42 protein-coding genes, 2 tRNA genes and 2 pseudogenes (1 of these 46 running past the window's edge) are annotated in these 57,671 nt (G+C 37.6%); 18 read left to right on the top strand and 28 right to left on the bottom strand.

Features of this window, described 5'->3' with window-relative positions; all coding sequences use genetic code 11:
- Together NEOC84_RS07445 and NEOC84_RS07440 are read left to right on the top strand one after the other, a co-directional pair.
- Positions 1-685, top strand: partial view of a hypothetical protein gene (locus NEOC84_RS07445; RefSeq protein WP_166157473.1) — the 3' portion only. Its footprint begins 1,850 nt before the window's first position; 685 of the gene's 2,535 nt are visible here — the last part of the coding sequence; its start codon lies off the left edge, out of view; the stop codon is at positions 683-685.
- A 212-nt stretch (positions 686-897) separates the two neighbouring features.
- Positions 898-1,842 (top strand): hypothetical protein, encoded by a 945-nt coding sequence (locus NEOC84_RS07440; protein ID WP_166157470.1) that lies wholly within the window; start codon positions 898-900, stop codon positions 1,840-1,842.
- A 91-nt stretch (positions 1,843-1,933) separates the two neighbouring features.
- Here NEOC84_RS07440 and NEOC84_RS07435 read toward each other — a convergent pair whose 3' ends face one another.
- A complete protein-coding gene (locus tag NEOC84_RS07435) occupies positions 1,934-2,458 on the bottom strand; it encodes a DUF2937 family protein (protein WP_166157467.1) in 525 nt (174 codons plus the stop codon).
- Positions 2,458-3,402 carry a cation diffusion facilitator family transporter gene (locus tag NEOC84_RS07430; protein WP_166157464.1) on the bottom strand — a complete coding sequence of 315 codons (945 nt, stop codon included), beginning with the start codon at positions 3,400-3,402 and terminating at the stop codon, positions 2,458-2,460. Before NEOC84_RS07430 ends, NEOC84_RS07435 begins: the two co-directional genes overlap by 1 nt.
- Positions 3,403-3,883: 481 nt before the next feature.
- Here NEOC84_RS07430 and NEOC84_RS07425 point away from each other — a divergent pair, with 481 nt between their 5' ends.
- Complete coding sequence (locus NEOC84_RS07425) at positions 3,884-7,945, top strand: hypothetical protein (RefSeq protein WP_166157461.1); 4,062 nt, start codon at positions 3,884-3,886, stop codon at positions 7,943-7,945.
- 498 nt (positions 7,946-8,443) lie between these two features.
- Here the strand turns inward: NEOC84_RS07425 and NEOC84_RS07420 are convergent, their stop codons facing one another.
- The 6 genes from NEOC84_RS07420 to NEOC84_RS07395 form a co-directional block, all read right to left on the bottom strand.
- Positions 8,444-12,793, bottom strand: coding sequence for an NACHT domain-containing protein (locus NEOC84_RS07420; RefSeq protein ID WP_166157458.1), 4,350 nt, complete (start codon positions 12,791-12,793; stop codon positions 8,444-8,446).
- A gap of 62 nt (positions 12,794-12,855) precedes the next feature.
- A complete protein-coding gene (locus NEOC84_RS07415; protein WP_166157455.1) occupies positions 12,856-15,129 on the bottom strand; it encodes a hypothetical protein in 2,274 nt (757 codons plus the stop codon).
- Positions 15,130-15,883: 754 nt separating this feature from the next.
- Positions 15,884-16,234, bottom strand: coding sequence for an RNA-binding protein (locus NEOC84_RS07410; protein ID WP_166157452.1), 351 nt, complete (start codon positions 16,232-16,234; stop codon positions 15,884-15,886).
- Between the two features lie 405 nt (positions 16,235-16,639).
- Positions 16,640-16,996, bottom strand: a complete 357-nt coding sequence (locus tag NEOC84_RS07405) for an RNA-binding protein (RefSeq protein WP_166157449.1) — start codon at positions 16,994-16,996, stop codon at positions 16,640-16,642.
- 386 nt (positions 16,997-17,382) lie between these two features.
- Positions 17,383-18,072 (bottom strand): hypothetical protein, encoded by a 690-nt coding sequence (locus NEOC84_RS07400; RefSeq protein ID WP_166157446.1) that lies wholly within the window; start codon positions 18,070-18,072, stop codon positions 17,383-17,385.
- Between the two features lie 15 nt (positions 18,073-18,087).
- Positions 18,088-18,732, bottom strand: a complete 645-nt coding sequence (locus NEOC84_RS07395; protein WP_166157443.1) for a hypothetical protein — start codon at positions 18,730-18,732, stop codon at positions 18,088-18,090.
- A gap of 306 nt (positions 18,733-19,038) precedes the next feature.
- On the opposite strand from NEOC84_RS07395, the gene NEOC84_RS07390 reads away from it, so the two are divergent.
- Positions 19,039-20,628, top strand: coding sequence for a peptide ABC transporter substrate-binding protein (locus tag NEOC84_RS07390; RefSeq protein ID WP_166157440.1), 1,590 nt, complete (start codon positions 19,039-19,041; stop codon positions 20,626-20,628).
- A gap of 140 nt (positions 20,629-20,768) precedes the next feature.
- Here the strand turns inward: NEOC84_RS07390 and NEOC84_RS07385 are convergent, their stop codons facing one another.
- From NEOC84_RS07385 to NEOC84_RS07365, 5 genes are all read right to left on the bottom strand, one after another.
- Entirely contained in the window at positions 20,769-22,415 is a 1,647-nt protein-coding gene (locus NEOC84_RS07385; RefSeq protein WP_166157437.1) for a diphosphate--fructose-6-phosphate 1-phosphotransferase, read from the bottom strand.
- Positions 22,416-22,450: 35 nt separating this feature from the next.
- On the bottom strand, positions 22,451-23,245 hold the full coding sequence (locus NEOC84_RS07380; protein ID WP_166157433.1) for an alpha/beta fold hydrolase: 795 nt from the start codon (positions 23,243-23,245) through the stop codon (positions 22,451-22,453).
- Between the two features lie 888 nt (positions 23,246-24,133).
- Positions 24,134-24,310, bottom strand: a complete 177-nt coding sequence (locus NEOC84_RS07375) for a hypothetical protein (protein ID WP_166157430.1) — start codon at positions 24,308-24,310, stop codon at positions 24,134-24,136.
- A gap of 16 nt (positions 24,311-24,326) precedes the next feature.
- The gene (locus NEOC84_RS07370; RefSeq protein ID WP_166157427.1) at positions 24,327-25,748 is read right to left on the bottom strand and encodes a lipase maturation factor family protein; all 1,422 of its coding nucleotides are present in this window, start codon (positions 25,746-25,748) and stop codon (positions 24,327-24,329) included.
- 1,386 nt (positions 25,749-27,134) lie between these two features.
- The gene (locus tag NEOC84_RS07365) at positions 27,135-27,419 is read right to left on the bottom strand and encodes a DUF167 domain-containing protein (protein WP_166157424.1); all 285 of its coding nucleotides are present in this window, start codon (positions 27,417-27,419) and stop codon (positions 27,135-27,137) included.
- A 95-nt stretch (positions 27,420-27,514) separates the two neighbouring features.
- Here NEOC84_RS07365 and NEOC84_RS07360 point away from each other — a divergent pair, with 95 nt between their 5' ends.
- From NEOC84_RS07360 to NEOC84_RS07330, 7 genes and pseudogenes are all read left to right on the top strand, one after another.
- On the top strand, positions 27,515-28,042 hold the full coding sequence (locus tag NEOC84_RS07360) for an HdeD family acid-resistance protein (RefSeq protein ID WP_166157421.1): 528 nt from the start codon (positions 27,515-27,517) through the stop codon (positions 28,040-28,042).
- A gap of 486 nt (positions 28,043-28,528) precedes the next feature.
- Positions 28,529-29,383, top strand: a complete 855-nt coding sequence (mutM, locus tag NEOC84_RS07355; protein WP_166157418.1) for a DNA-formamidopyrimidine glycosylase — start codon at positions 28,529-28,531, stop codon at positions 29,381-29,383.
- Positions 29,364-29,972, top strand: a complete 609-nt coding sequence (locus NEOC84_RS07350; RefSeq protein ID WP_166157415.1) for an HAD family phosphatase — start codon at positions 29,364-29,366, stop codon at positions 29,970-29,972. Before mutM ends, NEOC84_RS07350 begins: the two co-directional genes overlap by 20 nt.
- Positions 29,973-30,173: 201 nt before the next feature.
- Positions 30,174-30,713, top strand: coding sequence for a carboxymuconolactone decarboxylase family protein (locus NEOC84_RS07345; RefSeq protein WP_166157412.1), 540 nt, complete (start codon positions 30,174-30,176; stop codon positions 30,711-30,713).
- Positions 30,714-31,345: 632 nt separating this feature from the next.
- A complete protein-coding gene (locus tag NEOC84_RS07340) occupies positions 31,346-32,533 on the top strand; it encodes a glycine C-acetyltransferase (RefSeq protein WP_166157409.1) in 1,188 nt (395 codons plus the stop codon).
- A 37-nt stretch (positions 32,534-32,570) separates the two neighbouring features.
- The gene (gene tdh, locus NEOC84_RS07335; RefSeq protein ID WP_166157406.1) at positions 32,571-33,593 is read left to right on the top strand and encodes an L-threonine 3-dehydrogenase; all 1,023 of its coding nucleotides are present in this window, start codon (positions 32,571-32,573) and stop codon (positions 33,591-33,593) included.
- Between the two features lie 442 nt (positions 33,594-34,035).
- Positions 34,036-34,383, top strand: a pseudogene (locus tag NEOC84_RS07330) (IS630 transposase-related protein); the annotation flags it as partial.
- Positions 34,384-34,664: 281 nt separating this feature from the next.
- On the opposite strand, the pseudogene NEOC84_RS07325 reads toward NEOC84_RS07330, so the two are convergent.
- The 5 genes and pseudogenes from NEOC84_RS07325 to NEOC84_RS07305 form a co-directional block, all read right to left on the bottom strand.
- Positions 34,665-34,922: pseudogene (locus NEOC84_RS07325) on the bottom strand (IS630 transposase-related protein); the annotation flags it as partial.
- A 127-nt stretch (positions 34,923-35,049) separates the two neighbouring features.
- Positions 35,050-37,197: a leucine-rich repeat domain-containing protein gene (locus tag NEOC84_RS07320; RefSeq protein WP_166157397.1), complete on the bottom strand. Its 2,148-nt coding sequence runs from the start codon at positions 37,195-37,197 to the stop codon at positions 35,050-35,052.
- A 541-nt stretch (positions 37,198-37,738) separates the two neighbouring features.
- Positions 37,739-37,811: transfer RNA gene (locus NEOC84_RS07315), tRNA-Met, on the bottom strand.
- 6 nt (positions 37,812-37,817) lie between these two features.
- Positions 37,818-37,890, bottom strand: a tRNA-Met gene (locus tag NEOC84_RS07310).
- A gap of 96 nt (positions 37,891-37,986) precedes the next feature.
- Positions 37,987-39,282: a 3-deoxy-D-manno-octulosonic acid transferase gene (locus NEOC84_RS07305; RefSeq protein ID WP_166157394.1), complete on the bottom strand. Its 1,296-nt coding sequence runs from the start codon at positions 39,280-39,282 to the stop codon at positions 37,987-37,989.
- Positions 39,283-39,570: 288 nt separating this feature from the next.
- On the opposite strand from NEOC84_RS07305, the gene NEOC84_RS07300 reads away from it, so the two are divergent.
- A complete protein-coding gene (locus NEOC84_RS07300) occupies positions 39,571-39,831 on the top strand; it encodes a hypothetical protein (protein ID WP_166157391.1) in 261 nt (86 codons plus the stop codon).
- Positions 39,832-40,030: 199 nt separating this feature from the next.
- Positions 40,031-40,240 (top strand): hypothetical protein, encoded by a 210-nt coding sequence (locus NEOC84_RS07295; RefSeq protein ID WP_166157388.1) that lies wholly within the window; start codon positions 40,031-40,033, stop codon positions 40,238-40,240.
- Between the two features lie 283 nt (positions 40,241-40,523).
- Here the strand turns inward: NEOC84_RS07295 and NEOC84_RS07290 are convergent, their stop codons facing one another.
- The gene (locus NEOC84_RS07290) at positions 40,524-42,758 is read right to left on the bottom strand and encodes a Tex family protein (RefSeq protein WP_166157385.1); all 2,235 of its coding nucleotides are present in this window, start codon (positions 42,756-42,758) and stop codon (positions 40,524-40,526) included.
- A gap of 359 nt (positions 42,759-43,117) precedes the next feature.
- A complete protein-coding gene (locus tag NEOC84_RS07285) occupies positions 43,118-43,474 on the bottom strand; it encodes a hypothetical protein (protein ID WP_278248319.1) in 357 nt (118 codons plus the stop codon).
- A 615-nt stretch (positions 43,475-44,089) separates the two neighbouring features.
- Between NEOC84_RS07285 and NEOC84_RS07280 the strand changes: the two genes are divergently transcribed.
- The 4 genes from NEOC84_RS07280 (at position 44,090) to NEOC84_RS07265 (ending at position 47,333) form a co-directional block, all read left to right on the top strand.
- Positions 44,090-44,806, top strand: coding sequence for a dienelactone hydrolase family protein (locus NEOC84_RS07280; RefSeq protein WP_166157378.1), 717 nt, complete (start codon positions 44,090-44,092; stop codon positions 44,804-44,806).
- Positions 44,807-44,812: 6 nt separating this feature from the next.
- Complete coding sequence (locus NEOC84_RS07275) at positions 44,813-45,142, top strand: TMEM14 family protein (RefSeq protein WP_166157375.1); 330 nt, start codon at positions 44,813-44,815, stop codon at positions 45,140-45,142.
- A 231-nt stretch (positions 45,143-45,373) separates the two neighbouring features.
- Positions 45,374-46,792 carry an ABC transporter ATP-binding protein gene (locus NEOC84_RS07270; RefSeq protein ID WP_166157372.1) on the top strand — a complete coding sequence of 473 codons (1,419 nt, stop codon included), beginning with the start codon at positions 45,374-45,376 and terminating at the stop codon, positions 46,790-46,792.
- A gap of 46 nt (positions 46,793-46,838) precedes the next feature.
- Positions 46,839-47,333: a peptidylprolyl isomerase gene (locus NEOC84_RS07265; protein WP_166157492.1), complete on the top strand. Its 495-nt coding sequence runs from the start codon at positions 46,839-46,841 to the stop codon at positions 47,331-47,333.
- A 312-nt stretch (positions 47,334-47,645) separates the two neighbouring features.
- Here the strand turns inward: NEOC84_RS07265 and NEOC84_RS07260 are convergent, their stop codons facing one another.
- Positions 47,646-49,682, bottom strand: a complete 2,037-nt coding sequence (locus NEOC84_RS07260; protein WP_166157369.1) for a leucine-rich repeat domain-containing protein — start codon at positions 49,680-49,682, stop codon at positions 47,646-47,648.
- 218 nt (positions 49,683-49,900) lie between these two features.
- Between NEOC84_RS07260 and acs the strand changes: the two genes are divergently transcribed.
- Positions 49,901-51,883 (top strand): acetate--CoA ligase, encoded by a 1,983-nt coding sequence (gene acs, locus NEOC84_RS07255; protein WP_166157366.1) that lies wholly within the window; start codon positions 49,901-49,903, stop codon positions 51,881-51,883.
- Positions 51,884-51,940: 57 nt separating this feature from the next.
- On the opposite strand, the gene NEOC84_RS07250 is transcribed toward acs, so the two are convergent.
- The 7 genes from NEOC84_RS07250 to NEOC84_RS07220 form a co-directional block, all read right to left on the bottom strand.
- Positions 51,941-52,387, bottom strand: a complete 447-nt coding sequence (locus NEOC84_RS07250) for a YtxH domain-containing protein (protein ID WP_166157363.1) — start codon at positions 52,385-52,387, stop codon at positions 51,941-51,943.
- A 3-nt stretch (positions 52,388-52,390) separates the two neighbouring features.
- Positions 52,391-52,993 (bottom strand): YtxH domain-containing protein, encoded by a 603-nt coding sequence (locus tag NEOC84_RS07245; RefSeq protein WP_166157360.1) that lies wholly within the window; start codon positions 52,991-52,993, stop codon positions 52,391-52,393.
- A 2-nt stretch (positions 52,994-52,995) separates the two neighbouring features.
- Positions 52,996-53,430, bottom strand: a complete 435-nt coding sequence (locus NEOC84_RS07240) for a DUF948 domain-containing protein (RefSeq protein ID WP_166157357.1) — start codon at positions 53,428-53,430, stop codon at positions 52,996-52,998.
- Between the two features lie 73 nt (positions 53,431-53,503).
- Positions 53,504-54,013, bottom strand: coding sequence for a BON domain-containing protein (locus tag NEOC84_RS07235; protein WP_166157354.1), 510 nt, complete (start codon positions 54,011-54,013; stop codon positions 53,504-53,506).
- A 135-nt stretch (positions 54,014-54,148) separates the two neighbouring features.
- Positions 54,149-55,219: an AI-2E family transporter gene (locus NEOC84_RS07230; RefSeq protein WP_242678228.1), complete on the bottom strand. Its 1,071-nt coding sequence runs from the start codon at positions 55,217-55,219 to the stop codon at positions 54,149-54,151.
- 413 nt (positions 55,220-55,632) lie between these two features.
- On the bottom strand, positions 55,633-56,799 hold the full coding sequence (locus NEOC84_RS07225; RefSeq protein WP_166157348.1) for a class I SAM-dependent rRNA methyltransferase: 1,167 nt from the start codon (positions 56,797-56,799) through the stop codon (positions 55,633-55,635).
- A gap of 32 nt (positions 56,800-56,831) precedes the next feature.
- The gene (locus tag NEOC84_RS07220) at positions 56,832-57,200 is read right to left on the bottom strand and encodes a DUF423 domain-containing protein (protein ID WP_166157345.1); all 369 of its coding nucleotides are present in this window, start codon (positions 57,198-57,200) and stop codon (positions 56,832-56,834) included.
- Positions 57,201-57,671 lie beyond the last annotated feature (471 nt).

Raw genomic sequence — 57,671 nt, 5'->3', positions numbered from 1 at the left:
CATTTGGCTACATTTACAACCTTTTTTCTTACCTGAGAATCACCCAATTAAGCCTCGACTAGATCGTCTCTTTAGTAAGCGGGTGACTCAAAATAAAGAGACCTTGCAAAAGGCAGGATTCATGCAGCCCACTCCTATGCGTTTTAGTAAAACCATTGTAACAAGAAATAAGAATATTCCTGGTTTCATCTTTAAATTTTTTGGAGATGATCAAATGGAAATTAATGATTGGCAGCGTTGTTATGCCCGTGTCACAGGCGCTATTTCTATCCAAGAGGCGTTGAATCGGCACCATATTAATCACCTCTTTGTAGTTCCAACTAAATGGATATACCCTTTACCGGAGGCTCCCTATCCTTCAAAACAAACTAATCTACAAAGAAAAAATTTTATCGTTATAGAAAACGAAATTGATATTTACTCTGGAAAAGAAAATAATAAAATGTGGAAAAGTCCTATAATTAATCAACATACTCTTTCTTGGATTTATATCCTCCTTCAGGAGCTAGGACTTAATGACTCCCCTTATAATTTTAACATGCCCATCACTAAAGATAATAGAATTGCTTTTGTGGATACTGAACATCATCATAAATGGCCTGTACCTTTAAAAAAGCTTTGGCAGTTTTTGTCTCCCCCGATGAGAGATTTTTGGAATCACTTATGTGAGGAAAAAAACTTATAAAAAGCTTTTTCTTCTGTATTTGCCTAAAAAATTTATGTTTTTAAAATTGTTAATTCTCTCAACTCCTCCTCAAATATCTATCTGTCTATCCTTCTGTCTTTTATGAAATAACGCGCAAAAATTACTTTCTCTTAAAAATATTTATCTGTAATAAATAAATTTATAGTCGCTATAAGAAATTTGTTTACATATTTTTTTACAAGGTTGATTTTATGAATCCTTTATCATCTCCGTGTTCAACGAGCTCATCTATCCAGCCTTCCACGCCAGAAGCTCATTCCTCCAATCTCTCACCTATTTCTTCTATTTCGGCCAGTGGACGCGATGCTATTAATCAAAAAATAATCAATTTGGTTAGAGAATTTAACGAATTAAATATGGAAAATAAAAGGTTAAATAAAAAATATTGTGATTTAGAACAGGAAAAAGAAAATTATAGATCAAAAAATGAAAAATTAGAGAATAAATATAAAACCCTTAAAATAGTAAATGATAAATATAAGACACAAAACGCCCAGTTAAGCCAAGAATGTACCACTATTAATACACTTTATCATTTGCTTTTATCCTCACCCGTTACAAATAGATTTAAAAAAGAGCATGAGACCTCCGGCGGAGACTTATTATTGCATTTTAGTAACAAAATTAGTACCTTATGCAATAGAATTGAACTAGAAGAAATTGGAAATAAAGAATTAAGCTTATCTAGCCAACAAGAAAAATTGAATATTTATATCAACACTTTCAACGAAATTAAAAAAGAGATCATCGAAAGCCTTCTTATGGACACCTTGATAGACATGAATACTAGAAACGAAAAAGAACCTATCCGCGATATAGATAGAAATGTATACATTGATAAATTTAACTTTATGTTAAAGAATTTTCGTAAAATGGGCAAACTTCTTCAAAGCTTAACGGTAAAGTTATATCCCCATGACCCCAGATTGCAAGCTTTAACGCGTTTTTATTATTGGGGCTCTGCTGAGCCTCAGGTCATCTACCTAGCTCCAGGCGATACTGAAAAAGAAATATTTGAAGCTTCAAGCTCTATTACTGAAAGGCTTATCCGTTGGAGCTTCCAAGAAGTTGATACGCCGGAAAATCTTATAAAAAAGAAAGAAAATAGCAACCACTCCTTTTCACAGCCTTTATAAGACAAAGACTTAAGTAAAAATACTTCTAGCAAATGCTTCCAAAAATAAAACCTGAATTGTTTTCGTTATCATCTAGCTTAGTAAATTACTTTTACACTGCTTTTTCCTCAGCTTTATAGTAATATCCCCATACGCCTTTGATAAGCTTGCTTAAAAGCCCATAAATAGCCACGCCCACAATCACTCCTATTCCTGCGTAGATAGCTCCTTCAGAGGTAAAGGAAATGCCTATTTTATAAGATTGCCATGTTAATTTGGCAATTTTCCAATCACCATACTCTATAAATAAAAAAGGCTTAAAATAGATAGAAGCTTGCTGCAATGCTTGAAAGCTGTCATTGAGTGTATAGTAACGTTCAAGCATATTATTCATTAAAGTACCTTGCAGCTGGAAATCCGCATCTGTGCTATTCAAGAATTTAGCAATATACTGCTGTAAAGATTTTCCTGTAACCGAAGCGGCGCTTTGCATTGCCTGCAGCTGAATTTTCAATTCTTCAACATGCCCTAATAAATTCTGTTGGTATTGTTGGATAAATAAAGGAAATTGAGAAAAAGCTAAAGCACCCATGACAGCAAACAATCGATCGATTAGACCTACTAAGCCCTTAAGCACTAATGATCCCCTGGATAATAAGGCTCTACATGGACGGTGACATCCCTGACCGCCGGCCAAGCTTTTTGAATCTCAGCACGCACATTTTGAGTAATTTGATGAGCTAACGTTACAGACATATGAGGATCGACTTCAATATCAATATTAATATGAGCATCCGGCCCATACTGTTGAATGCGTATTTTTTCTGTTTCTTTCACTCCTTTCACGCTTAAGGCAGCAAACCTTACCTTATCAAAATATTCTTTAGCAGGAATTTTATCAATGAGCTGATAAAGATTATTTTTTGCTGCATATACTCCTATACCTATCATAAAGCCTGCGATAGCTTGAGCTCCTAAATGATCAGTTAAAGCACTTAAAGCAGGATAATAACTTCCTAAAATTAAGGCCAGGGCTGCTATAGCACTCGTGATGCCATCCAAACGATAATGCAAGGCATCAGCGGCTAAAGCAGGACTGTTTTGCTTTTTAGCTGTATTTATCACCAATCGATAGCAAATTTCCAATAAAACAACAGCCAGGGCAGGAATTATCCATGCATGAGCTGTTACAGCCTGTAACTCGTTGTTATCTACAAAAAGGTGAAAAAACTGTTGAAAGAAGGCCAACAAGCCAATAAAGACTATGACTATGCCAATTTGCATTCCTACCAAAGGCTCGAAGCGCCCATGTCCAAAGGGATGGTTCTTATCTGGAGGTCGCTCAGCAAATTTTATAAAATAAATTAAAGAAATACTAAAAAAAACATCTACAAAACTTGAGATAGCATCAAGTGTTAAAGCAGAACTGCCAAAAGCCCATGCTCCCATGCTTTCAGCCCAGATAATAAGTAAACGTATATAAACCCCTCTTTTAGCAGAAAGGATAAGCTGACGATTACGCTCGCGACGAGCTATGGATACATAGGAAGGAAGTTTAACAGGATCAGGATAATGGCTCATAAACTTAAAATATAAAGAATGGAGGATAAACGATAAAGAATTATATTCCTTCTCTCTGCAATGGGATTATCAAAAGTACTTCTCGCCCCTAAAGGCGGATAAATTAGCTTACTAACGCTGATTATCGGATGAGATAATAGGCTAAAGCCTTTCAAATCATCTCCTAAGCTGTAAGCTAACTCATTAACTTTTGTTTTTCCGCGCAAGTCAATTGCATGGCAGGGCTTACTAGATTTGTAAGCATAGATTGCTCTTGGGCTGATTAGATTGTCAAGATAAAGCTTTTTATATTTACTTATTTAAGACTACTTCATCTGCTAACATGCCAGATAAATGAAGAGAGGGTATGCTGTTTATTTTTTATTTAGCCTAATTTCTGAAATGCTTTATTACAATTTACTCCCTTTACAGAAATAGTTTTAAGCGCTACTATAATATAAAGTAATATTTAATCGTAAGCCTTTAAAATGGAGCCATTTAAATGGTTAATCATGATTCCTCTCCCCCCTCTTTACTCCGAAAGAGCTTTACTATCATTTGGCGGACTTTAATCACGACTCTCTTAGCCGTTTTAATGGGTATAATTTTTTTACCCTCTATTCTTTCCACCAAGTGGGGGAATAAAGAGCTAGAAAGACTAATCAATTCCCAGATTGCAGGAAAAATAACTTTCCAACATTTAACGCTTAGCTGGTTTGGGGAGCAAACATTAACACATACTTTCCTTTTCAATAAGGAAGAGCAAAAAATTGGGTCATTAGATAGAGCTGTTGCAAAAACTCCTCTTTGGAAGCTACTTTATAATCAGGGAAAAAATGGAAATTTCGAGTTTAGTAGGCTTAATGCAGAAATTATTCAATATCCTGAAGGCCATACAAACATTCATTATGCCCTGCAAGCTAAGAATTCCCCTAACATATCCTTCAAGAAACAATCATCAGCAATTTCATTGAAAGACATGTCCCTATCTACTTCACTTGAAAAAGATAAAGATAATTATATTTATATAAGGGGACATACTGTTAGAGACCAGCAAGAGGGTTTTTTTAATCTCCAAACTTCAATAAATCATCAGAAAAACAGCTCTAAATTTGCTATTTCCCAGCCTTTCAATTCTCAGCCTATAGAAGCTATTCAATTGCACCTCGAGGCAAGAGACTTCCCCGTGGGTGTATTGGATGAAACAATAACCCTTTTAGATCCTCGCTATCGTGGCCTATTAACGGCCTTGTTAGGAGAAACATTAAACTTGCAACTTCACCAATCTAGCAATCCAGAGGGAATTGCTTTGAAGTTAGATATTAAATCACCTTGGGTGCAAGGCATGATAAGTGGCTTATTAAAAGATGATCGCATCCTTGTAAAAGAATCGGATTCTATTGAAATTAATTTACAGCCTCATTTTGTAAATCTTATTAACCAGTTCGTTTCTGAGCATCATAAATTTCAGCTCAAACACGCTACTAAAGGACATTTTAATCTAAATGCCATGGAATTGGTGGTTGCTTCTGGAAAAAAAAGTAAGAACTACATTGATGTTATCAATTCCTATATGCAAGCAAAGTTAGTAATCGATCAAGCTGATCTGTCGTTCTCACAACCAATAGGAAATATTTCTTTGAAAAAATTTAATCTGATGCTTGATGCATTAGATAAAAGCAGTAAAATCATCCTTAACATTAATAGCCAAATTCTAAGAAATCATTCTCTTACTCAGATGAATTTCAAGGGTCAGCTAAATAAGATTTTTAAGCCTAAAATTGCTAGCTTGTTAAAAAATGCAGAAATGTCATTGGATCTTAAAGGGCTTCCGCTTTTACTTGTGGAAGAGATGAGTAGTCATCGTCATTTACTTGTAGACACTTTAGGTCAGACTTTTGATGCGCAAATTAATTTTTCTTATAAAGACTTCCCTCTTCTTGCTCTTAAATTTACTTCTGACACCCTTGACATGGATACTATCTACTTAAACTTCTCACCTCATCTAACCTTAATGGAGCCTACCAGGATTAATTATCAACTTTCCTCTTCATTATTAAATAAATGGGGCCTTCATAAGTATTCTATAAAATCTCAAGGCTTGGTACCCATAGAAGTTATCCTAAAAAAAATAGAAATACCTACGCTTGATATTGAAGGATTGAGAAAAGCAACTCTTGCTGCTCAGATCAGTATCCCGCAAATTAATCTTATTAGCTTTAACAATGAAGGGCTGCTTGAAGTTACCCACGTTCAGGGAGAACTGGAAGGAAAGCTGTTAGGGAGAAGTAGAACAACTTTTACAGCTAAATTGGCTCCTGCCCCTAATAATCTGTCTTTAAAGCATTTGCTGGGTACGGAGGCTGATCTGCAATTAATTGCTGACATAGAAAATAAGCCTGCAGGAGTAATGATAGAAGAACTTAAAGCAGAAATTAACAGTTCTTTAGGGCAAGCCCAATTTAGCGGACGCTTAGAAAATTTTGAAAAACTTTTTCTTACTTCCCCTGCTACGATTAGCTACACCTTGACACCTAAGGCTCTAAAGGCTTTAAGCCTTAACACTACCTCCCTAAAGGAGCCTTCAAAAATTTATATAAGCATGGAGGTAGACAAAAAGGGCATCAACTTCCTGGACTTAACATCTTCAAATTTTAAAGGTTTTATCAAAATTGATCAGCTCAAACTGTCCGAAAATGCAGGCGCTCTTCACCATTTGTCCCTACCGTGGGAAGTTAAGGAGGTTGATAATAGCATTCACCTGCAAATCGAAGGTCTAACTAACTTATATGGTGCCCACGAGGAGGGCTCGATAAATGGCTTAATCCGCCTAAGTAACTGGGGAGAGGGAGGCCAATTAAATTTTTCTAAAATGCAGCTACAAAGCAAGCTTAAACTTGTTAACTTTCCTGTCATTCTTCTAGAAAAAATTAGTGGATATCAGGATTTGAGCATCCTTATAGGAAAATCGTTTAATATGGATGCTTTGATTGATCTCTCCAAATTTAATCAGCCAGAAGGCCATATGCAGTTAGCATGGAGTGGCAAAGGAACTAAAGGACAAGGAGATTTCAAAATTCAAGAGGGAATGATTATAGCTGAGAGCAGCTCCCCATGTACCGCTCAATTTACCTTAACTCCCGAGCGCTTTCAGATCATTCGGCAACGCATGCTAAATCCAAATAAAAGATCACCACACGTTATTTTAACCGATTCCTCCACAATTTTATTGGATATAAATTCCCTTGCCTTTCCCTTGCAGGCTAACGATCATCCTCATTGGTTAAACGCAAGTATCAATTCTCACATCTACGTGGATCATCTAAATATTGACGATAAAAGCACTCCTAGCCATGTCTGGATTAAAAACATTCAAGGAAAAGTTAAAAGCCAGCAGCTAGCCCAAAGCATTGCTTTTTCTTTGAAAGGAGAACATGGCGTGGTATCCGATCATTCCTCTCTTCCCTTTTCAGTCATGGGTCAAATGACTCATTTATTTACCCCCTCTGGTAAGTTAAACACGGATAATTTAACCATGTCGCTTAAGGCTCAATGTAAGCAGTTTCCTGTCAAAGCTTTAACTCAATTTGCAAGTGTAGGAAATCTTTTACCTCAACGCATTTCGGCCATTTTAGGCGATGAGGTAAACGCTGATGTACGTATCGAGATTGATCGTTTACATGGGCCCATCATTGCTAATTTAAATGGAAAAAGAGGAAGCATTGCTTTAGATGCAACCTTAAAAAAGGGTATTTTAACCCTTAACCAAGATTTTCACACCCAGGTAGCTCTCACCCCCGAATTAGGTAAATATATATTAGAAGATATTTTTCCTTTAACTAAAGGATTAATTGGGTCGGATAATCCTCTTAATATTAATATTAAGGCAGCAGGATTTAGCTTACCCATCAAAAACTTCGATATTAAAGCGGTTAAAGTAGGCTCTGCCTCTTTAGAACTTGGAAAAGTACGTTTTAAGAAAGAGGGGCAATTAGGTTCTATTCTAAGTCTGTTTAACACGACTAAAAGCGATAATATCTGCGTGTGGTTTACACCTTTATACATAAATATGCAGGCAGGGAAGATGCTGTTCCAGCGTATGGATATGTTAATTATGAATACATACCCTATCGCTACCTGGGGAAGTGTAAATCTGGATAAGCACCGCGTGGATATGACAATTGGCCTGACGGCTCAATCTTTAATTAACGGCTTTAACATCACCGGTTTGAAAGAAGATTACATGTTACACATCCCTTTTAAAGGCAAAATTAACCATGCTTCTATCGATACAAAAAGAGCAACAGCAAAGATTGCGGCTTTAGTAGCTGCTAATCGAGGACCTGAAGGAAGGTTAATTGGCACTGCGCTGCATATTGCTGCAGGTGGCTTAAAAGAGGAAAAAGCTCCTGCTCCTACGACTCATCCTCTTCCATGGACTACAGCAAATGGAACGCTGAGTTCGGACGAGACATTACCCCCTAATTCCAGTTCTTCTAGCCATCCTTTGCATAAGGTAGAAGAAAAAGCTTCGTCTTTGTTGCGTAATTTATTGCCCTTTTAGGTTAAAGTACCTTTAAAAAAATGTACGCAAAAATATTTATAATTTCTTTTCTCTCCCAAACCGTAATTCTTGACCACCTTTTAGAATAATAGAATTTTTGGTAAGGGGGCGCTAAGCATCTAAGAATGATTGTATGGCGTTCTCTCAAATTTATAAGGGGATATTTTAAAATTCCTCTTTTACTTTCTCAACGCCATCAATCTAATCATCGATAGATGTAATAGCTCAGACGTATAGATCTTACAAAAAGAGTCATCAATAAAATATTAAGTCCTTTTGGCATGCTAGATTTGCTATTGTAAAGCCATGAATGCAGATAACCCACATGCCCTACCATCTATTTCCGGTAAAGAGTTTAGTTCTTTTCCAGCTTCCATTCACATTTGACCTATCCAAAAACCTGTTAAACTAAACGTAAAAAATCCTGGCCATTATCCTTTCAAGGGCACTATATCCTCTAAAGTCTTTCTTGCCTGGCTTCAGCAGCCCTGTTTGATATTAGATTTGATTGGTAAGTCCTGAAGAGCCCTCAATTTGGCTGAGGCTATCTAATCGCCTCCGCCATATAGCAACTTCTGTGGGTAGCTTTTCTTTTAATTCTTCGTAGTTAAGCTTTATTGTTTGTTCGGAGGAATAAATTGTTCTTTTATCAGAAATTTGAAATTGCTGGCTCTTAACTGAAAAACTGCTCTCAGTAAAAAAACAAATTTTAGCAATTAAAGGAAATGCTTGAATGTTCATTTTCAATAAAGCATTTTTATCGATTTCTTTCAAAGCAGCGGCAGCAGACATTTTGGCATCTCGGTCGCCCTTCTCTAGAATTTGGATGAGATCATCTAGCACTCCTTTGGAGAGCTCGCCTCCCTGCTGTACCACTGTGCCTAGGGCACTGATAGCAAAACTTTTGGCACTGTAGTCGCCCTCTAGGAGAATTTGGAAGAGAGCATCTACAACCCTCTTAGTAAGCTTACATTCATACTTTGTCCCTGCTCCTAAGGTCCTGGCAATAAACATTTGCGCCTCAAAATCAACCTCCTGCTCTTGGAAAATTTGGATAAAAGAGTCTAGTGCTTTTTTAGGGAGCTTTCCTCTTCGCTGTGCCACTATTCCTAGGACGTGGGCAGCAGAACTTATGGCAGCAGAATCGCCTTTTTTAAGGATCAGGATGAGAGCATTTATCGCTTTTTTAGGAAGCTTGCTTCCTTGCCATGCCACTGCTCCTAAAACGTGGGCAGCAGAATTTATGGCGACAGAATCGTCCTCGTTGAGGATTCGGCTGAGAGCATCTAGTACTTCTTTCGGAAGCTCGCCTCCTTGATGTACCACTTTTTCTAGAACGTGGGCAGCAGAATTTATAGCGGCAGAATCGCCTTCTTTGAGAATTCGGCTGAGAGCATCTAGTGTTTCTTCAGCAAGCTCGCCTCCTTGGTGTGTCACTTTTCTTAGAGCTTCAACAGCAGACGTTTTAGTATATAAATCGCCTTTTGTGAGAATTTGGATGAGAGCATCTATCGCTTTTTTAGGAAGCTTGCCTCTTTGCTCTGCCACTACTCCTAGAACATAGGCAGCAGAACTTATGGCAGCAGAATCGCCTTGGTGAAAAATCAGGATAAGAGCATCTATAGCTTCTGCAGAAAGCTCGCCTCCATGCTCTACTACTTTTCTTAGTGCATCACTAGCCAACGTTTTAGCATATGAATCGCCTTTATGAAGAATTTGGATGAGAGCATCTATAGCTTCTGCAGAAAGCTCACCTTCATGCTTTACCACTTCTTTTAGAGCCCAGCAAGCAGACCTTTTGGCATCAGTATCGCCTTCTTTGAGGATTTGGCTGAGAGCACTCAGTAACTCCTTAGCAAGCTCGCCTTCTTGCTGCGCGACTTTTCTTAGAGCCCAACAAGCAGACATCTTGACAGCAGAGTCACCTTTTCTGAAAAGTTGAATGAGAGCACTTATCGCTTCTGTAGGAAGCTCGCCTCCATGCTCCACCACTTCCCTTAAAGCATTACTAGCAGACATTTTGGCATCACGCTCGCCATGCTTGAGAAGTTGGGTGAAAGCATTTATTGCTTCTCCAGGAAGCTCGCCTCCATGCTGTGCAATTTCTATTAGAGCCATATCAGCAAACAATTTATGATGTAAATCGCCTTCCTGGAGAATTTGGATGAGGGCATCTAGTGCTTTCTTGAGAAGCCCGCCTCCAAATTTTACATCTTTTCCTAGTCCTTCGATAGCAGACATTTTGGTATCACAATCGCCTTCTTTGAGAATTCGGCTGAGAGCATCTAGCGCTTTTTTAGAAAGCTCACCTTCATGCTGTGAAACTGCTCCTAGGACACCTGCAGCAGACCTTATGGCATCACGATCGTCTCCATGGAGAAGTTGGATGAAAACATTTATTGCTTCTTCATTAAGCTCACCTTTATGATTTACCGCTGCGCATAGAACATAGGTAGCGTAAACTTTGGCATCACGATCGTCTTCCTGGAGAAGTTGGGTGAGAGCTTTTACCGCTTCTCTAGGAAGCTTGCCTCCTTGCTCTACCTCATCTCTTAGAGTCTTAATAGCAGACATTTTTACATCATAATCGCGTTCTTGTAGAAGTTGGGTGAGAGCATCTAGTGCTTCTTCTGGAAGCCTATCTCCTTGCTGTGCCCCTGCTCTTAGAACATAGATAGCGGTATCTTTGGTATCACGATCGCCTTCTTGGAGATCTATGATGAGAGCATTTAGCGATCCCTTAGCAAGCTTGGCTCCTTCTTGTATCACTTCTCTTAAAGCCCTACTAGCAGATACTTTGGCAGCACGATCGCCCTCCTTAATAATTTGAATGAGAGCCTCTACTGCTTTCTTAGCAACCTCGCCTCCTTGTCCTGCCACTTTTTTTAAAAGATAGATAGCGTCTTTAGCACCATAATATTTAACGTGGTCCTTAACAACCCCAGCAATAAATCTCACTATTTCTGGAACTAACCTTTGTCCTGCCCTAATGAGGTTTTCCACGTTCGCTAGCGTATTTTCCGTGGCCTGTGGGTCGGATAATAATCTTTCGATAGTATAAGTTATTTTAGGATGAGTAAGAAGATTTTTATTTCTAAGCAACATTTCAAAGTTTAAGCCTGATAAGGAGAAATGTGTAATATAGTCTTTCACAAGCTCAACGAAGCCTTCGTATTGCCTTACCTGAGCAGGATTTTGGCACTCTTCAAAACAATTTGCAATTAAATTGAGCTCACTTCTGGCAGCTAGATCGCGAGGATCAGCAAAAAGATCATCAAAAAAAGATTGTAGCGGGTTTGAATCTAAATAACGTCGATTACGTGAAGTAGACAAAGAAAGATAGCCGGCAATCATGCGCATAACTAAATTATAACGAGGCTCAAACTTATAATTATGCACAAAATCCTGGCATGCTTGTCGATTTTCTCCTCGTAGATATTGATTGGCAACTTTTGAAGCGGTTAAAAATTCTTGAAAAGTTAAGTGAATAAAGTACCCTTTTTCTTCTGGAATGCGAAGCAGCCCACAATCTATAAGCTCGTTGGCTGTGATTTCTTTACCTCTAAAGTGATCAATTTCTTCCTCCTCCAAATAAAGGGTATTTGTTTTCATGGCAAAATTAGCCATTTCTTCAAAAGCTATGGCTATTTTGGCTACTTCTTGATTATAACGCAGGTTTTTCTCTGCAAGAATTTTCTCCTTGGTTTGATTGGATTTGCCTTGATCAATTCTCCTCAAAAGAAACCATTTATACATCCAATTAACAATCCGTTCGTAAATAGCCGTCATCGTAATGGATTGAGTAGAATCAAAAACCTCTGGATCTTCGTTAAAGAGGCAGCAAAGAAGAGTCAAGTTAATGGGAATTTGCGCAAGACTTAAGACCTGGGGAGAGCTTTGAAATAAGTGGTAAAGTTTTTGTTTTTTATCTTCTGATTGAACTTGTTTGAAAAATCTATCGATATAACGTTCGACCCCTTCTTTATCAAAGCCTAAAAGCTCTAGCTCACAAGAACGGTTAAAAGAGCAGCTTCCAGGTCTTGAGGTAATTAGAATATGGGGAAATAACTCTTTTAGCTCCTTAAAGGCTGTAGCCAGGCTTGTATTTCCTTGAGCTTCTGCAGAAAGCTCGTCATAACCATCTAAAACAAGAAGAGTTTTTTCTCGCAAAGTGGCATCGTTTATACAAGCCTCAATTGCTTTTGAATCAATTTTGCCTGCATATTCCCTAGCAATAAGATCAGCGGGAGTATACTCTTTATCAGCAGGATATTTCTTTAAAGTAAGGTTTCTTAAAGGAATCCAAAAAAGATAAGAAAAAACGCCTTGCCAAAGCTCTTCTTTTGCCCAGCGATAGGCAATATAGTGGCATAAAGTGCTCTTACCAATTCCTGCCGCGCCTTGAATGTAAATTCTTTTAGCGTTTTCTTTTTCAAGGCTTTTGTGCTCGAAAAGCTTTTCAATTTCAATATTCTCTTTAGACTCATAGATAGTTTCAGAAGTTGGGAGGCGTTCATCTTGTATTTGCTCGGAATGTTTATCAAGTGCTTGATCACGCACTCTTCTTTCTTTGCTTTCAATGATCCCTAAGCGCACATAAATTTCTTCTAAAGGAACTTTAAATTCCCACTCTTGCTCTGCTTTGATCCTAAAAATAGAAAGGGTCTTCTGAGAAAGGTAAAGGCTTTGAAGAGAGTTAATGAAAGTTTGTGGATTTAGGGGTACTTGAGACAAAGGCTGCAATGCATGGTATTGAATAGTAGAGCTAATAAGCAGCCTTGCATTCTGCTCTAAGTGGATTTGACTAGCGTTAGCCTGGACATTAAAATGTCCAGGCGTGGCTTGCAAAGCGTTAAGACTGTGCTCACAACCATCTAACCCATCAGCGGAGCGTGGTTCTGATGGGCTGCTTACTTTGGGTGGCTTCCAAACACCCCCTCGGCTAGCACTTGAGCCGTTTTGTCAGAAGGATTTGCCACCACTGCTGAGTAAGAACGAGCTTCTTGATTCACCTGGCTCACCCTTGCTTTTCCTCCTTCTGCACCCATTACTAAGCTTTTTGCATCTTCGCCTATCTGATGATGTTCATCTATAGCGCTCCCTTCCCGGGTTGTTTCCAAAGGTTCAGGAGGCTGCAGAGGGGCTGGAGCGGAAATAACGGAAACTGAACCTTCTAGCTGTTCTTCCTCATCGGCATCTCGCAACGGGCTCAGCAGATTTTGTCCCCATAAATACCCCTTTTGCTCTAATCTAGAAGCGCAAACCAGGCCGATTAATTTAGCACTAATCGATAAATAAAGCTCTTTCTCCTGTTCAAAATAACGCGTTTTTTCTTCTTCGGTAGAAAGAGCACGTAATTGTTGTATTAATTCAAGTGTTTTTCTAGGTTTTTCAGCATCTAAAATCGTAGGGTTTGATTTAATACGCTGGATAATTTTTGCTTGATCATTTAGAAGAGCTAACTCTTTCCGTTTAAAAGTGCTATAAGCATTGTCTCTTACCTGTTTAGCTTTAAGATAGGTAAATTTGGGCAAATCCTTTCCTTTTTTACCTTGGGCTAAACGTTTTATGATCCCATCATCTAATTCTGCATTGCGTCCACTAAAAATAAGGTTAAAAAGTCGCTGTCCATACTTGGCTGTATAATAAGCGATCTCTTCAGGCAAATAATTTTTATGAGTTAATTCTTTACTATGTAAAAGTTTAAAGCCTACTTGCTGGAGAGCCGAGCCTAATAAAGTTTGTTGCGAGATAGGAAGGTCTGCGGCACCGCTTTGCCCATTAACGACATGATACACAGCGGACCGACACACATAAGCTTCATTAGCAAATGTGCTAGCTAGAATTTGACGAAATTGATGCTCTGTTTGCAGCTGAGCTGTTTTTATAATGTTTTGGCGTAGTGAATCTTTTAACTTACGACAACTTTCTTCCAACATAGCGCAGTTCTTTTGCTTTTTTTCAATGATCTCTTGGATATCTGGATCATCACTGCTATCACCTAATCTTTTTAAGGCGGCCAACTCTTTATCTAATGCTTGCTTTTTTGCCTCTAATTCATCCATTAAAGGCTTTCTTTTACTCTTTAAAGCTAGGATTTGTTCATAGCAATCTGTACATTGTTCTAAATGTTCGACATAGAGTCTGTTAAGGGCCGCAATGATAATATCTTGTGCTCGTACTGGTAAAGGATCTAATTGGCTTAGCTGTTGTATTTTAGCATTAAGGGCTTTTAAATGATGGCCGCGTATGTTTTCTACCCCTTGAAAAATGGTATCATAATCCTGCTGGCAAAGTGAGATGTGAGTTCCTTGGGCCTCATTAGGCAATTCTGCCTCAAGAATTTTACCTAACCTTTTTTTAACAAGATCTTTAAATACTTGCCATTCCTCTTGCTCCAAGCTAGCATGCAGGGAGAATAAACTTGCCGCCATTTCTTGAACATGTTTTTGATATTTATATTCTTTAAATATTTTGGTAAATTCTTCTTCAGAAAAAAGCCTCTCCCCTTGAATTAAGGGATTATTTTCTTCATCGTGAAGAAATTTGGGATAGATTTCTTTATCTTTGGCTATGGTATCTGTATAAGCATTAGAATCTCGTTGGGAAGCAGAGGTCATCTTAAATAGCTCTTCCGAGATGCTATAAAAACCATTAATAATAGCGTTGGTAATGTGTCCTTCATAATCGAGCCCTTCCCTTTTAATCCTTGCTTTTGCATGCTCAAAAAAAGAGTTTTCTCCTATAAACGTGGTCAGAATAGAAGTATCAATATCGGAGGTTAATTTGCGACTGCCAGGAGCTTTAATAGCAATCTTGCACTTTTGCGACTTCTCTAATCCTGTAGGCACATGAGCTGTTTTTTGCGTGACTATAAATTCGTACCATTTCGCTGTAAAGGTATACCCATCAGTAGCTGTTCCCGCTATCCTACCTTCTATTCCTGCTGCTAGATTAAAATAAGAAGAAGGAAATATTCTTAAAATGGCTTCTCGGTAGCTGGCATAGTCGACTATATCGCGGTCTTCTATGTGGGCTTGCATCATTTGAGCAGCTTGCTCCTGAGCGCCCGCCTCTAAGCGTAAAGTTGTAACGTAGTGTTTTTTAAGGGTTTCCCAATCGGTGTCTCCTAGTTGTTGAAACCGTTGGATTGCAGAAAAATCTTGTTGAATAGACATAGACATAGTGACCTCTTTGGTTAATTTAATACTATGTTATGAAAAAAATGAGCCTCCTAATAAACTGAGAAGGGGTAATTAATTTCTTCCCATCCTTTGATTTATCCATATTCAAGGGTAGTTAAGAGTTTTAGTTTCATGCAAGTTTTTTTTAATTTGAGCATAGGTCGTAAGTATTAAAAATATTTTTATCGAAGACTTTGATGATCTAGCCACCATCCGGCAAGTTAATTTCATGGAGTATATAATTTTTGAAAAAGGGTCCTCCAACTTGTAACATATGTTTTAAATCAGAATTTAAATTAAGGATTAACCTTTCATACCTTCAGGGGTACATTTTATCAAAAGATAAACAACTCCAAGAACTCGGAAGAGCCGGCACAGGGTAGGCATCTTGGGAGGCTGCCCTAATTGATTAACAATAAAGGTAGATAATCTTTGTAATTGTTGACGCAAGTGACGGTGAGTAAAGATATAGGCCAGCAAGCAAAGACATATAATTACGGCTAAAGCTATAATCCTTTGCTCATTTTTAAATAATGCCCAATAGATTTAGTGACGAGCAGATGCCCTTGCTGCCATCTACAAACACGCCTTGAACTTAAAAAAATGAGCCATTCTTGCTCGGCGGCCCTAGACTGGAAGGTTTTATTAATCTGCTGATGGGCCAATTTTTCTTTTAACTAGGTTTAAAAAATTAAAAACCATGATTTAAACAATCATGGTTTATAAAATTTCTAGTTAGAAATAAGGGCGTCTATTAATCGTAATTTCTATCACGATTAGAACGCTGTCCTCCTCTAGAATAGGAATCTCCACCGTTGCCACGAGGGCTTCTATTATCACGGCCACCACCTGCACCTGGCTGGCGCTCTTGGGCGGGACTTAAATGAAGGTTACGCTCTAAGAAAGGCTTTTCATTAAGCTCGTGAATGCATTTTGCAGCTTCATCATCAGCTTCCATTTCTACAAATCCAAAACCTTTAGATTTGCCTGTATACTGATCTTTAATAATTTTAATGGAGACAACAGTTCCAAAAGCTTCGAAAAGAGGCTTTAAAGTCTCTTCACTTGCTTTCCAGGATAAATTGCCTACAAAAATTTTCTTCATATGGACTCCGTTTTGAAATATTATATTAGTTTTTTACTGTAATTTTTTATTTTTTAAAAGCAAGTATTTAATAAGAAGAGTTAGCATTAGGGTGGTAAGTAACCGCTCTCCTTTGCTAACTTTTACTTAAATGCTTAATTTATAAATTTTTAGATCCTTGTGGCTTACAATCGTAAGGATGTGAAAGAATATTAAAAAAATTTAGCATGAATTCTAGTAATTTAATAAAGTAAGATTATTTTATGTAATTGATAATGCTTTTATTTACCTGTATTTCTAGCTTCTATACTTTATTTAGTAACTAAATCTGCCTACATCATTTTATTCAAGCTGCGAAGTTAAAAAATTGGAAAACCATGGCTTAAAACCATGGTTTTTAGAAATCGTTTAAGATCGATAATCTTATTACTCAGATGCAAAAGATCTATCTCGATTAGAACGTTGACCACCCCGGTGATAGGAGTCCCCACCGTTGCCACGATGACTTCTACCGCCCTGAGGGCTGCCTGCGCCAGCTTGACGTTCTTGGGCGGGGCTCAAGCGCAAATTACGTTCTAAGAAAGGCTTTTCATTAAGCTCATGAATGCATTTTGCAGCTTCATCATCAGTTTCCATCTCAACAAATCCAAAACCTTTAGATTTGCCTGTATACTGATCTTTAATAATTTTGATGGAGACAACAGTTCCAAAAGCTTCGAAAAGAGGCTTTAAAGTCTCTTCACTTGCTTTCCAGGATAAGTTGCCTACAAAAATTTTCTTCATATGGACTCCATTTTGGGTTGGTTAACAACTGCAATATTTAAGTAGAAAAAGAGAGATCTAAAAGAAGTTCTTAAGCGCTAGGAAAGAATGATTTATAAGATAAAGGCTAATTGAAACGAGCCTTTAGACCTTATAAGTAAACTCTGTTGGGAAATCTTGAAAATTTGACATCTAATGAAGCCCAAACATAGTCCCAGAGAAAATTAAAAGATTTAAAATTCTCTAGTTTCATAATTTTTCTTACGACTTTAAATACTTATTAGATACTAGCTCGCCTCATTAAATTGCAGATACTCAAATTATCAGCTTTCTTTAGATTAATGTCTACTGATTTGTAAAATTATAATTTTTAGCCAAGCTGATTTTTTTATAAAAGTTTTATCAGCCTACTGAATTTTATACTTTAATTTTTGAAAATAAAGAAATCTATTCACAAAAGCTTCTGTTAAACCATTAAGGGTTTTAGTTAATAAATCGGAAAAATCTTTTTTTGGTGAAGTAATCAGCTCTTGCTTTTCCCAGGTAATTGCTTGATAAATAATTCCTTTTTCCAAAGAGACACGCTTTAGAATAACAGGTTCAAATAAGCGACATGAACAGCTAGCAGTATAGAACTGGTCGATAGAATCAACTAAAACTAGGACATGAAAGAGAGGTAAGAAAGGCTCGTTAGCTTCAGGCAGGAGTGTTGAGCTAATCCCAATTTTGGCAAGTTTTTCTTGAATATGCGCTTTAACTTCTTCTTCATTAATGTCAAAATTCTTATTTTCACCCTTCACTAGCTCTAAAATTATGTGAATATTAGGTTTTAAGTTATATAAATTATCGCTTCCCACCCACTGATTGTCTTTCCAGCTTACGATCCCTGGCAAGGTAAAAGGGAAGCCCTGACTTAAAATAGGATTTAAAGGCTTTTTAAAAGAAAGAAGAGAAGTTCTTAATGATTCAGAGGCTTGAGCAGTAGAAATAGCCGAAGGAGGATGATTGACTTCAGAAGAAAGGCTTGGTAGATCTGCATAGACCATACTAGCTTTCAACAACACCGCTAAAATAAAAGCATAAGCTATCTTTATCATAGACTTCCTTAAATATTAGTTTTTCATAGAAAAAGACAACAGATTAGAAGAGTTGTCATTATTTATTTTAAAGGATTTAAAGAAATATTCGAATTCTGCGCTAGGCTCCGCCACCGATTTAGACAATACTGATAAAACATACAGTTTATTTTTAGCTAAAAAGGCATGTCCCTTAATAGTATAAGACTCATTAGTAATTAAAAATTCTACATTTTTAATGTCCTCTAGGCTTCCTTGCTGAAACTTCTCTAATCTGTTTCCTGGGTTTGATACCACCATATCATCGACAACCTTTTTCAAAACCTTTTCACCATCTCGTATTTTGTTAACGTCTAAAAAGGATATCACGCTAATCATAAAGACATGATCATTATTCTCTGAGACATACATCTCATATTGCTTAGATTCTTTAGTTTTACTATCTAAGGCTCGATCGGTAGCGTGCTGGGGTAAGGTGGGAAACTTTGAAATAAAGCTTTTAGAAGCTGGTATATAATCTATCCACCCTTCAAGGATAGGCTCGGAAACACTGCTATTTTCGTTATAGGAATTTTTCGAAGCTAAAAACATGTGGTCTACAGTATTTTTTCCATATCCATATAAAGTAAAAGCTCCTATTAAACTTATAATAATACTACCCACTAGAAAACTTTTGAACATAGACCATCCCATCCACTTGTTGTACAATTAAATTTTTTTTATAACGGATCCCTCATAATGCTACAACAAAAATTAAGAAAGGAAAAATTTTTGCTATTCTTATCAGCAAGAAATGCTCGCTAAATCTACTTTACGCCTTTAAAAATATTTCATTAGCTTTGAATGAGAAGCAGATAGATTTAAATAAATTAATTAATTGAAAAACAAGATTTTTACCTTTAATTTTAAGCTTGCTAGAAAGAATAGGCGCTTGGCTTGTATTTTAATAAATCTTACATACCGTCACGGAGGAAGAGGACGATCCATATGAAGGAAAATTTTTCTTTAATCACCCTCCTTATATTTTTACTTACAGCTTGCCAGAATGAAAAAGTGCCTATAAAACAAGAAGCTATCCTTAGATTAGCTTGCGAAGAGTCTGCTTCCAGCATGGATCCACGCTATCCAGCCAACCTGATCACTAGAAATCTTTTGCATATGCTTTATGAAGGTTTGATGAAGATAGATCATCAAGGCAAGGTTATCCCCGCGCTAGCTCTATCTGTAGAAGTATCTGCTGATTTAAAAACTTATACTTTTGCCCTCAAAGATACAAAATGGAGTGACGGTACTCCATTAACAGCAAAAGATTTTGAACAATCATGGATGAGTGTTTTACTCCCTTCTTTTCCAAGCAAAAACCTTGACTTACTCTATATAATTAAAGGGGCAAGAGCATTTAAAGAAGGAAATGGCTCTGCAGAAGCAGTAGGCATTCAAGCATTAGATGCTAAGCATCTAAGGATACAGCTAGAAAATCCTACTCCTTATTTTTTAAAGGTAGTAACCACCCATTTATATTTTCCCGTTCACTCTTCTATAAGATGCATGCAGAAAAAGGAAAATTATCCCCTAGTAACTAATGGCCCTTTTAAAGTTAAAGAATGGAAATCTTCAGCAGAAATTATTCTCGCAAAAAATTCCTGTTATTGGGATGCAAAAGTAGTTGCCCTTGACGCGGTTATCCTTTCGAGGATGAATGCAAACCATGCTTACAAAATGTTTGAAAGAGGAAAGGTAGATTACGTAGGCTCTCCTTTAAGCCATTTACCCTCACAGGCTATGCCAGCCTTAAAACACCAAGAACTATTAAAGATTAAGCCTGCAACAATTATGCATGGGCTGCAATTCAATGCCAAAAACACCTTTCTGAGCAATATCAAAATACGTAAAGCTTTTAACATGGCCCTCAATAGAAAAGTTATTGCTGAGCTAGCTACCCAAGGAGCTAACTCACCTGCCACTGGGATACTTCCACCCCTAGCAGATTGGGAAGCTATAAACTACTATCAAGACAATGATCTTCCAGCAGCTTGGCAATTATTCCAAGAAGCTTTGCAAGAAATGAAAATGGATAAAGATTCTCTTCCCCAGCTTACCTTAACTTATGCTAATACGGACACCCAACGCGCAATTGCTCAAGCTGTGCAGCAGCAGTGGAATCATGCATTTGGTTTTACCATTCAACTACAAAAGCAAGAACCTGAAGTTTTCGCCCGAACTACTGATAAAGGAGATTACCAAATTGCTCTAAATTCATGGTATGCAAGGTTTAGTGATCCTCTAAGCTTTTTAGAAAGCTTTAAAGTTTATAATCCCGCTTTTAGCCAGGAAGAACATACCAAATATGTGGGTTTATTAACTTTTTCTTCCATTGAGAATGATAAGGATCAACGTAGAAAATATTTAGAAAAAGCTGAAAGACTTCTTATGAACGCCATGCCTATCGCTCCTTTGCTTTTTGGGTCTTATACTTATGCAGAAAGCGAGAATTTAGGAGGAATAGGCCTATCAGACCTAGGAATTTTAGACATTAAATATGCCTTTTTGAAAGATATAAATGAAGGTCCCCCTTAATTTTTAAGCCCATTTATTAATTGCGTGAACAAAAGGAAAAGACTTTTCCGCCCACTCCCCCTCCATTAAAAGGAGTGGCTTCAAGATGCTTACACAAGCGATTGTTTAAAAACATAAGAGCAATGAAGCTTGCCTATCTGTTATTTTTGGTTCATTAGAGTAAAAGGCTTGCTAGGGGTTATTTCCTCAGGGCCAAAAAACTGCATAGGGCCAGGACTAATATAATCATCATTTAAGCGCCATTTGACTCTCTCTTGCTTAAAATAATTAAATATAGGGCTTGTTAACTCAACTAATGCTTTTTTAATCACCGGCTTAGCTTTGCCATGGCGTTCTTCTAAGTGAATCATAGAAACAAGAGGCACACCAGAAAGTTCCCAATTTTCTATAGGCTCATTCAATTTTTGTATGCATGCCATATAGCCAGTTGCCCCCGCCTGAATCAATAATGTGGCTAGATGACCTAAAGTATAACAATATTGGCTATCAAAATTAGAAGGTAAGCAAGCGCGACCTTCATAACCACAAAATAGAGGCTGAGGATTAAATTTTACCACGAAAGAATCTTGGGCTAAGCGTTTGGTTAGCTCTTGGCGGACAGTTTCAATAAGAAGACGTTCGGTATCAATTTTAGTTACTTGTACATTGCCATGAGGGTCACGATCCAACAATAGCTGCATTTGAATATCTTCGGGTAAAGTTTGTAAGCTTTGCTGGGCTTTTAAAGAAAGAAAAGATTTAATATAATTAATTTTTTCTTGATTAGGTATTAAAGCTTCAATTTTTTTAGCATATGTTTGCTCTGCGCTTAAAAGTGCATTCAATTCTTTGATTAGGATCTTGCATTCGGGGATAAATTCAATAAGCCCTTCAGGAATCAATATGGCGCCATAGTTTTTACCTATTCTAGCCCGTTCCATTATTAAGTTCGCTATTAGGTGAGTAATATCTTGAAGAGTCCATCCTTGCGCTTCAACTTCTTCTCCAATAAGAGCCAAATTGGGGTGGGTGTTCAGGGCCACTTCCAGCACAATATGGGAAGCTGTTCGCCCCATAAGCTTGATAAAAAATGTATATTTTTCTGCCGATAAAGCATCGATAAGAATATTTCCTACAAATTCAGAATATGTTTTAGTGGCCGAATCAAATCCAAAAGAAAGTTCAATAAATTCATTCTTTAGATCTCCATCAATTGTCTTGGGTACCCCAATTACTTTAGTAGCCATTCCCTGGCTTAAAAAATACTCTGCAAGCAAAGCTGCATTGGTATTAGAGTCATCACCACCCACGATAACTAAACCATCAAGCTTTAACTCTTTTACAGTTTGGGCAGCTGCTAAAAATTGCTCGGAAGTTTCTATCTTTGTTCTACCTGCTCCAATTAAATTAAAGCCTCCTTGATTACGATAAGAAGCTAACATTTCTGCATTAATTTCTATATATTTATTTTTAATAATACCTGCTGGTCCCCCTAAAAAACCAAAGAGCTGGCTATCGACATGTAATTTTTTTAAAGAATCGAATAACCCAGAGGCAATATTATGCCCCCCGGCTGCTTGCCCTCCAGAAAACACAAAGCCTATACGCATAGGAAATTGTTTTTGAATTTGGCTCTTTACGACTTTTAAGGGAGGTTGCTGGTAAGTATGAGGAAAGAGATTAACTAGGGCTGAATCTTTCCCCACTAAATTGCCTGTAGAAACAAGAGCAAGCGAATGGAGGTCATCTAATAAAGGGGGTAACAAAGGTTGATATTCCATGCGGACTTTCTGTAAGGTGCTAGGCATAAAATCTCCTGCTCTATAGATTGCTATTTGTTTCTTCACAAGGTGGCTTTAAACCAATTGACTGTCTCAGCAATAACTGACTCTTGATCATTTTTACGGGTAAAATGATGGTCCCCTTCTGGTATTTTTATAAATTTAGAGGTTGCTCGCGCAGTTGAACGTTTATTTTCGTATAGGCTTGCATGATCTATTTTAACCACGCTATCTTTTAGTCCATGGATATGCAGCAAAGGCACATCGGCTAAGGCCTCTAAGGTAGATGCTAGATTAACATTGAAAAACTCCTCAAAAAATATGGGGCTACCTTGCTGCCCCTCAATGCTTAGCAATTGCTCACGCACCTTTGCAGGTGTATGAACATCATGGAAAATGCGCCAGGCCTCTTGCCACTGTTCGGTGTTATATAGAGGAGCCCATAAAGCAAGGCTTTTAATGTTTTTATGCGAGTGCGCTGCCATGAGAGCTATAGCCGCGCCGAAAGAGCGGCCCAGAACACCTAGACGATAAGGATCAATACGAACATGCTTTTGTAAATAGCTTAAACTTGTGCATGCATCTTTCAACAATCCTTTCACGCTCGCTTCGCAAAAATCTCCATCGCTATCCCCACAACCTCGAAAGTCTATACGAAGGGATGCTATTCCCCTCTTTGCTAATTCTTTAGCTAAAGTGACAGCGGTCCGAAAACGTCCTATCTTATTCCCTGCTAAGCCATGACACATTAAAACACCAGGAACTTTCTCTTCCTGTAAAGGAAGGTGTAAAACACCAAAGAGCTTGTATCCTTCCACTTCAAGAACGATAGCTTCTTTCTCCTCAACTCTTTCCATCGAAATCTTTCCTTTACACTTAAGTCTGTTAAAAGCTAAGCTCCAAAAGCTATGGCTTATATTTCAATTAACTAATTACAGTGCATAGCCCCTATAATAATTTCCTAGCGATATTGGCAGGCAAGATGCAGATGCATAGCCTACCTGTCTATTAGATAGCTTTAGTAAGGCCCCTAACATATTGCCTTTAATGCGTACCAAAGTAATGAAAGGTAGATATGCTTTAGAAGCTAAACCTCTTGCTTCTTCTTAAGCAATCTGATTTAATTTTAATTGCGCGCCTCAACAGCTAGTTCTTTTTCTTTTCTATTCACTTTGGCAATTAAATTGTCTTCAAATGTTTTATATATTACGTCTATAAACCGTGCTGTCAACAAAAAGTTGCAATTATGATCTCTAGCGGATCAAATGGAGAGCTAGAAGCTCTATAAATAAGCATGATAAAAAACTTTGCTGTAACTAGATTTCTTCATTTTAACTATAGATGAGGCCTTAAATCTAGCGAGCTAGAAATAGAAATTGCTTTATTATACGCTTTGAAAAAACTTAGTCTGCATAATCACCCTCTGAAGCATGCCTCTCTACTTAGTTCGAGGGGTTTTTATAAAGTACAGGGCTGCATAAGGAGTATCTCAAAAGCGTATTATTTTTTGTTGTCAATAGAGCACGCTCATCTATAGATATCAGCAAAATCCTATTTGTTCTCCGCCTTGGAAAAAATGGTGCATTAAGGGAGGATTATTCGTTAATTAATCGATTTAGTAAATCTCTGTTTAAAGGACCCGTTAAGCATATTCTTTGGGAGGCTTGTTAACGCTGTTAATACTTTTTACAGCTTAATCTACATCCAGCATGGCTTTGTAAGCCACATCTTCTTTTTTAAAATATTCAAAGCATTTTATGAGTAGTAGAAGAGGCATTTAAGAGCCGATCAAACAATTTTTTTTCAACGGCATAAATTTTTTCCACATTAGTTAGTCTATCTAATCTATTTTTTACGCATGTATCGTGGCTAAAAGTTCTTTTGTTAGTACTACCTATGCTATTTTCTTTTGTATATTCCACGCAGCCTTCCTATATTTTAACTTTTACTCACGGGAGGCAAATAAATGCCTACATACTTACGCTTCCACCAATTGCCTGACTCTTTTTTCTCTTGAGAGGTTGTAAAATGGTATTCATAGAGATTAGCCCGCATATATGTAGGAGGCTTATCAGGAAAAGGATTATTTTTCATCAATTTTACAACTTCTGGTGAATTCTCCATTAACCGATAGATAAAACGTGTAAACCAGGGATTGTGTTTAACTTCTCCATGAGCAGCAAACCAAAGCTGCCAGTCTAATCGCGGCTGATAAGGCGCTGCCTGGCGAGGAGGAATTTTAAGATCCCCAGGCTTCCATTTAAATTCATATGTTTTCCATATCCTACCATCCTCACTTCCTTCCACTTCAATTTCATAACGCTGAGTAGCTAGACGTGAAAACAGGCCATATTTATTGACAAGATAAAATGGACTTATTATTGCAAAAACCCGCTCTACGGAAGGTAAAGAGCGAAAAAGCTGGACGAGTTGGAAAAAATTTAGCACGATTAAAGAGATGGCCAAGATAGAGACTAAAAGAGAAGTAGATAGTTCTCTTGGAGAATTAGAAAGCGGAAGGAACGGTTGCAACCAGGGCAAATAATTATCTTCCAAAAGTACAAAACTAAGAGCGATAGTAAGCCCATTAAAAAAAGTAAAATTACCTGTTAAGGTGAGAATCGATTGGAACAACATAAGGATAAGAAAAGTATAAGCCCTTAAGTCTGGATGAGTAAAAATAAAGAAAGGTAAAATAATTTCAAATAAAAAGACAGCAAGCGTGGATAGTTGTGCAAACCATTTGGGTTGATGATGAAAGAAATAAGCTATTTTATTAGGAAGCGGCTGTGTTTCATAATGATATTGCATGGCAGATAGATTTCTCCATTCCTGGCTCCCTAATAGAAATTTTGCTATCCCTGAAGAAAACATTATACGAAAAAGAATAATCCACAATAAGAATACAGCAATAGGTAAAGGAGGCGATTGTAAAGATAAGAGGAAACCGGCAAACCCTACTTCTAACAATAAAACATCCCATTGAAAAGACAAAAAATAAAGTGAAGGAGAGACATAAGATAAATATAATAAACAAAGAATAAAGAGCATCCAGCTAACAGCAACCCCACAAAGCACTAAGCTTGCTCCTATTATTCCTACTAAGGCCACCCCCTTTAACATTTTGTCCTCCGTATTTATCCAAAATATGGAAGGTGTTCTTAAGTAGTGCGTATACGTTTTGCTCCTTCGTATCCCGTTGAAAATCTCCTGCATAGGAAGTATGCCTTTAGCGCCATATAAACCTTTCACTTGAATAAACAAGGACCAGAAAGCAAGGAAATAGCATAAGCCTAACAATTTGATAAATACCCACTGCCCTGCTATAAAAGTAGCATTTGACTCTATAAAATTTTGCATATATCAGCTTAAGGTGTTAATTATAAATTATTTATTAGTAAACTTCCTAAATAATCTGCTCTAATAAACAAGTGAATTTTTTGTTAAGTCTTTTTTATATTCTTTAATTTCTTTAAAATTTTATCTTCCTTGCAGGCTATAGCTCTGCTATCACTCATGAAAGGAGATAATAATTTTAACTTTTCCTTCCCTAGCTAGGTCATTATCCTTATAGAATTTAGGTCTCCTCACAAAGCAGCTTGTTACAACATTTCTAGCTAGCTTTAGCGGCTGTAAATTTGTTGATGCTATTAGCTAATTTTTAAGCAATCATGCCGAATTTCGTCTTTAACCTTCACTCTTACATCCTTTAAAGAATTAAACCTTAATCCTCGTTTTTATAAAGCACAAGCATCCTCCCTCTCATCTCCAAGAGATGCTCTTTTTTTTGTGCAAGCGCTTAATTCAATAAGCTTAAGAAACATCTTTACTATAAAGAGAAAAGCAGCGTTTTTTTCCAGGCAAAAGAAAGTATACTTGAATTTTCTTTAAAAATTCTTATAACACACCCTACGCTTATGTGCCGAGAGAGTCTAAGAATCTACGCTCGAAGTTCTCGTTAAAAACCATGTTCTTTCTGGCTCAGTCTATGGATGGAGCTGGCCCGCTACTTTTAATCCCCAAGTTTGCTCTTATTGGATTATTAATCTATAAGAAATACTCTAAGTTTAAATGATTTTCATGTTTACATAGCCTCAAGGGATTAAAAGAGGATGAAAGCATAAAAAGCTAGCAAAACTTAACGCTTATAAATAGCTTTAACAAATCCATAGTTCTAGCAAATTACAGGAGAAGAGAGCTGAGAATCTCATAAGTGCTTTCTTTACTAAGCTCTCCTCTCCACCTATCCATTCTCGCGTAAAGCTCCCTATATAGAAGGCAAACATTTCAGTTTCCTGCTAAAAATTGATAAGGGGCTGTATAAGTATTACGCCTCCATTGAGCCCAACCTATCATCTTTAATTCATTTGCCATGATATAAGTATGCTTTCTTATCCGTACTGGCTTAAGAAAAATTCTGTAAGCAAGCATAGCTCCACGTTTAGTTTTCTATACACTATATGGCTTAATTGATTGAGTATAATTTTTTTATTCTTTATCCAATTTGCATGTAGAGAAAACAAATTACACCTTAAGTGCTTTATCATGAGCATAATCTAACTAATAAAAAAGCTATAAGTCCTGCGAGAAGCAAGCTGCGCTGAAACAAAAGAAATCAAGCTAATATTAGAATTTAGAAATATTCCTCCATTCTTACCAATTTTATAGATGAAAGTAACATAAGTGCTGATAAGGAAAAATGGTGAAAAATCACCAAGTAAATGCATATCTTGCTAGAGCAAAATATTATTTAAACATTAAAATATGATGAAGCATTTGAGAGGAAAGCCCTTCAATACGAACGATTTTTAGGCGCGCGGTTTTTCCTTGCACAATTTGCAATGAAGTTTTAGGGATGCCTAAAGTTATGGAAAGAAGCCTAAGCAGCTCATCGTTCGCTAGCCCTTTTTCAGGGATAGCGGAAAGACGTATTCTGAGGCGATCATTTTCCCAGCCTGTAATCTCGCTCTTTTTGGCTTTTAAAACGACTTTAATAGGCAGATAGATGTGACTTGAATTATTTTTAAACATATTGAATATATTTTACTTATTATCCGTTTATATATTAATCTTAAAAGATAACCATAATGTTTCTATCATGTTGATAGATAAGGAGGTTTTTTCCCATGAATATTTTACAAAAGTATCGCATAGCTTTTATTGTGGAAAGCATTTGGTTAATTATTTTAGGAACAATAGCTATTGCGGCCCCTTTCATAGCAACCTTAAGCATTGAATTGATGGTAGGGGGAATTATCCTTTTAGGAGGGAGTGCTCAGCTTTATAAATCTTTTAAAACTATACATGAACCGGGGGGAGCTTTATCGTTAGCCAGCGCAATTATCTCGATGTTAGTGGGTGCTTTCATGCTTATCTATCCTATGGCAGGTATACAAACCCTTACTCTATTAACTACCATCTTTTTTTTGGCTGAAGGCATCACTAAAATAAGGATTAGCCTTGAAATAAAAGGCACACCCAATTGGGGGTGGTTACTTTCTAGCGGAATTATTGCCCTTTTGATGGCAGGCATTATTCTCTCAGGTTGGCCTGAGACTTCTCTATGGATAATTGGGCCATTGGTAGGAATTAATATGACTTTGTTTGGATTTTCACTCTTAGCCCTTGCTATTCACATTCCTACCAATGAGTGATAAAGCCGTGCTGCTTCTATATTGAGCCGCATTAAAGCAATAAAAATTATAAAGGTGGATTTTAAAAAGAATTTAAAGAATTTTGCCTTCATGCTAGCCCCATGTGCTAGGTCAGCCTAAAATATAAATAAAAAAACTTTGTCCAGTTTTATTAAGCTATCTTTAAAAAATAATTTACCCCAGCCGAGTTAAAAAAGTTTAAGAAAACGCCTTTGTTTTTTACCTTTCCATTTGCTTATCTGGCAAAAAGTAATATGATTGCTGATCGAGTAACCCTTAAAAATTTGATTTTATGCCTATTCTTCCTTTATAAATGCTAAAAGCTTCCTTCCTCTTCTAGAGCTTTTAAAAATTCTTAAACCTAATCCTGCTATTTAGCTTGCTTGCCCGTAAATACTCAGCTGCAATAAAAAAAGATTTGCCAGACTATTTAGCCATCTAATATACTCAATTTTTATCCATATCATTCTAGCTTATAGCTTAAATATGCCTGAGCTTCCAGAAGTAGAAACTATCGTACGAGAACTTATCGCGACTGGCTTAGTCGGTAAACAAATTGCAACTGTCTATGTGCAGTGGCCTAAAATAATTGATACCTCGGATGATAAGGTATTTATACATCAAATCCAAGGGCAGTCTATTAATCATTTAGAGAGACGTGGAAAGTATTTGGTATTTACTTTGTCGCAAAGTACTTTGTTCGTACACCTGCGCATGACTGGTAAATTCGAATGGCTCGCCAGCCCGCTACCTATTAAAAAGCATGAACATATACGTATAGTCTTTACGGATGGAACCATCCTACGTTATGAAGACCCCAGAAAATTTGGTCGGTGGTCTCTGTATATTGATCCTCTGGAAAAATTAAGCAGGCTTGGGTTAGAACCTCTCTCCTCTAACTTTACCTGCTCAGCATTAACTTCTATGCTGCAAAAGTATGCTTCTCAAATTAAACCCTTTCTTCTTAATCAAAAGCATATTGTAGGGCTAGGAAATATATATGTTGACGAAGCTTTATGGGAAGCTAAAATAAATCCCCAACGATTGACTAATTCTTTAACTAAAAAGGAGATAAAAGCGTTACACCGAGCCATTCAAAATGTGCTAAACAAAGGGATTAAAAACAAAGGGACAAGTTTAGGTGTAGGAATAGGTAACTACTATAGTGTTAGTGGAAAAAGAGGCGGCCATCAGCATCATTTAAATGTTTTTCGTCAGCAGGGATTAGGCTGCTCAAGATGTGGCACACTTATCATTAAAATGGTGGTAGCTCAACGAGGAACTCATCTTTGCCCCACTTGCCAAAAGAGGGAGATTTTTAATGAAATCCAGCCTTTATAAACAAGTTATTTTTGATTTAGGGGGAGTGCTTTTTTATTGGAATCCTAAAGAAGTTTCACGCCTTCTTAAAGAAAAAGATCCTGATTTTCCTCTTCATATTGAGAAAATTGTTTACACCTCAACGTGGAGTGATTTAGACGCAGGAACCCTTTCTTTAGAGGAAGCTATGCAACAGCTTAGCACTTGCTACCCCCGTCACTATATTGAGCGTTTCGTTAGCCTTTCTTTAGAAAAACTAGTGCCTCTAGAAAAAGGAATTAGCCTTTTAAAACAAGTTCAAGCCCAAAAAAAGCAAACTTTCATTCTATCTAACATTTCAGGGGAGTTTTTTAAGAAGATATCTATATACAAAAGCCTTTTAGATAGCTTTGATGGCGCCGTCTTCTCTTACGAAATCCATACCCTTAAGCCACAAAAAAAAATTTATCAAACTCTCCTGGATAAATATTTTCTAAAGCCAGAGGAGTGCCTATTTATTGATGATTCTTTAGCAAATGTTGCAGCTGCTCAGAAGATGGGTATGGATGCAATCATCTGTCAAGAGCACCAGTATGTGCATGACGAGCTCCTAAGACTAAAAGTTATTTAAATAAAAGCTCTACCGGTTAATTGTTACCCATGTTTTGTTAAAAGCAAACTTATAATAGCCATTTTGCTAACCAAAACTAACAAAAGCTTCTAGCGTCTAGCTGCTAATGTCTCATTAGCATTATAAGGAGTAAAAAAATCTTGTGTTAAACCTTGAGTTTCGTTAATTCTTTATTTTAACAGTTACCTAGGAGTAAAAGCTATGTTACGCGTCACCCCTGTTCTTCCTGAAAAAGCTGGACCTGAGCTTAAACCATTATATGAAGCCCTACAAAAAAAGATGGGGAGAGTGATTAATATTTTCCAGAATATGGGCAACTCCCCTTTAACCTTAAAAGCTTTTCTAGCTTTAAGCGAAGCTGCAGCCCAGACTCATTTATCTGCAAAAGTTAGAGAAGAGATAGCTTTAACTATTGGCCAAGCTAATCAATGTGAGTATTGCGTATCTGCACATACTCTTTCTGCTAAAGCGCACGGTCTTGCTGAGCAAGAGATATTGCTAGCGCGCAAGGGAGAGGCTCAAGAACCTAAAACAAAAGCCATCCTTAAATTTGTTAAAATAGTAGTAGAAAAAAGAGGTAAGGTTTCCGAAGAAGATGTTGTAGCCTTAAAAAATGAAGGTATTTCCGATCAAGAACTTATAGAAATTGTGCTTAATATTGCTGTTAACATGTTTACCAACTACTTTAATAATATTATCGGCACTCAAGTCGACTTCCCACAAGCTCCGCCTCTAAACTAGATATTCAAGGGCTTTCTAATGCAGAGAAATTATATGCCTTGGAAAGCCAACTTTTATCTAGCTAAACCCTTTAAGGCTCCAAAGCATAAGTATCTTGAGTTCTGCTGATAGGCTTTGATAGGAGTAATTTGAAATTTTTTTTTATCTATGGCTAATTTTGCTTATTTTAAAAATATTATATTTAAAAGTACCAATGAGGCGAATTAAAAGCTTTGTTATGAAAAAGTTTTTTAAGAAGAAGAGCTATAAATGATAAGCGCTCAAGGGAAGTAGAACTGCTTACGCTCTTGATAATCAGAATTTAATGGAAATTATAAAGTACAGCAAATAGAAAAAACAGCTATTTGCAAGCATTTTTAGCTTTGCAGATATCCGCAGAATTACCTCTAAAGCTGGGCCCACCCCGTGACCGTTTACTATAAAGGTAAGCATCAAAAAATTAGCTTATTAATAAAACGATCTTTTCCACAAGAGTTAAGGAAAGTAAATTTTTAAGCTTTTGACTTAAGTTAAGTATATTCTTGCCAGCCTCGCCTCTTTTTACTCTACCAACCCTCTTTATATTTCCACTTCTACGATCTGCTTGTCAGTAGATATATAGAAATGTTATTCTGTTAAAAACGGAGTACTTTATGGATAAATCTTTTCTAAAAAATCTCAAACAGCAAATTGAACAACTTAAAAACACGGGTCTCTACAAAAAAGAATCTGAAATTATTTCTCCTCAGCAAGCTACCATTACCCTAGCTGATGGGAATAAAGTGCTAAATCTTTGTGCCAATAACTACCTTGGCCTAGCTAATAATCAACAAATCATTAAGGCCGCTCAAGAAAGCTATGATAAATATGGATATGGTTTGTCTTCGGTACGTTTTATTTGTGGCACGCAAAGCGTACATCGTGCGCTGGAAAATAAAATTTCCCATTTTTTGAAAACCGAAGACACCATTCTTTATTCTTCATGTTTCGATGCCAATGGAGGCCTTTTTGAAACTCTTTTAGGTAGTGAAGATGCTGTTATTAGCGATGCTTTAAATCATGCTAGCATTATCGATGGAATAAGGCTTTGTAAAGCCAAACGTTTACGCTATCAAAACAATGATATAGAAGATCTAGAAAGACAATTAATAGAGGCTAAAGAGTGTCGATTTAAAATGATTGCTACCGATGGTGTATTTTCTATGGATGGCAGCATTGCTAACTTAAAAGCAATTTGCGAACTAGCAGACCAATATAATGCTATTGTTATGGTAGATGATTCGCATGCTGTAGGTTTCTTAGGGGAGAAAGGAGGCGGCACACCAGAACATTGCGAAGTTATCGGACGGGTAGATATTATTACCGGTACTTTGGGAAAAGCTTTAGGGGGTGCTTCGGGAGGCTACACTTCAGGACGCAAAGAAATTATTGAATGGTTAAGGCAGCGGTCACGACCTTATCTTTTTTCTAATACCCTAGCACCTGCAATTGCTTATGCTTCTATAAAATGCCTAGAAATCGTAGAAAATGGCCAAAACTTAAGGAGAAAATTAAAAGAGAATAGCCTCTATTTCCGCGAAAAAATGACAAAGTTAGGATTTAAGCTCTTACCTGGTGAACATCCTATTATTCCTGTCATGATAGGCGATGCAGTTTTAGCTCAGCAAATGGCTGCTCGTATGTTAGAGCAGGGCGTATATGTTATAGGGTTTTGCTATCCCGTGGTCCCGCAAGGCCAAGCACGTATACGTACGCAAATGTCAGCAGCTCACCATAAAGAAGAATTAGATATGGCCATACAAGCATTTGAAAATGTTGGCAAAGAATTTAAAATCATCTAACATCTCTGTCTTTTAAATTCATATATGTAAGGTCATCATGAAAGCTTTAGTTAAGAGTTACCGTAAAGAAGGTCTATGGATGGAAGATGTGCCCATCCCGACCATTAAAGAGGATGAGGTATTAATTAAAACACATAAAACTTCCATTTGCGGTACGGATATTCATATTTATAAATGGGACGCCTGGGCGCAGAAGACAATTCCTGTACCTATGGTAGTCGGGCATGAGTACATGGGAGAAATCGCAGCGATAGGTAAGAATGTTAAAGGCCTTAAAGTAGGTGATCGGGTGAGCGGAGAGGGACACATTACCTGTAGCAGCTGCATTTCCTGCCTTAAAGGTCAAAAGCATTTATGTATAAACACTTTAGGGGTAGGCGTTCATCGCCATGGCTGTTTTGCTGAATACTTTAATATTCCCGCCGAGAATGTTTTTCCCCTTCCTTCTTCTATTAAAGATAATGTAGCCTCAATTTTCGATCCTTATGGAAATGCAGTCCATACTGCACTTACTTTTGATCTTACCGGCGAAGATGTTCTTATTACTGGTGCCGGGCCTATAGGTATTATGGCAGCTGCCATCGCCGCGAAAGCTGGAGCTCACCAAGTAGTCATTACGGATGTGAATGAATATCGTTTAAAGCTCGCCAAAAAGCTAGGTGCGCAAACAACAGTCAATGTGGCTAATACTTCTTTAAAAGAGATGATGGAAAAGCTAGGTATTCAGAATGGCTTTACGGTGGGTATGGAAATGTCCGGGCACCCTGATGGTTTAAAAACACTTTTGGAAAATGCTCATCATGGTGGAAAGATTGCTTTGCTAGGTATTTTACCTGCCGAATGCTTGATTGACTGGGACCTTGTTATCTTTAAAATGCTGACCATCAAAGGCATTTATGGAAGAGAAATTTTTTCTAGCTGGTTTAAAATGGTTAATTTATTGGAGAGCGGCCTTGAAATAGAACCGCTCATTACTCACCACTACCCTATTGACGAATTTGAAAAGGGCTTTGAGGTGATGATGTCAGGCCAATCCGGAAAAGTTATTTTAGATTGGTGAGATGCTACCTGAAAAAATAAGCTCCCATAACATCTAGGCAAAAAGGGTTCAGATAGATATAGCTTTTAACAATAGTAATTTAGAGCAACCCTTTTTTAAAGCTAGGAAAATTTTTAACAATAATTTTTAAAAGCTTCTGGATAAATAAGATAGCTTTATAAATGACCACGATTCTCCAAGGACCGTTCCAGGGATCTTTCAACAAGGCTTCTAAATGTATGGTGTTAGCTTTTTTAAAAGGCATAGATAGAAAGCTTTTTTAGTGTTAATTGAATAAAAAGGTGAGGGTATATAAGCCCTTACCTTTTGCCTCTCCTCATCCTAGTTAAAGCATAAAATTTTATTTCATAGCTTCTTAGTACTATAGTGGTAAATATAATCATTTAAATTTTATCTTTCTAGGAGATGCGTATAATTAAATGACAGGGTATATTCACACGATTTAAAAAAAGCTTTGAATTATATAGAGAATGGCGGCCCAATAGCCACAGCTAGTGAAGTGTTTGGCGTAACAGCTCGCAACTTAACAAATTGGATTAAGCGGAAAAAACCAGGTTGTCTAGCTTCTAAAAAAAGACGGCAGAGCCCCAATAAAATTGATAGTGAAAAGCTAAAATTGTATATAAAACAAACTCCTGATGCATCCCTTAGAGAAATAGCTGAGGTATTCGGAGTGACGATAACTGCAGTTTTTTATGCGTGTAAAAGACTGAAAATCACTTTAAAAAGAAGACACCCTTCTATAAAGAAAGAGATGAGAATAAACGAGAGGAGTTTAGACAAAAGCTAGAAAATATTCCGGAAGAAAATAGAATTTACATAGATGAGAGCGAGATAAATGCCTATGTACAGCGCCAACATGCAAGATTACTTATAGGAGAAAAGATTTATGGCGCTCTAGCAGGCCGTTCATTTGCTAGAGAAAGCTTTATAGCAGCTAGATTGTAATAGATAGGACTTAATCTGATACGGGTGATAAAAATAAAGGAAACAGGATTTATAAGTCGCGAAGCTTGAAGCCCCGTCGCTCATTAAAAGTGATAGGACGAAAGTTGAAGTGAGCGGCTTAAATCAATAAAAAGTGTCAAAATGCCAAAGTTCCTCAGCTATTTCTCTAAGGGATGCATCAGGAGTTTGCTTTATATACAATTTTAGCTTTTCACTATCAATTTTACTGGGGCTCTGCCGTCTTTTTTTAGGAGCTAAACAACCTGGTTTTTTCCGCTTACTCCAATTTGTTAACATGCGAGCTGTTACATCAAACACTTCACTAGCTGTGGCTATTGGGCCGCCATTCTCTATATAATTCAAAGCTTTTTTTCTTAAATCGTGTGAATATACCGTGTCATTTAATTATACGCATCTCCTAGAAAGATAAAATTTGAGCAACTATAAGATAGAATGATTTTCAGCGTATTTCTCATCACCTCAAGAGTTAATTGATCAGTTAATAAGTCTATCTCTGCACGAAAGGGGTGAGCTGGTTGCCGGCTAGGTCAAGCTGTTGCAGCTGAGAAAGCTGCCTTATCTCTGCTGGAATAGAGGTGAGTTGGTTGTGATCTAAGTTAAGTATTTCTAGCTGAGAAAGCCGCCCTATCTCTACTGGAATAGAGGTGAGTTGGTTGTGCTCTAAGTTAAGTATTTCTAGCTGAGAAAGCCGCCCTATCTCTACTGGAATAGAGGTGAGTTGGTTGTGCTCTAAGTTAAGCGTTTGCAGCCGAGGAAGCCGCCCTATCTGTGCTGGAAGAGCGGTAAGCTGGTTGTCGGTTAAGTCAAGCTGTAGCAGCTGAGAAAGCTGCCCTATCTCTGTTGGAAGAGCGGTAAGCTGGTTGTCGGCTAAGCCAAGCTCTTGCAGCTGAGAAAGCTGCCCTATCTCTGTTGGAAGAGCGGTAAGCTGGTTGTCGGCTAAGCCAAGCTCTTGCAGCTGAGAAAGCTGCCCTATCTCTGCTGGAAGAGAGGTGAGCTGGTTGTGCTCTAAGTTAAGCATTCGCAGCAGAGAAAGCTGTCCTATCTGTGCTGGAATAACGGTAAGCTGGTTGCCGGTTAAGTCAAGCTGTTGCAGCTGAGAAAGCTGCCCTATCTCTGCTGGAAGAGAGGTAAGTTGGTTGTTGCCTAGCAAAAGCCATCTTAAGTAAGAAAGCTGTCCTATCTCTGCTGGAAGAGTGGTAAGCTGGTTGTGCTCTAAGCTAAGCCTTTGTAGCTGAGAAAGCTGCCTTATCTCTGCAGGAAGAGTGGTGAGTTGGTTGTAATCTAAGTTAAGCGTTTGTAGCCGATAAAGCCGCCCTATCTCCGCAGGAATAGATGTTAGTTGGTTAACGCTTAAGAAAAGATGCAGCAGCTGATATAGCTGTCCTATTTCTGAAGAAAGAGTGGTGAGCTGGTTGTTATCTAAGCTAAGCCTTTGTAGCTGAGAAAGCTGTCTTATCTCTGCAGGAAGGTTGGTGAGTTGGTTTTGGTTTAAGTAAAGATTCCACAGCTGAGACAATTGTCCAATTTCTGCAGGAAGAGTGGTGAGTTGGTTGTAATCTAAGTTAAGCGTTTGTAGCCGATAAAGCCGCCCTATCTCCGCAGGAAGGAAGGTTAGTTGGTTGTGCCCTAAGTAAAGCGTTTGCAGCTGGGAAAGCTGCCCGATCACTGCATGAATAGTGGTAAGTTGGTTATTGTTTAAGTTAAGTATTTCTAGCTGAGAAAGCTGCCTTATCTCTGCTGGAATAGAGGTGAGTTGGTTGTGATCTAAGTTAAGTATTTCTAGCTGAGAAAGCCGCCCTATCTCTGCTGGAAGAACGGTAAGCTGGTTGTGATCTAAATAAAGACTTTTAAGCTGAGAAAGCTGCCCTATCTCTGCTGGAAGAGTTTTTAGCTGGTTGTCGGCTAAGTCAAGCTGTTGCAGCTGAGAAAGCTGCCCTATCTCTGCTGGAAGAGCGGTGAGTTGGTTGTGATCTAAATAAAGACTTTCAAGCTGAGAAAGCTGCCCTATCTCTGCTGAAAGAGCGGTGAGTTGGTTGTTACCTAGCCGAAGCCATCTTAAAGAAGAAAGCTGCCCTATCTCTTGAGGTAAAAAGGTCAAGCTTATTTCTTGTAAATCTATCATCTCAAGATCTTTTCCATACCTTTCAATCCACTCCTTAAAAGACTCTCCTTTTTTTTCTAAGGGCAAACTCTTGATTTCTTCTTGCTCTAAGTATTCTTTTCCACCAGGTAATTCTTTCCATAATAGGAGACGATTAATATTTAACAGATAAGAGAGATAATTAGCTGATGTGAAATATCTGATTCTCTCAAGGCTATCTTTAAATTCTAAAGGAGAAAGAGCGCTAGCTAGAGTAAAGATTTGCTTAAAAATTGCCTTTACTTTTTGTAGGGGAAAAAGTCCATCTTCTAACTTATAAATTTTATCTAAGATAAGAGCATGCTCGTTAACATTTCCTTGAGGAAAGTGAACTTTAACTATTTGCTTATAAATAGAGGGCATTACCTCACTAGTTAAAAGGTGTTGCCATTTTCCACACACACTAGATAAGGAAGGTGTGGCGCAATATTCTAAAATAGAGGTTAGCACCTCATTAGGCAAGTGCGCAAAAGCAATAGAAACGTTAGTATGCATGTTATAGCCTTGGTTAAGATTTGTCTAAATTCTTAAGTCCCTGCTTAATAGAAAGATACAAAAGAAAACACCAAACATGCAAGATAATAATAGAAATAAATTCTTAGTTTTTAAATATAAAGATAAAAAACCTTTGGTACTTTTATGGATTCAGATTACATTAGACCTCTGTGGAAACTGTAATAATACCCTTTAGAGCCACTCTTTATGTAGTCATACACTTAATAAAAAGCTTGTCTTTACAGAGAGAGCCAGCTTGGAAAAAGTTTAATTTTTTTGGCTATGCAGACGTAGTTTCTTTAAAAAGTATTATTTCGTAAATACTTTTATAATGACCTATATAGTATCTTAGCTACCTAAAATTGCTTATAGGTAAGGAGGATAGCTTGATTTGGTTTCGTACGTTCTATAAAAGTCAGAGAATTTGAAAAAGAGAGGTTTATAGAGGAAATAAGCCAAGCCTTATGCTAGAGCTGCATGCCTGTATAATTAAATAAGAATAATATAATTTAGAAAGTCTGAGGGGTAGATGTAAATGATGTAGCGGCAGCCGGATTTGAACCGACGACACACGGATTATGATTCCGTTGCTCTACCGACTGAGCTATACCGCCATGAAATAGCGGGGGAAGGATTCGAACCTCCGACCTTTGGGTTATGAGCCCAACGAGCTAACCCCTGCTCCACCCCGCGTCATTGAATAAATAGAAAGCTTAACAAAATCGCTATTTTAAAGCAAGGCTTTAGCAAATAAATTGCACAAATAATGGAAAAGCCTTTCTTAAGCTTTCAGAAGGCATCTTTTTTGATAAGAGGCTCAATAAAATTCCAGGTTTTTTGAGTAGCCCCTTTGATATCTTTAAACATACGTACACCATTGGCTCCTATAGATTTCCTTAATTGAGAATCCTTTAGTAGTACCATCATTTCGTCGCTGAGATGATTAATGTCTACTTGACGGCCCGCTTTATAATCCTCCATTAATTCTACCAGCTCAGGTTGTGAATGCATATAAGGTCCATAAATGACGGGAACGCCATACCAAGAAGGCTCTAAGATATTATGCCCACCTACCCTTGCAGTATAGCTCCCTGCCACAATAGCTAAATCAGCAAGTTGATAGCATTTGCGCAATAATCCCATCGCATCGATCAAGATGACTTTAGCATTATTAACAGATTGATCGATCTGGCTAAAACGCACGTAAGGGATAAACTCTTTCTCCAAAAGCCTAGCCACCTCGTTAAATCGCTCGGGATGTCGTGGTACGATGATCAACTTTACATGAGGCAGTTCTTCCCACACTATTTTCATCTGTTCCAATATCATCTTTTCTTCTGGTTCATGCGAGGAACCTAACACGACGATTTGATTTTTCTCCTCAATTTGAAATTGTTTTTTCCAAGCGGCATGTTGCTCAGCTGTGAAACGAGGATATTCATCATCAAATTTCAAATTACCTGTAATCTGCATTTTATGCGGATCTACGCCAAGAGCTTTAAAACGTTCGTAGTAATGCTTGCTTTGCAGACAAAATAACTCGACAAACGAAAAGAGCTTATGAGTGAAATAAGGAATTTTCAAAAAACGATGAAAAGAACGTTCGGAGATTTTACCATTGACTACCACAATTAAAGATCCTAAGCCTTTAGCAGCTTTAAGAAAATTATACCAAAAATCTGTTTCCACTAAGATGACCAAATCAGGAGCAGCTCTTTTCATAATAGGACGGATAATAAAAACAAGATCAACCGGCAAATAGACATGATAATCGGCTTGAGGAATACTTCGCTTAGCTTCAGCATGTCCTGCCTCAGTGACACTTGAAATGACAATAACAGGATCATGAAGCTGCGTCCTCAGGGTTTTAACCAGTGAGGTAGCGGCCTTAGCTTCACCTACCGAGACAGCATGGACCCATACCAACTTACGCTCCCCTTTTGTTATTAAGGGAAAATTAAATCCCAATCTTCTTGCTAAGCTTTGTTGGTACTTTTTTTTGATGAAATAATCATAGCACACTTTAGGTAGGGAAAGTAGGGCTAAGAGACACAACATGGAGTCATATAAGAAAGATAGAATCATAATATCCTAATTATAAATTTTAAATGTATCTTAATCAATTAGGATTAAAGGATGAAGGAGAAAATCGCAAGAAGATGGGTAGAAGCAGGATTCAGAGCAAAATGCACAAGAAGCTTTACCCACTCAGATAAAAAAGACTATCTTTTAATTTAGCCTCTACCTCTGCCACAACAAATTCTTTAAGGTAGTTTAGCTAATCAAAAAGATCTTCAGTGGGTGTAATTAAAAGTGTTGGCAAGATAAGGAAGGATTAATACATACTGAAAGCGTAGCAAAAGGAGGTTGCATATGCTTAACGAAGAAGAAGTTAATAAAGTATTTAATCGCTTAAAGGAGCATCCCGATCTATTAGAATCCATTAAAGATTTATTAGATATTACCGAAGGAGTTAAAGGGATTGAAGTGGCGGATGATGCTGAATTTGCTCTTATTCCCGAAGTTAGGGGTTTAGGGAAAAAATGCCTTGAGGATTGGGCAAGGCAACAAGCAAATGAACAAGAAGCCAAGGCTCAGGAAATGAAATTAAGACAGCATTCCAAAAAAAACTAAGTTGGCATACAACTTTTGGGATAGTAGGTATGGAAGAGAGATGCTTCCTACAAGCAGGAAAATTGATTAGACCCTTTTCCTTTTCTTCCAAGGTTAGATGCAGAGGGTATTCCTTACCATTAGAGCGAGCAATAACCGACTTTGGAGCAGATATTGCTTTTGGAAAAGTAGGAGAAAAGATGAAGGAGCATTACTGAATATGATGAATTATAAAAGCGCTTTAGATAAAGGCTTACCAATTGGTTCAGGCGAAATAGAGAGTAGTCATAGGCATGTAGTGCAAAAGAGGCTGAAAATAGCAGGAACTTGGTGGAAGACAGAAAATGCTAACGCGATGCTGAGCTTAAGAATAGGCAGATTAAATGGTTATTGGGAAGCTTACTGGAATTCCTACAAAGCTGCTGCTTAAAAAAGATTGCCAACACTTTTGTTTACACCCATCTTCAGTCAGCGTTATGCTTATAAGTAAGCAGCAAAAAGGCAAAAAAATTTAACCCCTTCTTATCAAGAGGACAACCACTAAATTACACTAGCGCTTAAGTTTTTATTTAATCATCCAAGAATTGCGTTTTACATATTTTAGTGCCCAGCGCAGGTGCTAGCAATCAAACCCTTTTAATAAAGGGGGGTGCTTTAGGATAAGTGACAAAACCTTCTTAATTTCTTAATAAACGAGCGTCCACAACTTAAATTTATAGATTAGCGAAAGGATTGGAACTAAAGCTTTTCTTTTCCTTCTTCACAGGTTCTTTTTCTTTTTTAGTTCTATTAGCTTCTCCCGTACGAGCAGTTAAAGAAATACGCTTCCGGTCCACTTCAACCGCTAATACTCGAACTTTAAGGCGCTTGCCAACATGCACTACTTCTGAAGGATCTCTAACATATCGATCAGCTAGCTCAGAAATATGTATAAATCCATCCTGATGCACACCTATATCTATAAACACACCAAAGGCAGCAACATTCGTGACTATCCCTTCTAAAATCATGCCATTTTTAAGATCTTGAATAGTTTTAACATCATGACGAAATTGCAATTTCTCAAAGGTTTCGCGCGGATCACGCCCGGGCTTCTGCAACTCAGCTATGATATCTTTAAGCGTAGGCTCCCCAAGAGATCCTGAAATATAACGCTTGATCTCAATTTTATGAATATAGTTTTCATTTCCTATTAAAGCATTTAAGGGCACACCTATATCTTTGGCAATATGCTCTACTACTTCATAACGCTCAGGGTGCACAGCTGAACCATCTAAAGGATGCTCTCCTGCTCGAACACGCAAAAAACCAGCAGACTGCTCAAAAGTACGAGCCCCAAATCCAGGAACGTTTTTGAGGTCTTTACGTCCTTTAAAGGGCCCTTGTGCTTCGCGATGTTTGACAATTTTCAAAGCCATTTGGGGTCCAATGCCAGCCACATAACTTAATAAGGCTGCACTAGCGGTATTTAGCTCTACTCCCACATGGTTTACACAACTTTCTACAACTTCGTGCAATTTATCTTTAAGCAAGGGTTGATTTACATCATGCTGATACTGCCCTACACCGATAGCTTGAGGATCAACTTTGACTAGCTCAGCAAGAGGGTCTTGCAGCCTTCTTGCTATAGAAATAGCCCCCCGTATAGTTACATCAAGCTCAGGAAATTCTTCTCGTGCGATATCAGAGGCGCTGTATACACTAGCGCCTGCCTCATTCACTGCAAGCAAGATAATTTTCGATAAATTGCCTTTGGTAAGCACCTCTTGTACAAAAGCTTCTGTTTCTCGACCTGCCGTACCATTTCCTACACCTATCGCATAAGGTGGATAAGTGTTAATCATTTGCAGGAGAATTTCTCGTGCTTGTTCCTTAGCGGTCGTAGATTGAAAAGGATAAATGGTCTTATAATCAATAAATTTGCCAGTCTTATCAATCACTACGCATTTACATCCTGTACGAAAGCCCGGATCAATTCCAATCACAACTTGAGGGCCTAAGGGAGCATCTAATAATCGATGGCGCAAATTTTCGGCAAAAACCTCTATGGCAGTGCGATCTGATTGCATTTTAAGCTGTACTTTAATTTCGGTCTCTACACTCGGCAAGAGATAGCGTTTAAAAGCTTGTATCGCACCCTTTTCTAAGAGTTCGGCAAAAGGGGACCGAGAGTTATATTTTATGATAGATTTGATGGTATTTTGTAGATTTTCCTCAGGCACTTCTATATGAAAATTTAATATTTCTTCTTTTTCGCCGCGACGAATCGCTAAATAGCGATGGGAAGGAATTTTAGAAACTTTTTCTTGAAAAGCATAATAAACTTCATACTTGCTGGCGGCGCTCTCTTTACCTTCAACAACTCTAGAAACAACTACACCTTCGTTTTCAAAGCACTCGCGTACATAAGCTCTTACTTTAGGAGTTGTTGCTATACTATCGGCCACAATATCCAAAGCGCCTGCTAAAACCTCTTCAATACTGCTTACCCCTTTTTTAGCATCGATATAAGCCGTAGCCTCCTCCAATGGATGTCCTGCTATAGGTTGCTCCATGATACGTAAAGCAAAAGGCTCTAAACCTTTTTCTTTAGCTAAAGCAGCTTTAGTACGTTTTTTAAGCTTATAAGGTAAATAAAGGTCTTCCAAGATAGCTTTAGAAAAACAATTCTGAATCTGAATTTTTAAAGAATCTGTCATCTTGCCTTGTAGCTCTACAGATTCTATTATGGATTTTTTTCGCTCTTCCAGTTCGAGTAAATAATTGTATCGCTCTTGAATAGCTCGAATTTGCACTTCATCTAAATTTCCAGTTACCTCTTTTCTATATCTAGAAATAAAAGGAATAGTATTCCCTTCAGTTAACAGCTTAATGACCGCTTGTATACTTTCTGCTGGTAGGGCAAGTTCCGCTACCAAAAAATTAAAAACATTTATTGCTATACCCATTTACCTGTGTTGATGCCTCTATCAAAAAGCGCAAAAATTGTGATATTTTTTAGACTGCTATCCATTTATTTTTCCTTCATCTATAAGAACTTATAGCTTGCTTTTCTTTAGCTTTTTGCTTTTATCAAAAACGGCTCATTTCCGTGGGCCCAACAATTCCTAGGTTTCTCTTATATTTAAGATATTTGCTGCTTTATAGAATAAAAAAAGCACAAACTAGAAAAACCTATTCAGAATACAGCTAAAAGCTAAATTTAAGCCATTGAAAAAAAACAAACATTTTGCTCTTTCTTTTCTAACAACTGCTTTTTATAGACAAAGAAAATAGGATAAAAAAATTATATTAAGCCATGCGAATATTAAGCTTTTATATTAACCATCCAACTTGAAAATTTATCCAAAAAATTCAAAAATCCTGCCATATGTTGCATTGGAAAATTATATTTTTTATCCGCGCTTTCTAAAATCTTGTGGAAACAACTTAACCATATTTGGCGGGCTGATTCATCAATGGAAAAAGTTAGATGCCTTTTACGCATCATAGGAGCGCCAAAGCGTTGCTGGTATAATGGTGGGCCCCCACAAAGAAATACAAAAAATGCGCCTGATTTTTTTGAAGCTTCTTTCATGTCTGCCGGGAACATCTTTCGAATAGCACTTTTGTCTAGCTCCAAGTAAAAGTCTTCTAGCATTTTGAAAATGTTATGTTCCCCCATTAAATGATAAATCTCATGGCTAGGTGTAACGCTGGGAGGGCCTCCTGGCGGAACGTATATACTTAATCTATTCCTATTCTCTTCCATTATAAACAAGCGCTTTAATTATTTATTCCCCGAACTTATATCATATTTACCTTACTCAGAGCAACAGTTTGAACAACTACGGGATTGTAAAAGAATTTTTTGGGTAAAAACCTTTATCCCCTCTTCTTATTCCTAAGGACCCTAAGTCTTGTCAGTTTTGTTATTAAGGGCTTTTACGTTTGCTATGTTTTTTTAAGAGGTACGCTAGAGCGGCTAAATGTTAGGTTATAGTTAGCAAAGATATTTCTCTTCCCTCTCGTTCTGCTTATTACTCTTCCCTTAAAAGTCAATTTTTTTATTATTCTTGTTAACGAGTAGGCTCTCTTACCATTTCTTGAGTTGGCATTCATAATGCTCAAAGTCTTCTTGCAGGGCTTTTAAAGAGTATCCATCGCTACCTTATCCACTAAACATAAAATTCTTGTAATTAGAAGAAGAATGCTTAAAAAAAGCTGTTTTTTATATTAAGAAATTAGACAATCGAGTAATTTAGACTTTAACACATTCAAAAAAAACATTAGGAAAGAAATGAATGTCTCCTATCGAGCTGACGACCTCTGCTGCGAGGGTTACCTTGTCAATCCTAAAGTAATACATCCTCCTCAACCTGCCGTTCTTATTGCCCATGCATGGTATGGCCAGGACGACTTTGCACGCAAAAAAGCCCATGAACTAGCTGAACTTGGCTATATTGCTTTAGCCATCGATATGTTTGGCCACCGAAAGAATGCAACTTGTGATGAAGAAGCAGCTTCCTTAATCAAACCCCTTTATCTAGATCGTAAGCTTTTGCAAGCAAGAACTAGCGCGGCATTTGAAACTCTACTTAAGCAACCAGGAGTAGACGGCACACGAGTGGGCGCGATTGGATTTTGTTTTGGTGGACTAGCAGTCATCGAGCTGTTACGAAGTGGAGTGCCGGTAAAAAGCGTGGTAAGCTTTCATGCTGTAATTAATTATGCAGGTGTGAAATTTTTTCCCATTGCTAAAAATATTAAAGGTTCTATTCTACTTTTACATGGCTATGAAGATCCCTTATGTCCTCCCCAAGAGATTCACTATCTTCAAAAAGAGCTTAATGATGCTCGTGTGGATTGGCAAATGGATATTTATGGTATGACATCCCATGCCTTTACTAATCCAAAAGTGAACGATAAAAAGAAAGGTTTAATATATAACGAAAAGGCCAGCGCGCGAGCATGGCTAGCGATGAAGAACTTTTTTCAGGAAACATTAGGGAGATAGAAAAAGATGAAATTGTCTGCATGGATAACCATTACCTACGCTTTAATCATTATGTCAGGAGGAATGATGGGATTTACACAGGCCCATAGCTATCCTTCCTTGATTGCAGCAACCTTATCAGCCATTTTATTATTGATGGGTGCTATAGGAATGTTTAGAAAAAGTATGTTAGCTTATACATTAGTAGTATTCGTACACCTATTATTAACTTTATTTTTTACTTATCGTTATGCTATTACAACCAAGTTTATGCCAGCAGGCCTAATGATCATCCTGAGCGCCAGCTCTCTTATATTTATTCTTGCTAAAGGCAAAAAGAAAGCTAGATTAATTTAATGTTTTAAGCTATAGGCTAGCAAGAATTTATACCCTATAAATCCGGCCGGTTCCAGACGCTATTAGATAAGATTAATCTTATTGAGTCCCCTCATTAAATCACCTTTATGCTTTTGACTCTCAATATCTAACGTTAAAATTTCCTAGATTGTATAGATAGTCTTTAATTATTTATTCTAGATAAGGCATAATTTGCTCTCTTTTTAATATGACCTTAAAGGTTAAAAACAGATGTTTGATCCCACTTCTTTAAAAGTTCGTAAACAAATCATGGGTTTACTGCTCAATCGCTGGGGATTAACCTGCATGGGAATTTTAACCTTTCAGCAAATTCTCGAAGCTTCTTCTACCCTCTGGCTTGTCAAATTGGTAGAAACTATTGCCTCCCACCAAAATTTTTTACCTTACATGCTGCTTTACTTAACCTCTTTAGCACTCCCCTACATTCCTGGCTGCATTGCCCTAGTAGTCAAAACTCATTGGAAGCAAGAAGCTCAGCGTCATTTTATTCACGCGTTTGTTACCTCTAACAGAAATAATATTGGAGAATGGAATAATAAAGCCATTAAAGAAGAAAAGCTATCTATATTAACTTCTGAGGGCCCTTCAGCTCTTCAAGATTTGATCGATTATGTTTGGGAGCTCTCAGGTTATGTACTAAGTGTAATATTAAACATTTTGGCCCTTTCCATCGTCGTTGAGCCCCTTTTTGCTTTGGCTTATAGCTTGTCTGTACTATGTGTCATTGCTATTATGAAAGGACAACGCCGCACTCAACGTCAACTTACTAGAAAAGCTTTAACAGCCCGCGTAGATCTTTCGCAACAATTATTGGCAGCCTGGGATAATGTTTTATTAGGCAATGGCTACAATTTTAAGCTTTGGGACGAAAAAACTTCGCAACGTTTGAAACGATGTTTACAACGTAACATCGATCTGGAAAGATTTGATCAAGTTTTGGCTATATTTGTTGCTTTAATAACTTCTATTCCTTCTCTAGGAGTAGTTATTTACTCAGCTATTCAACATGCCCACGATCCTGTTAAACTTTCTGCCTTTGTAGTTATCCTTCCTCTTCTTTTCCAAATCCTTTCCTACACTTATCAAACCTTGTCTTTAGCTTTTCGATGGGGAATGCATCGCAGCAAGCTTACAGCTATTTATCGATCTATACAAGCATCTAAAGATTCTCCTTCCTCTCTTGAAAAGAAAGTTAATTGGTCTAAAATTAGCGCTAACCATCATTCAACAATACCAGACTATAATTCTATGTCGATAAGCTCTTCCCCTTCTATTGAATCACATAGTAATCTTATGCGTTTGACCCAGCGTAAAGGCCGCCTAACCTTGCGCGGTGAAAATGGCTGTGGCAAATCAACTGCGCTTATGCTCATAAAAGATGCATTGGCAAGCAAAGCCTTTCTTCTTCCTACTCACAATCAATTATCCTTTACCTCTGAAACTAATAAGCACTCAACCGGAGAATCTTTACGTAAGCGACTGCAGGAAATTGCCGATAAAGTGGATGTAGAGGTTTTACTTTTGGATGAGTGGGATGCTAATCTTGATAAAGGAAATCAAGAAATTTTATCAGGACTCATTGATCTGTTGGCAGAAAAAAAGTGCGTGATCGAAGTTCGACACCGTTAACCATAACTAATATAAGGACTTAATAATGAATGCAAAAAAAAATCCTATCGTATTACTTACTACCTCTATGGGAAATATTAAACTAGAGCTTTATCCAGAAAAAGCCCCTCTTAGTGTGAAAAACTTTGTAGATTATGTAGAAAGCGGCCATTTTAATCAGACAATATTCCATCGGGTTATTGACGGTTTTATGATCCAAGGAGGAGGTTTTAATCAAGAATTTGATCAAAAACCTACAAAAGCTTCGATTAAAAATGAAGCTCATAATGGCTTAAAAAATATTCGAGGTTCTATAGCTATGGCGCGGACTAATGAAATTCATAGCGCTTCCTCTCAATTCTTTATCAATCTGGTAGATAATGATTTTCTTAATTTTAGAAGTCCCGCTGCTCATGAGTATGGTTATTGCGTATTTGGTCAAGTCATAGAAGGGCTAGAAGTGGTCGACAAGATAGGTAAAGTCAAAACTGGTTCTAAAGGACCTCACCGTGATGTGCCTTTAGAAACGGTCGAAATCTTATCTGCTACGCAAGCAATTTAATCCCTTCCTGCTAACAAATATTTCTACCTTAAGATCTAAGTATACTTCCAAGAGGAAATAAAGGGAAAAGCTAACGCTTTTTCCTTTACTCTATATGCTACTTTTAAGTTTTATGCATATTTAGATCTTTTCATGGTACCCTGTGTATGAATAAAAGCAAACTAAGAAAGCCTAATTTAATGGCAAGTAGCAGAAAAAATATCAATGCCTTTTGATAAGCCGAAAGGTTTTTTATAATCTTAGAATCGTTTAAGCATAGGATTTGTTCCTTCGCTGAAATGTGTTAACTGATGAATACCCAAGCCTTTTCAGCTACAAGCGAAAACGTTGCGTTATTTCATCTGGAATATTTTCCAGCAGATTTTCTTTCACCTGAAGCTTTTGTAGAGCTGGTAGCTGTCCTATCTCAGCAGGAAAGGAGCTAAGCTGGTTATTATTTAAGTTAAGCTCTTCCAGCTGCGATAGCTGCCCTATCTCTGCGGGAAGGAAAGTAAGCTGGTTATTGCTTAAGTCAAGCCATTGCAGCCGAGGTAACTGCCCTATCTCTGCAGGGATGAAAGTGAGGTGATTGTTCTGTAAGTAAAGCCCTCGCAGCTGAGAAAGCTGCCTTATCTCGTTTGGAAGGAAGGTTAGCTGGTTGCTGCTTAAGTCAAGTCCTTGCAGATGAGAGAGGTACCATATCTCTGCAGGAAGGGTTATAAGTTGATTGCTGCTTAAGTCAAGTCCTTGTAGCTGAGAAAGCTGCCTTATCTCCGCGGGAAAGCAAGCAAGATGGCTATCATTTAAGCAAAGCACTTCCAGCTGCGATAATTGCCCTATCTCTGCAGGAACAGAGATATGCTGGTTATTGCTTAAGTTAAGTTCTTGCAGCTGAGATAGCTGCCCTATCTCTACAGGGAGGGAGATAAGTTGGTTGTTGCTTAAGTCAAGTTCTTGCAGCTGAGAAAGCTGTCCTATCTCCGCGGGAAGGAAAGTAAGTTGGTTGCTTTCTAAGCTAAGGGTTTGCAGCTGAGAAAGTTGACCCATCTCAGCTGGAAGGGAGGTAAGCTGGTTATTATTCAAGTTAAGGTATTGCAGCTGAGAAAGCTGTCCTATTTCTAGGGAAAGAAAAGTAAGTTGGTTATTGTTTAAGTTAAGATATTTCAGCTGAGGTAACTGCCCTATTTCTGCAGGGATGAAAGTAAGTTGATTGCTCTGCAAGTAAAGCCCTTGAAGTTGAGACAGCTGTCCTATTTCTGAGAGAAGAGAAGTAAGTTGGTTATTTTCTAAACCAAGCGTTTGCAGTTGAGACAGCTGTCCTATTTCTACGGGAAGAGAAGTAAGTTGGTTATTTTTTAAGTTAAGCGTCTGCAGCTGAGATAGCTGCCCTATCTCGGCAGGGATGAAAGTAAGTTGGTTATTTTCTAAGCCAAGCGTTTGCAGCTGAGGCAGCTGTCCTATTTCTAGGGGAAGAGAAGTAAGTTGGTTATTTTTTAAGTTAAGGTATTGTAGCTGAGATAGCTGCCTTATTTCTGCAGGAAGGAAAGCTATCTGGTTGTTGCTTAAGCCAAGTCCTTGCAGATGTGATAGCTGCCCTATCTCCTCGGGAAGGCAAGCAAGCTGGTTATCATCTAAGTAAAGCTCTTCTAGCTGCGATAATTGCCTTATCTCAGCAAGAAGAGAGATAAGTTGATTGCTGCTTAAGTCAAGTCCTTGCAGCTGAGAAAGCTGCCCTATCTCAGCGGGAAGGCAAGCAAGCCGGTTATTTCCTAAGTTAAGCGTTTGCAGCTGAGATAGCTGACTTATCTCGGCAGGTAAGAAGGTCAAACCAATTTCTGTTAAATTTAAGCTCGTAATAACTTTGCCATGCCTTTCAATCCAATCTCCAAAAAGCTCTCCTTTTTTTGCTAAAGGCAAATACTTGATTTCTTCTTGGTCTAAGTATTCCTTTCCACCAGGAATTTCTTTCCAAATTAAGAGGCGATTAATATTTACAAGATAAGAAGAGTAGTTAGCTAGGGTAAAATATCTCTTTTCCTCGGTTTTCCATTTAAATTCTAATTCTAACGGCGAGAGAAAACTAGCTAAAGTAAAGATTTGCTTAAAGATTGCATTAACCCTTGCTATTTCAGGAAGTCCACTTTCTAGCTTATAAATCCTATCTATAATAAAAGCCTGTTCGCTATCATTCCCATGAGGAACATGTACTTTACCTATTTGCTTATAAAGAGAAGGCATGACTTCAGTAACTAGCAAATGGCGCCATCTAGTAGAAACCCTAATTAAGGTAGGCGTAGGACAATACTCTAAAATGGAGGTGAGCACTTCATTAGGTAAATGCTCAATGTTGATAGAAGAGCTAAGATTCATTCGATGTCCTTCTTTAAATTATTCATATTTTCAGTCATTTTTTAGGAGATTATATACACGAACAATCGAAATTGTAAAAAGAATTTTAGAGACAAATTCTTAGCCTTTAAACTTATTATTAATAAAATAAGCCTGGGATATGCATAGATGATAAAAAATTACTTCTCGCTTGGTAGCTCTTTTGGTATATTTACAACCTTAATATTTTAGGACACTATATGCATAATAACAAAACATTGGCCCCCGTAGAGACTTTTTGTCATGATAAACGCAAATTTGCTCCCCCTCACTCATTTGTGAATCAGGCGCATATGAACGATTTATCTCAATATACAGCAATGTATCAAAAATCGATTCAACACCCTAATGAATTTTGGCTTGAACAAGCAAATACCTTGGATTGGTTTAAAACGCCTACTACTGCTGTCCGCTATATCTGGGAATCCAACAATAATCTTATTCATCATACTTGGTTTGAAGATGGCATCCTCAATCTTTGCTATAATTGCTTAGACAGGCACTTAGAAGGGCATCGAAAGCTGAAGCCTGCGATCATCTGGCAAGGTGATGATGAAGAGGAAACAATAACTTGGGATTATCAAACATTGCATATCCAAGTCTGCCGTTTTGCAAATGTGCTTAAGAAATGGGGTGTTAATAAAGGCGATCGAGTATGCATTTATCTGCCGATGATTCCTGAAATCGCGGTCGCCGTACTAGCTTGTGCTCGTATAGGTGCTATTCACTCGGTAGTTTTTGGAGGCTTTAGTGCTGAAGCCCTGAGCCATCGCATGAATGATTGCTCTTGTAAATTGCTAGTAACTGCAAATGCTAGCCTGCGTGGAGGCAAGCCAATCTACTTAAAATCCATTGCCGATGAAGCCCTGGCCTCCACTCCCTCTGTGGAAAAGGTAATTATAGTTCAAAGAGTTCCTGAGCCTTGTTCAATGCAAGCAGGGCGTGACATTTGGTATGAAGAGGAAATGGAAAATGCCTCTCAATTTTGCCCTGCAGAGCCGATGAATGCTGAAGATCCGTTGTTTATTCTCTATACCTCAGGCTCCACTGGCAAGCCCAAAGGGGTTGTTCATACTCAAGCCGGTTATTTGCTTTATGCTTCTTTAACCCATAAATATATTTTTGATATTAAAGATTCGGATGTTTATTGGTGCTCTGCAGATTTAGGATGGATTACAGGTCATAGTTATGTATTGTATGGTCCTTTGGCCAATGGGGCTACCACGCTTATGTTTGAAGGTACTCCTTATTACCCTCATCCAGGGCGGTTTTGGCAAATTATTGAAAAATTTCAGGTAAATATCTTTTATACCGCTCCGACAGTCATTAGAGCTTTAATTCGTTATGGGAAATCTTATCTGGAAGGTTATGACCTTAGTTGCTTAAGGCTCTTAGGTACTGTAGGAGAACCTATTAATCCAGAAGCATGGATGTGGTATCATGAAAATATTGGACAAGAAAATTGTCCCATAGTAGATACATGGTGGCAAACAGAAACGGGAGGCATTATGATCTCTCCTCTACCGGGTTGTCATGAAACGAAGCCTGGAAGCGCTTCCAAACCTTTCTTCGGTATCGATCCCATTATTTTACGTGATGATGGAACTCCTTGCGAGGTTGATGAAGGAGGATGTTTATGTATTCGGCAGCCATGGCCAGGAATGATGCGAACTACTTGGGGAGATCATCAACAATTTATTAATACTTACTTTAAAACTTTTCAAAATGTCTATTTCAGTGGGGATGGTTGTTCGATAGACGAGGGGGGCGATTATTGGCTCTTAGGAAGAATTGATGATGTAGTAAATGTATCTGGGCATCGTATGGGTACAGCAGAAGTTGAAAGTTCTTTAGTGAGCCATCCAGCTGTAGCGGAAGCTGCTGTGGTCCCTAAGCCTGATGAGGTCAAAGGACAGTGCTTATATGCCTTTGTCATCCTTAAAGATAATATAGAGAGCCATTCGGACTTAAAGAAAGAACTAGCCCAGCATGTACGCCAAGAGATTGGCCCTATTGCTGTTCCTGACTACATTCGATTTATTGATGCTTTACCTAAAACGCGCTCCGGCAAAATTATGCGTCGAATCTTAAGAAAAGTGGTAGAAGGTAATGTAGATGCATTGGGAGATATAAGCACTTTAGCTGATCCCTCAGTACTTGAATTTTTATTGAAAAGCACCTAGAAAAGGTAAAGCATAAAGCTAAATATTCTTTAACTTTATGCTTTACTTCTTACTTATTCAGTGAGATGAAGAACGCTTTTTCTTTTTATTTTCTACCACTTTACTTACTTTTTTAGCTCGCTTTGGAGGCGCTGGGGTGAGCTCAGAAGGAAGTACAAAATCAGGCTTTTTAGTTAGCATACGCTGATATTTATTCCTTAGCTCTTCACGCAGCTGCCTACCACTTTGGGGTGTTAACAGCACAGCACAGCTAACACCTAGCACTAAGCCTATCATTGCTCCTTCAGCAAAGGTCTTAACTGGGGAGGGGCTAGCTACTGCTATAAAAGGAAAAACTTTATCTAAAGAGGCTTCTTTAGCCTCAGGCTTTCCTTTTATATTCCCCTCTTTTTTTGGATAATTAAGTTTTTTCTTTCCTTGCTGTCGAAAAGGGAGAAGAGCACATACACTAGCAAGCCCTACGCCCACTAAAGCACCTAAAACTAGGCCCGGGGTATTACGCACAAGCTACCTCCTTTTTTTCATCTCCTGCCAGATATTAAGGCCGGTCATTGCCCAATCCATCATTCGGTGAACAGGGTGATAGTGCCCTTCATTCTCTTCTGAATCATCTTCTTCCTGGCTTTTACTAGAAAATTTGTCGGCAACAAATTTGGCTACATCTAACCAATTGCAGGCTTTTATTTTATCTACCAGCCCTTCTTCCTCTTCTGAAGAGTGTTGGGATAAAGCATATACGGCTGAGGCTCCGATCAAGCCTGCGCCAATAATGCCAAGAACAATATTTCTATTGGTACTATAGCTAGAAAAAGCATTGGAAGCAGCATGGCAAATATGATCGATTGAATCTTTTGCATCGTCATAAATTTTATGCCCTTTTTCCATAGCTTCATGAGCATACTCTTGAGCTGTATCACTGACTTGATCGTACATGGAATCAAGCGCTCTTGTAAACTTATGGCCCTTAGGCTTGGGAGCAAAAAATAAAGCAGCAGCAGCACCTATAAGGCATCCTGCGGCAGCTCCTAAAGCAATGTTAGAGACTTGCTCATTTGTAGAAGGTTCTGGAGGGGTTAAGGGCTTTTTATTGCGGGGCTTAACTTTAACCATAATTATCTCCCTTTTTTTATTTTTTGCCAGGTTTTGACTCCTATTGTAGATAATTTTATCAAATCACCTACAATTTCATTCCAATCATTTTTTTTCTCAACGTGATAAAAATTACATGGGTTTTCATCTTCATTGTCATTAAATGATTGAGTGACTTTATTGACTGCTGCGCTCACATGGTTGATAGAATCTAAAATAGGATTTAAGTCAGAGAGCTTATCTTGCGTTGTTATTACAATCTTATTAGAGTTTTCTAAAAGTCGTAAAGTTTCTTGAACAAGGGGCTCGATTTTATTTTCCATTCGAAATAGGCTGGAATTAACATGTTGAACGGATTCGAGCACGGCTTTAAGAGCTTTAACTAAGAAAAAAGCTATAATACTAAATATTAGTGTAGCTGACACGGCACAAACTATGTAAATCACATGACTATCCATTTATTATTCCTTGATTTCTTTGGAAAAAATGCTGCTAGTTCAAGCATAACTTTCCCTAGCAGCCTATCCCTCATTATTTGCTATTTGCAATTACAAGGTTATTTGAAACACTTTTCACGCCAGGAACTTGACGAGCTATTGAAGCGACATGATTTTTCTCATCTTCGCTATTTACAGAGCCTGCTATAATCACATTCCCATTATTTACACTAACTTCTGCAGTTTTAGCATAGGAAGAAAGTTTTTTATCATCTTTAATCGCCCAACGAATTTTTTGGGAAATATCTCCATCTGTCCAAGCAGCAGTTTTTTTAGTTTCGCTATAACTAATCTTTGCATCGGAGTGTCTTGGAAGATTTGATGGTTGTGTATAAGTTTGGGCAGCAGAAGGTCCTGGAGTTTGAACAACACCTGCATTCCCAGAAGAATTTTTTATTTCTGTTTGGGAAGGAGCAGAGTTAAGGTAAGAGGATTTTTCTAGGTTAGAAAGCCCCTCCTGTGAAGTTACAGCTTGCGCATGCAGCATAGAAGCGCCAGCTAGAACAGTCATAGTAGCTAAAGACAATTTGAAAAGATTTTTCATCGAGGTTCTCCTTGATTTATTTAGATTGACATTCATGTTTAATTTGATCTGTATATTAAATGTTAAAAAATATACAGCTCTTTTGCAAATATTATTTAAAAGCATACATAAATGGATGATATCCATTCATTTAAGCTAATCAGCCACTTTTTCGGCTATATTTCTTTCCCAAAGGTCTAAACTCAGCGTTTTGAGGATAGCATAGAGAGGCACAATAAAAAAAAGGCTCCAAAATCCAAACAATGAAGCACTTGTAGCTAAAAGGATAATAATTGTAATAGGATGGATATTCAGGCGCTTTCCTACTATCCGTGGCGAAATTAAGTTTAAATCTATTAAATGGACCATCAAAACAATTGCTAGCACTTTTAAGCCCATGAAAGGAGTGGATGTTAATCCTACAAGTAGAGCAGGTAATGTCGAAATAAGCGTTCCAAAAAAAGGAATTAAATTAAAAAGACCTGCGATTATAGCAAGTAAAAATGCATAATCTAATCCAATTCCTGTATAACCGATAAAAACTAAAACACCCACGATAAAAGCAATGATTACCTGCCCACTAATATAGCTAGATAATATTTCATCTATATCATTTAGCGCTTTTGAGACTCTTTTTTTATAAATAATAGGAACATGGCTTATAAATTTCTCAGAAGCATGCTGATCATCTTTTAAAAAATAATACAAAATAAAAGGAGTGATAATGAAATAAGAGGCGACCGTGGTTAAAGAGCTTATACTGCTCATGATTCCCCCGCTAGCCCATTGCGTTATTTCTCGAAGATAATGGTAAAATAAATTCCTTAATTGCTCAGGAGAAAGAGAATAAAAATTAAACACATTCATCAAGTCGACAGTTTTATTTTCTACTTCTTTAAGCTTTTGTTGAGGAAAAGATCTGAAAGCCGTGATTTGTCCCTCAATGTAAGGCCATACGATACTAATCAATAGGCTACCGGCTATTATCATGAACAAGTAAATAAAAATGATAACCAAATAACGAGGGATTTTAGTTTGGTCAAGATATCTTACAACAGGGCGGAAGATATAATAAAATAAGCCAGCAATGATTATAGGCAGCAAAAGGGTGGTAACAAACTGAAAAACTAATTTAAAGAAAGGGAAAAGCTGAAAACCTATAAATAATGTTAACAGGATCACCAAACTCGATAGAGCATTACTGAAAAATTTTTGATTATACCACATGGTCAATTCTTCTGTCCTGTCTGATTGCAGTGCGGATTAATAGAAGTAATTTTTCTTATGGTCTCATTATCTACATTGCTGGATATCCCAGCAAGAGTAGAATTACTTATGCTTTAAAAACTCTTCTAGGAAAACTCTTAAAAGTTCGCCTCTTAAAGCCCTCTAAATACCATTTAGCATGAAGGAAACAAAGTTTGAAGAAACTTTCCCGGTTTTAATCCCCAAAAATTAATTATTTCTAGCTCTATACAAACGCTTTTGAGGCCAGGATTGCATAAAAAAAGCCGTTGATCCTATGAAACTATAAGGATGCTCATTCTCTAACATTTAAATTAAATAGATAGCTAATACAGCATAACCTGACTGCCGCTTGTTAGCTCTCCTTTAAAGCTTTTATATTGGCTAGATAAGCTTTATTCCACATATAACCACAGGCTTTTTAAATAATCTCCTTCTGGATGATAAATATTAAGAGGATGATCGATCCCTAAGCGGTGTCTGCCAATAATACGCACTTGGCGCCGGGCTTCAACTGCCGCTTGAAAAACAACTTTTTGAAAGAGTTGTTCGTTAACATAATAAGAACAGGATGATGTTAACAATAAGCTTTGAGAAGGCATTTTTTGCAAGGCTATGCGATTGATATCTTTATACCCTCTACAAGCCGGAATAATATCTTTGCGATGTTTTGCAAAGGCGGGGGGATCTAAGATAATCAAATTGTAGTCTAAAGAGGATTCCCTTAAGAATTGAAAAACGTCTTTAGGATAAAAGTGCATGCAAGAAGTAACATCATTTAACTCTGCATTCTTTTGGGCAAGGTGCAAAGCTACCTTAGAAATATCGACAGAATCTACTTGTTTAGCTCCGCCGGCAGCTGCATAGAGACTAAATCCACCCGTATAGGCAAAACAATTTAAAATACGTTTATCTTTGGACAAATTCTTCACTTGAGCACGCATCTCACGATGATCTAAAAAAAAGCCTGTTTTTTGCCCTTGCACAGGATTTACTAAAAACTTTATTCCATTCTCGCGAATGCTTACTTCTTCTTCTAATTTTCCATACAGCAACTGCTCTGTGGCTTTCAGCCCTTCTTCTTTTCGAGAAGGCAGTAGAGATTTTTCATAGATAAACGTGGGTTGAAAAGTCTCTATAAGATAATCCAATAAGTAAGGCTTCAGATTTTCCATTCCTAAAGTCGAGATCTGCACCACAAATCCCTTCTCATACCGATCGACGATGAGTCCTGGTAGAAAATCCCCTTCACCATTGATTAAACGATAAGCCGTGGTGTCTGGAGAGAAAAACTTGATGCGCAAAGCGGTAGCTAATTCTAAGTTATTTTTAAAAGCTTCTAAGGGAGGTTGGCTTCCAAAAGAGAGCATCCGCCCAAAAATTTTTGCTTTTGAATTGAAATAAGCACTGCCTAGTAAATCCCCCTGATGGGAATAAACAGGAAGAATCTCTCCACACAAATTTTGAGGCAGATGAGCGACAGCTCCTGAAAAAATCCAGGGATGGCGATTCAAAATAGCTTTTTCTTTACCGACTTTCAACGTAACTTTCTTAACAAGCATAAATTAAACTACTAAGGAGAGAAGATTAACTTCTAAAAAGGTGCAAAACAGACACAAAGCCAGGCTATAATCCAAATCAGGCCGCCAAGCGGAGTTATCCGCCCTGCGAATGCATTGCCAGATAAAGCCATATAATACAAACTTCCCGAAAATACAATAATGCCGACCGTAAATAACCAACCAGCCGTTTGTAGTAAAATCCCGGAAAGATGCTGAGGCTCTAAAGCTAATAAAATTAATCCTAAAGCATGGTACATTTGATAACGAACACCTACTTCAAAAGTAACCAACCTTTCTTTAGAAATTTTCTGCTTTAACGCATGAGCCCCAAAAGCACCTAAAATGACTGCAGTCATTGCAAAAAATGCACCTATAGAAAAGAATAAAGAAGAAAAGGCCATATTATAAAGGCTCCAAAAAAGAAGAGCTTAGCTTGGATGGCTACTAAATATCAAAATGAATTTTCAACTTAGCTTTTATTTCTGCTAAAAGCCCCTTAAACATCTTTTAAGGGATATATTTTGATAGTGCCCATTAAAAACGTCCCAATATTTTTTTACTGAGCAGTAGCAATCCTGCGTAGTTTGAATAAAGATAATGAAACTTGTAGAGGGAGTGAACGTCTAGCCTCGAAAAAAAGTTCTTTGAAGCCTGCGCGCTATTTATAAGAAAAGGGTTAGCTTCCAAGCTTTACTTCCCTTTCCAGGCTACACCTACAGAGCCTATTTGAGTAGTACCAGCAAAGCACTTAAAATTTTAGAACAAACTTTGAATAAATAGTCCAACCTGATTTACCCTAAAAAACTCCATCATTGCATCAATTTTAAAAAGAAAAAATATAAATTTCCTTTTAATGGTAAGCTAAAAAAGTA

Origin of the sequence: Neochlamydia sp. AcF84, assembly GCF_011087585.1 — a bacterium.
In the GTDB taxonomy this organism is placed as follows: Bacteria; Chlamydiota; Chlamydiia; order Chlamydiales; family Parachlamydiaceae; genus Neochlamydia.
The sequence above is the reverse complement of the archived record's forward strand: the minus strand, read 5'-3'. Positions and strand labels throughout refer to the sequence as shown.

What these genes read in the sequence shown, in the direction of transcription:
- NEOC84_RS07440 (WP_166157470.1), top strand. Translation starts at nt 898, where the DNA reads ATGAATCCTTTATCATCTCCGTGTTCAACGAGCTCATCTATCCAGCCT.
- NEOC84_RS07430 (WP_166157464.1), bottom strand. Translation starts at nt 3,402, where the DNA reads ATGAGCCATTATCCTGATCCTGTTAAACTTCCTTCCTATGTATCCATA.
- NEOC84_RS07425 (WP_166157461.1), top strand. Translation starts at nt 3,884, where the DNA reads ATGGTTAATCATGATTCCTCTCCCCCCTCTTTACTCCGAAAGAGCTTT.
- NEOC84_RS07415 (WP_166157455.1), bottom strand. Translation starts at nt 15,129, where the DNA reads ATGTCTATGTCTATTCAACAAGATTTTTCTGCAATCCAACGGTTTCAA.
- NEOC84_RS07410 (WP_166157452.1), bottom strand. Translation starts at nt 16,234, where the DNA reads ATGAAGAAAATTTTTGTAGGCAATTTATCCTGGAAAGCAAGTGAAGAG.
- NEOC84_RS07405 (WP_166157449.1), bottom strand. Translation starts at nt 16,996, where the DNA reads ATGAAGAAAATTTTTGTAGGCAACTTATCCTGGAAAGCAAGTGAAGAG.
- NEOC84_RS07400 (WP_166157446.1), bottom strand. Translation starts at nt 18,072, where the DNA reads ATGATAAAGATAGCTTATGCTTTTATTTTAGCGGTGTTGTTGAAAGCT.
- NEOC84_RS07395 (WP_166157443.1), bottom strand. Translation starts at nt 18,732, where the DNA reads ATGTTCAAAAGTTTTCTAGTGGGTAGTATTATTATAAGTTTAATAGGA.
- NEOC84_RS07390 (WP_166157440.1), top strand. Translation starts at nt 19,039, where the DNA reads ATGAAGGAAAATTTTTCTTTAATCACCCTCCTTATATTTTTACTTACA.
- NEOC84_RS07385 (WP_166157437.1), bottom strand. Translation starts at nt 22,415, where the DNA reads ATGCCTAGCACCTTACAGAAAGTCCGCATGGAATATCAACCTTTGTTA.
- NEOC84_RS07380 (WP_166157433.1), bottom strand. Translation starts at nt 23,245, where the DNA reads ATGGAAAGAGTTGAGGAGAAAGAAGCTATCGTTCTTGAAGTGGAAGGA.
- NEOC84_RS07370 (WP_166157427.1), bottom strand. Translation starts at nt 25,748, where the DNA reads ATGCAAAATTTTATAGAGTCAAATGCTACTTTTATAGCAGGGCAGTGG.
- NEOC84_RS07365 (WP_166157424.1), bottom strand. Translation starts at nt 27,419, where the DNA reads ATGTTTAAAAATAATTCAAGTCACATCTATCTGCCTATTAAAGTCGTT.
- NEOC84_RS07360 (WP_166157421.1), top strand. Translation starts at nt 27,515, where the DNA reads ATGAATATTTTACAAAAGTATCGCATAGCTTTTATTGTGGAAAGCATT.
- mutM (WP_166157418.1), top strand. Translation starts at nt 28,529, where the DNA reads ATGCCTGAGCTTCCAGAAGTAGAAACTATCGTACGAGAACTTATCGCG.
- NEOC84_RS07350 (WP_166157415.1), top strand. Translation starts at nt 29,364, where the DNA reads ATGAAATCCAGCCTTTATAAACAAGTTATTTTTGATTTAGGGGGAGTG.
- NEOC84_RS07345 (WP_166157412.1), top strand. Translation starts at nt 30,174, where the DNA reads ATGTTACGCGTCACCCCTGTTCTTCCTGAAAAAGCTGGACCTGAGCTT.
- NEOC84_RS07340 (WP_166157409.1), top strand. Translation starts at nt 31,346, where the DNA reads ATGGATAAATCTTTTCTAAAAAATCTCAAACAGCAAATTGAACAACTT.
- tdh (WP_166157406.1), top strand. Translation starts at nt 32,571, where the DNA reads ATGAAAGCTTTAGTTAAGAGTTACCGTAAAGAAGGTCTATGGATGGAA.
- NEOC84_RS07320 (WP_166157397.1), bottom strand. Translation starts at nt 37,197, where the DNA reads ATGCATACTAACGTTTCTATTGCTTTTGCGCACTTGCCTAATGAGGTG.
- NEOC84_RS07305 (WP_166157394.1), bottom strand. Translation starts at nt 39,282, where the DNA reads ATGATTCTATCTTTCTTATATGACTCCATGTTGTGTCTCTTAGCCCTA.
- NEOC84_RS07300 (WP_166157391.1), top strand. Translation starts at nt 39,571, where the DNA reads ATGCTTAACGAAGAAGAAGTTAATAAAGTATTTAATCGCTTAAAGGAG.
- NEOC84_RS07295 (WP_166157388.1), top strand. Translation starts at nt 40,031, where the DNA reads ATGATGAATTATAAAAGCGCTTTAGATAAAGGCTTACCAATTGGTTCA.
- NEOC84_RS07290 (WP_166157385.1), bottom strand. Translation starts at nt 42,758, where the DNA reads ATGGGTATAGCAATAAATGTTTTTAATTTTTTGGTAGCGGAACTTGCC.
- NEOC84_RS07285 (WP_278248319.1), bottom strand. Translation starts at nt 43,474, where the DNA reads ATGGGGGAACATAACATTTTCAAAATGCTAGAAGACTTTTACTTGGAG.
- NEOC84_RS07280 (WP_166157378.1), top strand. Translation starts at nt 44,090, where the DNA reads ATGAATGTCTCCTATCGAGCTGACGACCTCTGCTGCGAGGGTTACCTT.
- NEOC84_RS07275 (WP_166157375.1), top strand. Translation starts at nt 44,813, where the DNA reads ATGAAATTGTCTGCATGGATAACCATTACCTACGCTTTAATCATTATG.
- NEOC84_RS07270 (WP_166157372.1), top strand. Translation starts at nt 45,374, where the DNA reads ATGTTTGATCCCACTTCTTTAAAAGTTCGTAAACAAATCATGGGTTTA.
- NEOC84_RS07260 (WP_166157369.1), bottom strand. Translation starts at nt 49,682, where the DNA reads ATGAATCTTAGCTCTTCTATCAACATTGAGCATTTACCTAATGAAGTG.
- acs (WP_166157366.1), top strand. Translation starts at nt 49,901, where the DNA reads ATGCATAATAACAAAACATTGGCCCCCGTAGAGACTTTTTGTCATGAT.
- NEOC84_RS07245 (WP_166157360.1), bottom strand. Translation starts at nt 52,993, where the DNA reads ATGGTTAAAGTTAAGCCCCGCAATAAAAAGCCCTTAACCCCTCCAGAA.
- NEOC84_RS07240 (WP_166157357.1), bottom strand. Translation starts at nt 53,430, where the DNA reads ATGGATAGTCATGTGATTTACATAGTTTGTGCCGTGTCAGCTACACTA.
- NEOC84_RS07235 (WP_166157354.1), bottom strand. Translation starts at nt 54,013, where the DNA reads ATGAAAAATCTTTTCAAATTGTCTTTAGCTACTATGACTGTTCTAGCT.
- NEOC84_RS07230 (WP_242678228.1), bottom strand. Translation starts at nt 55,219, where the DNA reads ATGTGGTATAATCAAAAATTTTTCAGTAATGCTCTATCGAGTTTGGTG.
- NEOC84_RS07225 (WP_166157348.1), bottom strand. Translation starts at nt 56,799, where the DNA reads ATGCTTGTTAAGAAAGTTACGTTGAAAGTCGGTAAAGAAAAAGCTATT.
- NEOC84_RS07220 (WP_166157345.1), bottom strand. Translation starts at nt 57,200, where the DNA reads ATGGCCTTTTCTTCTTTATTCTTTTCTATAGGTGCATTTTTTGCAATG.